Here is a 57,671-nt window from a genome sequence, read left to right as displayed (position 1 = left end):
GGTTAGAGATCTAACTTGAAACCCAGCGTAAATGTCGGTGACAGCGGAAGTCCGTAGCCTGAGTAATAGCCATTAAAGTCTATAAGCTCAGGATCTATACCTGTGAATTTGGTAATAGTGAGCAGATTGGTTCCTGTTACATACACATACGCTTTTCTGAGTCTTTTGACCTTTTCTTTAAGTCCTGCAATTTCATATCCGACAGAGACAGATCTCAATTTTACGAAGGATGCATTTTCCATAAAAAGATCCTGATCTACACGGTAAGGTACGCTGCTGCTCCATGGGTTGTAAATAGGATATTTTGTGATATCAAAATCCTGCTGCCAGTGAAAAATCTCTTTTACAGAGTTAATGGTATTGTTAGATTCGTTGTTGATGAAGTCGTAACGGTTGGAAACCCGCTGGTTCAATGCTTTATGCCCTAATGCAAAATACCATTGAAAACCCAGGTCAAAGTTTTTGTACTTGAACTGGTTACTCCATCCTCCGACAAACTTAGGCATTGCATTTCCTGCCAATATTTTATCATCTTCATTGACATCAAAGTCTCCGTTCTGATCCACCCATTTAGCGTCACCGGCATTCATTTCAACTCCCTGGAACATCATTTTACGTCCCGTATTTGGATTAACAGGGATTTCGCTTTCGGTATTGTAAATTCCTGCATTCTGATATACCCAGAATTGATCAACAGATTTTCCAACCTCAAGCTTGCGATCACCTACAATTAAGGTTTGCAGATTATTAGGAAGCGCTTTGAGTGTATTTTTGTTAATATTAAAATTAAATGCACTTGTCCATTGCAGTTTATCAGGATTAGTCAGCACGTTTAATCCTAGTGCTAGATCCACACCTTTATTATTGACATTCAGACCGTTCATATAGCGACCGGTATATCCATATTCAGCGGGAACCGGAATGGACGCAATCTGATTTTTGTCGTTTTTATTGTACAATGAGATTCCTGCTGACAATCTGTTAGAGAAGAACGAACCTTCCAGATCAATGTTAAAGTGATCTGTATACGGCCATTCAACATCATAGCCTACCCAACCTAATGTATATGGTCTTGAAATAGCTGCGAAACCATTGTAAGAAACCAATCCAGCTTCTGTACTCCAGTTTAGATCTGTTGCATACTGCGGTCCTGTCGCAAAGCGACTAATGGTCAGCAACTTTCCGATCCTTCCCCATCCGGCTTTGATCGAAAGTTCATTAATCCCATCATTCGTGGTGAAAAATTGATTTTTCACATTCCATTTTGCACTCACTGCCGGCGTGAACAGCCATCTGTTATCCTTTTGTACTGTAGATGATCCGTCATAGCGCAATACAGCATTCAGATCCAAAAGATTTTTATACTTATATTTTGCATTTCCATAAAAAGAGTATACTCTCAGGTCTTCACGATTCGTATATCTGTAAGTAGGAAGGGTCGATTCTTTAAGATTTAACTTGATGAAATCATTCGGTCCGTCATATGTTTTGGTATATGTAAACCGGTACAGGTCTTCCATATATTCCATTCCTGCTGTAAGATCTAACTGATGATCTGTATCTTTTCCCAGATTGTAGTTTAGAGCATGATCAAATTTATACCGTTGGTTATAGCCGTTATAATTGGATACATAATTGTTATCATCCATTAACGAAGAAGCATAAAACACATCTCTTAACCCTTCGTTGTAATCGATCGAAAATTTAGTAGTATATCGAAGATTACTTAATATGGAGAAATCCGCTGATATAAAGGCCTGCACAGCATTCATCACATTGCCATCCACATTTTTGTCAAATTCTTTCAGATAGCGGGCATACACTTCACGGTTGGGTGACATCGGAATACTCAGATCAGGCAGATAGCCCGTTTCCGAAATTCTGTCGCGTAAAGAACGGTTACGCTTACGCTCCACTCGGGAGGCATTGACATAGGCTGTAAAATTGAACCATTCCGCTGGCGCCATATTGACATTAAACGTCGCATTATAACGCTTGAAATTTGCGGCATCCGCACTGGAAGTATTACTGGTATGACCACCCAGAAAATTAAAATTAGCTCTGTCTGAACCTCCTCTCAGAGATAAGTCTATAGAGTATAACGGTTGATTTTTATTGTATTCTTCAGACCAGTCTGACGGTCCATAATAATTTACATTTGTAGAATCTCCAAGGTAAGAAGGATAGGTGAGCCGGTCTTGTTCGGTTCCATATTTGGAGTAGAACTGCTGTCTGAACATATTCTCATATTGTGCATTGACAGGAGTGACAGACTTTCGGGTATTCATCCCGTAGTAGGAATTAAGACTGATTTCACTCGGTCCTGATTTCCCTCCTTTAGTTGTGATCCAGATAGCACCATTTGCAGCCAATGGTCCTAATGCAGCTAATTTTGCAGGATCTTTAATGACTTCGATAGATTCTATCGCATTGATATTAAAGATACTTGCGAAATCTGTCCCCGGCCCAAGTCTGTTATAATCGTATTTCTGAATGCCATACGAAAAGTTATTTTCCTGAGTCAGCGGTACACCATTTACAAAAATAGTAGGCTGGGAAGCGTTGATATCCTTGTTGGAGAATAACGGTGCTGCCAATCCGCGCAAGACAATATTTCTGTTTGTACCCGGCTCAGCAGTATTCTCCTGCACATACACCCCCGCTACTTCACCTTTGAGATATTGAGCCACACTGTGGAAAGGAAATGTCGACACCGTCTGAATATGTACCGAGTCTGCACTTCCCAATCTGACAGCTGTAGGATTAAGCCGCTGTAGAAGGAGCGTATCGGTACTCACGGTATCCTGTAACAGATATCGGTTAGTATTCGCAGTATATCCATCCGGAAAATCGGCTGCTTGCAGGAAAGATACAGGAAAAACTAAGATTAAAAAGCAATAGAATCTTTTCATCATAAGTGTATACTTAGGTTATATTCTTAATTAGTTAGTTCACCCTCTTCTTATAGTTAAGAAATGGTGATTACTAGGTTAACTGATGGAACAATGATATACACAGATTTGGGATTATCAGGCATGCTAAAACAACGAAATCGTTTGCGTAATTTAAGCAATCGATTGTGCTATGCAATACATGATAAGAAAAGAACGCAGATACTACCTCATAATGAGTTGCAACATCCCTAATAAACGCGCATAGAACAGCATTTTTGTGCAGGGATGGGTTTGTTGTTAACAAAATAGAAGACAGCGAATAAACAAAACTTAAAAGAACTAATCAACAGAAAAAAGCACTCCGGTGTAAAATGAAGGCAATTTATTATTAGTCCTTATCAAAGCTATATTTTAGCTTATCTTTGGAAAAGATTTATACAAAAAATGCCGGGTATCTACTTTCACATTCCATTTTGCAAACAAGCCTGTCACTACTGTGATTTTCATTTTTCTACGTCCCTCAGATACACGGACGAAATGATGGCTGCAATGAAACAGGAACTGGAATTACGGAGTCAGGCAGGAGATACCAAAAAGCTGACCTCCCTGTATTTCGGCGGAGGAACGCCATCTATTCTGGATGCCGGACATATACAGTCTTTCATTGATACTGTTTCAGAGTACTATGACATTGCTGAAGATGCGGAGATTACTTTAGAGGCCAATCCGGATGATCTGGATCAGAAAAAAGTACAGCAGCTCCGACATACAGATATCAATCGTTTCAGTATCGGCATACAGTCCTTCTACGAAGAAGATCTAAGCTGGATGAACCGGGCGCATAATGCCAGTGAAGCAGATGCGGCTATCAAGCGTGTGCAGGATGCCGGATTTGAGAATATAACGGCAGATCTGATCTATGGGTATCCTTTGCTTACAGATCAAAAGTGGAATGCGAATATCGATAAGTTACTGGAATTTGAAATTCCGCATATCTCTGCTTACAGCATGACGGTAGAACCGCAAACAGCTCTGGATCATTTCATAAAAAAAGGCAAGTCTCCGGCCATGAATGAATCACAGTCTGCCGCACAGTTTGAAATCCTGATAGATAAACTTGTAAACAGCGGATTTGAGCATTATGAGATATCCAACTTTGCAAAACCTGACAGATATGCCCGACATAACTCCAGCTACTGGAAAGGTGACACTTATATCGGCATTGGCCCTTCCGCCCATTCCTTTAACGGTGATAACCGATCCTGGAATATTGCCAACAATGCACTTTACATAAAAGGTATAGCTGACAAAACACCTGTTGCTGAGGTGGAGCACCTGAGTTTCGAAAACAAAGTCAATGAATATATTATGACTTCCCTGCGCACCATGTGGGGAATGGACACTGCGAAAATCGAAGAAGCATTCGGCTCAGATACCCTTAAGCAACTCACGGATACGATCCAGCCTTTTATCACGCACGGAGAAGTCTGCCTGCACGATGGTCATTATTATCTTACAGCAAAAGGAAAACTTATTGCAGACCATATTGCATCCGAACTTTTTCTGGAAGAAGATTAACCACTTCGTTTCACAATATCAGCGTGCTCACTTTCTTATCAAAACTGCAAAGTAAATGTACTGCCTTTACCTACTGCAGATTCTACCAGAATATTCCCCCCATGGATCAGCATGATCTGTTTACTTAATGTCAGACCTACCCCACTTCCCGTTTTACGGGTGGTAAAGAATGGAGTAAAGATATTCTCCATGAGTTCCGTATCTATACCGATTCCATTATCGCTAACGTGGATCTGCACATTTCCGCCTTTCTCTATTGCAGACATCGTGATGTATGGTTTTTCTATATCTTTTACAGCCTCCATAGCATTGAGGACAAGATTAATAAGCACTTGTTCCACCAGATTCGCATCCGCAAATAACTGAATCCGTGTAGGTTTCAATATGACATCAAATTCAATATTCTTCTGTACAAATGTAGGTTCCAGCAACTGATAAATATTTTCAAACAGATCGGATACCATAATTTCCTTCAGCTGTGGTTTATCCACTTTATTGATTGTACGGTAACTCTTCGCAAACTTCAGCAAACCCTCACTTCTGTTGCGAATAGTATCAACCCCTACACGGACATCTTCCAGTTCCTCTGCCGGCTCCAGGCGATCCAGATGCTGACTCATCGTCTCTGCCAGAGATGAAATAGGAGCAATGGAATTCATAATTTCATGCGTCAGTACACGCAATAGTTTATGCCAGGCTTTAGTCTCTGTCTCGTCAATAGCTTCGTTGACATTCTGAAAGACTACGATCTGACACCTCCCCTCCTGTGTTACCAGTTCGGAGAGTTGCATCAGCAGTTTGACTTTCCCCTTAGCAGAAGAAACCGCTTCAATATGCTGCTGTCCAGGCTGAAGGTTATTAATAATTCTGAAAAGCTCTTTATTCCGCCGTTCCAGTGAAGAGAACCTCCCCACATATGGAATATCAAACATAACTCTAAAAGCTTCATTCATCCAGATGACTTTATCTTTATCCGGATAATAAGTGAAGATAGCTGTGTCCAGCATATTCACAATCTGATTGAGATATTGATACTGCAATTCTTTTGAAACCGTAACTTCTTTAAATGCAGCATTTATCTCATTGAATGTCTCATGGATTCTGCGCTTTGTTGAGCTTGTTTTTTTTGTAATATAATAACGTGTAAAATCGCGTTGCCTGGTAGACTGTACAAAATCCATAAATACATCATAGACATCAAATTGCGCTTTCAGTCCAGCAATAAAAGTTACAAGGGCTGTTATCCCTGCCAGAGACGCCAGCAGGTACCATCCGGACATTAGGGCAAAACAAAACGCTGCCCCCGATCCTATCAGCAATATGTAACTACAAACTATCCCCCATTTAAAGCGTGTCATAATCAAAGGCTATACTTTTCCAATCGTCTGTATAATGCCGAACGCGTAAGCCCCAGTTCTCTGGCAGCCTTGCTGATATTACCATTATACTTTTCAATTACTTTCTTGATTGTATTTCTTTCCAATGCTTCCAGATTCTGCTCGCTGCTACCGGATACAACTGGCTGAGCCGAATTTTCTAACGGGGAGAACAGCAGGTCTTTCCCTTCCACCTTATCCGTCTCAGACATAATAACCGCACGTTCTATACTGTACTGCAGTTCTCTGACATTGCCCGGAAAGTGATAACTGTTCAACTTGTATACAGATTCATCCGAAAAGTCTTCTATAGACTTATTATATTTTTTGGCATAAATCGTCAGAAAATGTCTGGCCAGCAGCATAATATCCTCTTCTCTGTCACGCAGCGGAGGAACCTGTACCTCTACTGTATTGATCCTGTAAATCAGATCTTTCCTGAAGCGGCTTTCGTTGGCCAGCTCACGGATAGGAATATTTGTAGCACACAGCAACCGGATGTCCACATCAGCAGCATGATTACTTCCCAAAGGTGTAACCTGACGATTCTGAAGTACCGTCAATAATTTCGCTTGCTGCTGTAGGGTGATATTCCCAATCTCATCCAGAAATAATGTTCCTTCGTGAGCCAGCTCTATCCGCCCTTTCCGATCCTCACGTGCATCCGTAAATGCACCCTTTTTATGTCCGAATAATTCACTCTCAAACAGTGTATCTGTCAATGCACCCACATCTACCTTTATAAAATTCTTCTGATAACGGAGTGACTTATTATGAATCTCCCGCGCTATGACATCCTTACCTGTACCATTTTCTCCCAGAATCAGGATATTAGCATCCGTGGGTCCTATTTTGCTTATTTTATAATACAGATCCTGCATGATCTCAGACTCACCGATCAGCTGAGTCAAAGCATACGCATCCAATATTCCCTTTGCATCTGTCTTTTTTGGTTTATTTGCAGAAAGAGCTTCATCCAGACTTTTCAGTAATGTTTCATTTTGCCAGGGTTTGACAATAAAATCGGAAGCCCCATTTTTAAGAGATTTGACAGCAAGGTCTACAGCGCCGTAAGCAGTGATCATGACAACAGGTAATAGCGGATATTCTGCCCGTATCCGGGACAACCAGTATAAACCTTCATTACCGGTATTGATCGTACTTTTAAAGTTCATATCCAACAATACAGCATCCACATTTTTTTTAGCCAATATGGATAGTATTTTTTCCGGATTATGTTCTACAATCACTTCACCTACCCGAGGTTTGAGCAACAAGCGCACTGCCGTGAGCAGATCCTGATCGTCATCTACAACCAATATGGTCGACTTTTTCATATTTCAAAATAAGACTAAAAAGTAAAAGAAAAAAAACAATCCCGTAGTTTTCGCTGAACATTATCTTAAAATCCAAGTTTACCCTGGTAATAATCTAATGTATATTGTTGCAATATAGCCTGATATTGCAATACGGTAAGCTGTGATAAAGATTGTTCATATTTATTTTTTGCAATAATATAGGTCACTGAATTTATATCCCCCTCATCAAACCTGACCTGTGCAATTCTGAAAGATTCTTTATAATCCGTAACCTGGCTTTTCAATAATGCAATATTTTCAAAAGACTGTTTGTAATCAAAAACTGCTTTGCTGGTATTTTCACGAAGTTCCAGACGTTTCTGATCGTTTTCCACTTGCTGACTCCGCTGATCCAACCGGGCCAGTTTCACCTGATTACGAACTTTAAATCCGTTGAATATCGGAATATTAAGACCAAATGAAACATATTTACCCAGATTGTTGTCGATCTGACGAAGATAAGAATCATTTGAAGTTCCGGAATATTGACTGTTCAGTCCCGCCCCAAATGTAAGTCGTGGAAAATAACCCGATTTGGCATATTTTACAGCATATTCTGCAGCCTCTGTTTTGAACTGTAGAGACTGAAAGTCGGGCAGCTTATCCTGTGCCTCCAGATACAACTGTTCTGCATCCGCAGTCCATATAGCAACATCATTTGCCTGCTCTTCCAAAGGGGCCAGCTCTCCCAAATCTTTCTCCATGACATTCATAAGTAGAGAAAGAGCGAGGCGTCTGTCAAAAAGTGTTTTCTTTAATCCGTTAATAGATGAAGATTCCGCTGCATACTGACCCTTGATATCAAAATAATCTCCCGGTGCTATAGCGCCCTGCCTGTGCAGCGTTTCTGAACGTTGCAATTGTGCCCGGGTTGTTTCTATATTGACTTCCGCCTGTTGCAGAATATCTTTTGCCGTCAGCACCTGTATATATGCTAATATGACATCTAGTTTTAATGCTATTAAAGCCCCTTCCCGATCCTTTTGATCAGCTGCCCATATTTTAGACTGTTGTCGTATATCATACAACATCCCCAAACCATCAAACAGAACCATGGAAGTTGAAACTTCCTGATTACCGGAAGTAAAACGTTTGCTGATAAACTGATTAGTGGACGGATCTATACTTTTTCCCTCATTGATACTGTGTCCCAGACGGGCATTCAATGTAGGAAGGCGCTCCTGCCAGGATCTGGTATAGCTGACAGAAGAACGTTGCTCTTTGATTTCACTCTGCTGAACAGCCAGATTATGCTGGAGAGCCTGAGAAATACAGGATTTGAGATCCCGAAGCTGACCAGAAGCAGCAAAATCTGATCCTAACAATAAAAATAATACCGAAACAATATATCTGTAATGCATAAACATGCCGTATAAGTAATGAGAATATTTAATATAATTCTCTTATACACAGCATATGCCAAAACAATAAAACATTAATAATCAATAATTTAATACCAAATCGAAATATTACAGTGTTCGTCATCGAACAAAAAGTGTCCGCTAGCGGACAGTCGTACAGCAATTTTAAAAATTCATCAAAATACCAGACTTAAAATTTCTCCCGGAAGTCCGTCAAAATCTTTAAACTCTTCTGAAACAAATCCATTATTGACCAGAATTTTTCTGGATGGAATATTCTGAGGATCAATAATAGCTGTAACCTTCCTGATTTGAGGTTCTCGTCTTGCTATGCTTAACATTTCAGTAGCCAGCTGATTTCCAAAACCTTTTCCCCAATGAGAAGGAAGTAAAATATAACCGAGTTCCGCCTCTGAGCTATCCTGTGTTATAACTTCCATTTTGGCTAAACCCACAAACTCCTTAGTTGCAGCTGTCTTAACTTTGAAATAGCCAAAAGAAGAATGTAAGTCATTTATGACTAAAATTTTTTCATAATCTGCCTTTGCCTCTGCAAGAGGAATAGCCCGTTCTGTAATCATAGCCATCACTTTTTCATCACGGACTAATGTATAGTACAATTGAAAATCATCCTCCTCAAATTTTTCAAAAATCAACTCTGCTTTCGGAAATTTTATCATATCGTTTATTTTGATTTACTCTTTAGCTTTTCGAAAGTTTCACTGATGAGTGCGATACGTTTCCTGACTTTTTCAGCAGCAGCATCCAGTGTATATCCTTCATCCATTAATTCTTTGATCAACATGATCTTTTTGATATTCTTATAGTCATACCTTCTGTTTTTCCCTTCCTCTTCTGTCAGACTTACGATGAGATTCTTATCTTCCCAATACCGGATTTGTCTGGTTGGAATTCCGGTAATCTGAGATACTTCTCCAATACCCACGATCAGCTTATCTAAAAATTCAACGTCATAAACTGCATTTTTGTTTTTAACAGATTTACCCATTTTGTAGATTATTTTCAATTATTGTTATAAATATAACAATTTAAGAAGTTTATTTACACAAAATAAATCGTTTGATTTTACCTGAAGAATAGCATCTTATCTCCTGAAAACAGCAGAAAAAATCAAACATGTGCGCTGGCGGACAGAAACTGATCGATATCGAACACCTGAAGAAACTTAAAATACACTCAAATCACTGAAATATAGCAAGTTAAAATATTGGCATGTGGTTTACTAAAGAATATACGGGATCTCCCAGTATAAGATGATCTTATTATAATTGATAATATACTATATGGATAAAGTGATACAAAAGAAAACATGGACAAGCAAAAAACTACTTATGCTTGCAGGTATTTTCTTACTAATTTTTTTAATCGGGTTCAGTGTATATCTTATCCGCGGCAAAAGCAATCTGAATGTAAAAGCCGAACGGCTGAGTATACAGGTGATAAAAGAGGATACGTTTCAGGAGTTTATTCCTTTGAACGGTACAGTATTACCTATTAACAGTATATTTCTTGATGCATCTGTGGGCGGACGTGTTGAAGAAAAATATGTGGAGGATGGAGCATTTCTGAAAAAAGGGGATCCTATTATGCGACTGTCAAATACAGATCAGGAACTCAGTCTTGTCAATCAGGAAACATCTGTTCTTAACCTGCTCACACAATCTCAGATAGCTCAGACCAATGCACAGCAAGTATCAATCAACAACAGAAATCAACTGGCCGATGTGGAAAACGGACTTAAAGAAGCGCAGAGAATATATCAGCTGAACAAAAAATTGTTTGAGGAAAAAGCGATCGGATCTCAGGAATATCAGAAAACAGTCAATGATTATCTTTATCAGAAGGAAAGAATGGAATTAACACGTAAAATATTACAGCAGGATTCACTATCGACCAATCAAAAGGTAAAACAAGACAGACAGATGTATGAACGTACACAGCGCGCCCTGGAGCTGATGCGAAAGAAAGTAGATGATCTGGTCGTGAGAGCACCTGTAGACGGACAACTGACTTCCTTTGATTCTGAAATCGGGCAAAGCAAGAATTCAGGAGAACGATTGGGACAGATAGATGTGCTTACCGGATTTAAAGTAAGGGCTGATGTTGATGAACATTACATTTCCAGAATATATAATGATCTGCAGGGAAGTATAAATATCAGCAACAAAGCCTATACGTTAAGAGTCAGAAAGGTATACTCTCAGGTCAACAACGGGCGCTTTCAGGTAGACATGGAGTTTGTCGGAGAAATTCCACAGGGAATACGCAGAGGGCAAACATTACAGATCAAACTTGCCCTGAGTGATGAGACGAAAGCCCTGTTATTGTCCCGTGGCGGATTTTATCAACAAACGGGAGGTAACTGGATCTTTAAGCTGTCCGAAGACGGGAACACGGCCTACCGTACAGATATACAACTGGGAAGGCAAAATCCGGAATACTATGAAGTTCTCAAAGGATTAAAACCCGGAGATAAAGTCATTACCTCGAGTTATGAAAACTACGATAAGGTTCAGGAATTAAAAATTCAAAAGTAATTTAACACTCTAATATCTAAATAATGATTAAAATACATCAATTAAAGAAGTTTTACCGCACAGATGAGATCGAGACATTAGCCCTTAATAATGTCAGCATTCAGGTATCCGAAGGTGAATTTGTAGCTGTAATGGGTCCATCCGGTTGCGGCAAATCGACCCTGTTAAATGTACTGGGACTGATAGATGATTTTGAGGAAGGCAGCTATCTTTTCAACGAAACGGAAGTTGCAAAATTCAACGAGAGCAAGCGATCTAACCTGCGCAAACATGCTATTGGTTTTGTATTTCAAAGTTTTAATCTGATTGACGAGCTGACAGTATATGAAAATGTTGAACTGCCATTGATATACACCAATGTCCCTGCCGCTGAAAGAAAAAAACGGGTGGAGGAAGTATTGGAAAAAGTACAGATAGCACACCGCAGAAATCATTTTCCGCAGCAACTATCAGGAGGTCAGCAACAACGTGTGGCTGTGGCAAGAGCTGTGATCAACAATCCCAAACTTATTCTGGCCGATGAGCCGACAGGAAATCTCGACTCAAACAATGGTAATGAAGTTATGCAGCTATTGACCGAACTGAATGAAAGTGGTACTACCATTATAATGGTGACGCACAGTGAACATGATGCCAAATTTGCACATCGTGTGATCCGTATGCTGGACGGAGAAGTAATAATGGAAACGCAATTCTAAAGATCATGTTGTACACTTATTTCAAACTCGCCTGGCGAAATCTGCTCAAAAATAAAACGACTTCATTCGTTAGTATCATCAGTCTTGCTCTGGGAATATGCTGCTTCTTTTTGCTGGGAACGTATATCATCAACGAGCTGCGCTTTGATACTTTTCATAAAAACGCTGATCGCATAGTATACATGTCCTTTAGCTATAAAGCACCCTCTGAACAGAATTTTACAGAGACCGCATGGACGCCCAATGCTGCTGTCCCGGCATTTGCAGAGCAATTTCCGGAGATTGAAAAAGGTGTACGGCTCTTTCAACGGGGAAGTGAAGAACATAAAATACCTGTTCAGTACAACGGCAAAGTATTCAATGAAGATGGGCTGACCTTTGCGGATGAATCTTTCTTTGATGTCTTCAGCTTTGATTTCATAAAAGGAAATCCTGCTGTAGCTCTCAGGGAGCCAAATTCTATTGTTATTACTGAATCTACTGCAAAACGCTATTTCGGAGAACAAGAAGCTCTGGGGGAAAGTCTGACGATGAATAATACACCATGGAAAGTAACCGGTATTATCAAAGATATTCCTTCCTATTCACAGATACAGTTTAATATTATTGGCCCGTACCATTCCTTACCGAGATTTAAGAATGTGTCATGGGGAGCTGCAAATGATATTTCCTACTTGCTGCTCAAGTCTCCGGATGATATTGCGGCAGTACAGTCCAAGATTGACAACTATCTGAAAGAACAGTTTGCAGAAGAAATTGCAGCAGGTTATCAGGCGAAGTTCCCTTTACAAAAAATGCTCGATGTAAGGCTGCATTCCACGGTGATGGGAGGTCCTAAACAGATCTATATTTATCTCTTGTCTGTAGTTGCTTTTTCTTTACTCCTGATTGCCTGTATCAATTTTGGAAATCTTATTATGACCAAATCCAGTGAGCGGGCTCATGAGATCGGAGTGCGAAAAGTAATCGGTGCATCCAGAAAACACATTTTTACACAATTCGTGACGGAATCCTTTTTCACTTCGTTTATTGCATTACTAGTAGGTACTATCGGGACTATTCTGCTCATTCCGGTTTTTAACAATTATACGGGTATACAGCTCAGTCTGGAGTCCTGGAAAGGTGGTTGGTTTATGCTGATTATTATTCTTCTGTTTCTCGTTATTTCCTTTATTTCGGGAGGAGCACCAGCATGGATATTGTCTTCAGTCAAACCCACAGACAGTCTGAAAGGAAAGATATCGAACAGTAAAAAAGGAGCTTTATTAAGTAAGATTCTGATTATATTTCAGTTCAGTTTATCCTTACTGTTTATTATTTCGACACTTATTGTCAACGGACAGATGCGTTATCTGCAATCCAAAGACACGGGAATAGCTCGCTCAAAAGTAATTGTACTGGATGCATCTGATCTATCGGTAACTAATTTGATATCCTTCAAGAATACGATTACTAACAATTCGAATATACAAGGCGTAACGGCATCTTATGATTCTCCGGTAAACATTAATGGTGGTTACACCCTTGAAGCCGATGTCAACTCTTCAAAAAAGAGTATTAATATCACCGGTATTCCTGTTGAAAAAGATTTCTTATCGGTGTTTGATATAAAGCTGATGTCGGGAGAAAGTTTTAACGATGGTGATGTTACTCGTTCCGGCACGACAGATACCGAACCGGAATATGCCTTTATTATTAATAAAACAGCGTTAGATCAGTTAGGTCTGAAAGCTGAAGAGACCATAGGCAAACCAGTAAATCTTAATGGAAGAAAAGGCAAAATAAAAGCCGTTTCAAATGACTTTAATTTCGCTTCTCTTCATCAGAAAATAGGCCCGATTGTACTATTTGTTGAATACAGTTGGTTTGGCAAATTAATGGTCAAATTGAAGGATACAGCACATACACAGGAAGCCCTGGGATTTCTGGAAGATACCTGGAAAAAGTTCAGTAAAGACAAACCCTTTGAATATCACTATCTCGAAGAAGAATACAACGATCTTTATCGTACTGAAGCACGTACACTAAAAATCCTGACCTTGTTTTCTGTTGCTACTATTTTAGTTTCTGGTCTTGGTTTATTTGCGCTGTCATCATTAGTTATACAGAGAAGAGTCAAAGAGATCGGAATCCGTAAAATACTTGGTGCGTCTATGCTTTCAATTGTAAAATTAGTATCCTCCGAATTTTTAAAACTTGTACTGCTCTCTCTTATAATAGTCACTCCGTTTTCATGGTGGATTATGCAAAAATGGTTGCAGGGATTTGCGTACAGAACAGAGATCAAATGGGAAGTATTTCTATTTGCCGCTGTAATCGGAATTCTCGTAACAGCACTCACGGTCAGTTTTCAGGCTATCAGAATAGCAAATTCCAATCCGATCAATAGTCTGAGAGACGAGTAGTACACTAAGTCATACATCATTTATAAAAATTATGTTTCTAAATTATATTAAAACTTCTCTTCGGTTTCTCGCCAGATATAAGGCTTATACCTTTATTAATGTATTTGGTCTTGCCATCGGTATTGCAGGTTTTTTATTAATAGGCCTTTGGATACATCATCAGATAAGCTATAATCAATTCCACACCCATAAAGACAGGATCTATATCGCTCAGCATATGAGAGATGTCAATGGAGAAATAAAGAGAGGCTCAGCCACTTCCGAACCTCTTGGTCCGGCCTTGCAATCAGACTATCCTGAAGTTCAATCCAGCAGCCGTATTGATAACGGTTACAGCGTTACTTTTAAAATAGAAGAAAGCCTCCTGAATCAACCGGTCACTTTTGTCGATTCTTCCTTTTTCGATATTTTCAGTTTTGAAATTATCAGTGGAAGCAAAACTCCGTTTGACAAACCTGATCAGATAGCAATCACCCAAAAGACTGCGACCAAATTATTTGGAGATGAAAATCCTTTAGGACGCACCGTTTTAATGCAAAATAAATACCCTCTTACTGTAACAGCAGTTGTTAAGAACCCTCCCTCAAACAGCTCTGTCTATTTTGAAGTTCTGGCAGACTGGAACCTCAGAACAAGTCTGGGATATAATGATCAATCGACACGACCATGGACCAATAGCTATGTAAGCACGTATGTACTTCTCAAAGAGGGAACAGATCTAAACAAATTCAATGCTAAAATCCGAAATATAAGCAAAGAGCATGATCAGGCTTCCTCACTGGAGGTGATCCTTTATCCATTTATGAAAAGTTATCTCTATAACTCATTCAAAAACGGAAAGAACGACGGAGGAAGAATAGACAACCTCTACATCATGGGGTTTATAGCTTTAACGACACTTGTCCTTGCCTGTATCAATTTTATGAACCTGAGTACAGCACGAAGCGAGAGAAGAAGAAAAGAAATCGCTATACGAAAAACTATGGGAGCGACCCGCAGGATGCTTATAGGACAATTTCTGATCGAATCTATCCTGATTGTTTTCTTCTCAACGATCATAGCCATTATATTGACTATTATACTTCTTCCTCATTATGAAAAAATTGTTGAAGAGCAATTTGCTATTCCATATACTGACCCATTGCCCTGGATACTATTAGTTATTTTTATTATAGTCACTGGCATACTGGCGGGTAGTTATCCTGCATTCTACCTTTCGTCACTGCAGACACAACGTGCTTTAAAGGGTTCTGCCTCTTCTTCCGGATTTACACCCAGAAGCGTTCTCGTTACCATACAGTTTACCTGCTCAGTCGTATTGATCTGTTCCACACTTTTTATCATCAAACAAGTTGAATTTGCAGGACAGCGTCCTTTAAATTTTGAGAAAGATCCATTGCTGACCATATATCTTAATGAATCGGAACTGGAAAAAGCCGGACTTATCAGCAATGCCATCCTTCAGTCAGGCGCGGCGACCTCTATTACAAGGACCGGCTCTCCGATGTCAAGGACATGGAGCAGCTCCACTGCTATCAGCTGGCCGGAACGTCCTGAGAATGACAAAACATCTATTTATAGATTTGGAGTGGATAAAGATTTCGCGAAAACTACAGGTACTACTATGATACAAGGGAGAGATATTGATATTAGCAAGTATCCTGCTGACTCCACCTCTGCGGTATTGAATGAATCTGCAGTAAAAACAATGAACCTGAAAGAGCCCTTAGGTGCCGTCATTGACGATAATTTCAAAAAGTGGACTGTGGTAGGAGTGGTGAAAGATTTTGTTATTAATTCTCCTTATCAACCGGTAGAGCCGATTGTTATTTTTGGTCCTGCTTCTTATTTAGGTATTCTCACTGTCAGGATGAATGAAAACAATTCTACCGACAGTAATATCAAATCGATAGAAAAAATATTTAAGAACTTTTCTCCTGAATATCCGCTTCAATATGAACTTGTATCCGAGCAGTACGATTCTAAATTCCGGACGGAGGAAAACTTGAGCAAGATCTTGTCATTCTTTACTCTTTTATCTCTTATTATTTCATTCCTCGGACTTATTGGACTAACTGCTTTTGAAATTGAAAGAAGGAAAAAAGAAATCGGAATACGTAAAATTCTGGGGGCCTCTAACCGCACTATTACCGGGATTCTTTCTAAAGAATTTTTGCTGATAGCGGGTATTTCTATAGTAATCTCCTATCCTGTTACAACCTACCTCATGCAGCGCTTTCTTGACAAATTTGCATACAGAATTCCCTTATCCTGGATGGTATTTGCTATTGTAGCTATTGGGATTTTAACCATCACAGCAACGGTTGTCTCCCTGCAAACCAGACAGCTGTTACATCAAAAACTTGTAAATCATCTCAGAGACGAATAATTAATCCTATTTAACACTACAATTATGAACTGGTTATCTATTAAATTAGCATTTCGTCAACTCTGGAGACAGAAGCTGTTTACTATACTCAATGTCTTAGGTTTGGCCATCGGTATTGCCGGATGTTTTTCCATAGCCCGTATTATAGATTATGAACTCAAATTTGATCGCAACCATCAGGATCGCGATCAAATCTACCAGATTATGTCTCACTCCCGGTTTGAGGGAGTCAGCAATAATTTCGGAGGAGTTCCCCTTCCGTTATCATCCTATCTTGCAGATCAGCGTTCTGAAATTGAGCTGGCTGTGCCTGTATATCTGCGATATTTCTACAATGTAAATACAGAGAAAAATAATGAGGATTTTAAAACCCCTACATTGCTTATCTCCACTAACGGGGCCTATTTTGATCTGGTTGATTATAAATGGCTGGCTGGAAATAAAGAGAATGCACTGAATGCTCCAAATGAGGTGGTACTCACCGCTTCCAGAGCAGCTTACTATTTTAAAAATACTGATCCGAAACAGGTTTTAGGAAAGGTTCTCGTCTATAATGACAGTCTGTTGTATACCGTATCAGGTGTGGTTCAGGATCTGGATTATCCGTCCAGTTTTGAGGGGAAGGAATTTTTTCAGATTCCGGAAAAAGAACTCACAAACACAGATTGGACTGCCAGAAACTCTAACCATCAACTGTTTGTAAAAGTAAATTCAGAAAATAAAAAACAAAGATTACTACAGGCTATCAACAAAAAGCTGGATGATGAAACAAAAGAATTAAAAAATAAATATAAATATGAGGGTTGGTTTGAACTGCTGCCTTTAAAGGATAAGCATTTCACTCCTTCGGCCAATAACGGCGCACATTCCATAAATAAATCCGTTCTGTATGTCTTGCTGACTATTGCTGTCTTTCTGATTATACTGGCCTGCATCAATTATGTTAATCTTACAACAGCCCAATTACCCAAACGTGCAAAACAAATAGGTATTCAGAAATCTTTAGGAGCTAGTAGTTATAAAATTATGCAGATTTTCTTTACCGAAACTTTTGTGACAATAGTCTGTGCAATTGTTATAGCGATACCGTTTTCTCTCTTTTTTAATCACAGCTTTAAAGACATTATTCCTAAAGATATAGCGGATTTTCTAAGTGCTGGAGAAATTACCGGCTTTATAATCGTTTTTATAGTCGTGCTGACCCTGATCAACGGCTTATATCCGGCATGGCTGAGCACGAGGGTCAATACCGTCAAAATTCTTAAATCTTCATTAGGTGAAGGCAGAAAAAAAATCTGGCTGAGAAAGGTTCTGATTATTTTTCAGTTTACAATATCTCAGTTATTTGTTATTTGTACCATCATCATCGGACAACAATTACATTATGCTCTTAATGCCAATTTAGGTTTTGATCATGAAGCAGTGATCATTCAGGAAATTCCTCACAGACTCTCCGAAAAGGACATTACTAATCCACGGACATATGTACAGGCGCTAAAGAAACATCCTGAATTTGCTTCCGTAGCATTGGGTCACACCCCGTTCAGTACTTCTATGTGGGGCAATTCCTACTACCGCATGGTAGATACAACTAAAGTAAGGACACAGATCAACTTAAAGTTTATCGATGAGTCTTATCTGGATCTTTATAAACTCAAAATACTTGCGGGTTCAAATTTTATTGACCGGAGTGATAGTTCAAGGCACATTATTATTAATGAAAAAGCAGTTCAGAGTTATGGTTTTGATTCGCCTCAGGAAGCAATAGGACAATTGCTGAAAGATGGATCAGATCAGGACATACGTATAATAGGAGTAGTTCATGATTTTAATCAGTTTGATTTTAGAAGCACAGTGGGACCTATTGCGTTTTATTATGGGAAGCCGGATAATTTATTAAGCATCAGCATCAAGCTTTCCAGCACCGATAAAGCAGAATGGGAATCTGCTATTAAAGTCATGGAAAAAGAATGGAAGAACAGCTATCCGGATCAGACATTTCAATACAAATTCTATGATCAGCAAATAGAAGAAATGTATGAAGAAGACAGAAGAACAGCTAAACTCATTAATATCTCCGCTACAATTACACTTTTCATCAGTTGTCTGGGATTATTCGGCCTCATCACACTGACTTCTTATCAGAGGACAAAAGAAATCGGTATACGTAAGATTCTTGGTGCAAAGAACAAACAGCTTTTTATTTTACTGACAAAAGATTTTATCTGGCTGGTACTGATCGCATCCGTAATTGCCACTCCTATTGCGCTTTACTTTATGAAAAAATGGTTGGAAGATTTTTCATTTCGAATTTCGATAAGCCCATGGGTATTTATACTGGCAAGTATTGCAGGTATTCTTATTGCATACATTACAACCAGTATACAGGCCATAAGAGCTATAAGACGCAATCCTGCAAATAGTCTCAGGGATGAGTAAAGATCTGTTATATGTTTAGTTTAGTTAAGGCCCGTACTCCATTGGATACGGGTCTTTTTTTGTCGGGAATATAGTAGAAAACAAGGTGAAAATTATCAAAAAACTAACAAAACAAGATATTATTAGCAAATAATAAAATAAACACCCTGAAAGCAGTTTGTTTTTATCAAATATGTAATTTAAATCATTTTCAATACTATTATTTACTAGGTTTGTAGGCAACAAATAACCATATATTTTTAAACAAAACAAACCTTAATCATGTCCTCAAAAGTTCTGTTTGAACAGGAAATTTCTTCCTATACAAAAAAAACGGAAGCTGCTACAACCTTCATTAATATTATCAGCCGGCTCTGGTATGAACAAGCGATTGAACTTGTACTTTTCAGAAATCAACTGATTGACAGACAAAACAGTCACATTCTTAACCTTCACCATGAAGCGACAGTCTTTGCAGAAAACAACATCAGTATCTTTGACAGCCTGGCGGTTGCTGATGCACTGCAGGATCTCCGCCTTCCTCCATCGCGTATAGATGTAGGAACACTGGCCATGGAAATGAAGAATGAAGGCATCACACCGACTGATCTTCCCGATTTTCTGATTCGTAAACTCTGTAAAGCCCATGAGACAAAAGAGCTTACGCCAAGAGATGTTGTCCTATACGGATTCGGAAGGATAGGAAGACTTCTGGCACGCGAACTCATTGCAAAGGCCGGTTCCGGCAGGCAACTACGTCTGCGCGCAATTGTAACACGAGATCAGGTCAACGAAACCACACTCCGTAAAAGAGCTGCCTTGCTGCAACATGACTCCATACACGGGGATTTTGAAGGAACGGTAGAAATAGACAGTACAAACAAGGCTCTTATTATTAACGGACTGACAGTCTATATCTTATCAGCACAGGCGCCTGAAGAAATAGATTACACAGCGTACCAAATCTCAAACGCACTTGTTATAGATAACACAGGAGCCTTTCGTAATGCAGACGAACTCAGCCGTCACCTCAGATCAAAAGGTGCAGCAAATGTATTGCTTACCGCTCCAGGCAAAGCTGTACCCAATATTGTTTACGGTATCAATCAGGATGAAATCGATGTCAGCAAGACAGCAATCTACTCTGCGGCATCCTGTACAACAAATGCGATAGCACCTGTATTATACGTCATCGAAAATACATTAGGGATAGTCAAAGGTCATATTGAAACAATCCACGCCTATACCAATGACCAGAATCTGGTGGACAATATGCACAAAAAATTCAGAAGAGGACGTGCCGCAGCACTTAACATGGTGATCACCGAGACAGGTGCGGGAAGTGCGGTATCCAAGGCCATTCCTTCATTAGCAGGTAAGCTTACTTCCAATGCCATCCGCGTGCCTGTACCGAATGGATCCCTTGCTATTTTACATCTGGAAACCAAACACGCAACTGATGTAGAAACACTAAACAAATTGATCAAAGCTGCTGCACTAAAAGGGAATCTGGTAGAACAGATCAAATATGCCGTTAATGAGGAACTGGTTTCATCCGATATCGTAGGTACTTCATCTTGCTCTATTGTAGATGCTCCCGCAACTATCGTATCTGCAGATGGTCATAGTATCGTACTTTATGTGTGGTATGATAACGAATACGGATACGCTCATCAGGTCATGCGCCTGTCCAGACATATTGCGGGTGTAAGAAGATTTGTTTATTATTAACAGCCGTTCATTTTGAGATTAGTCCGGTAGTGAGTATTTATAATGAGATAGATACTTACTACGGATTGATCACAGTAGCTTTTTACAGATCAGGTATTTCATAATCACAGCTGTCGCACCTGCATGCTGACGCACATACTTCCGTGCTTCCTCTCCCGAAAATGTACGTTTTTCTGATTGCTGAAGCTGTGCAAAGACAGTCTGTAGCCCTGCTGCATTGGAAATCGAAAAGCCAGCGCCGCATTCAATCAGATCCTTTGCTTCCTGAAACTTATGGTATTTGGGTCCAAAGATTACAGGTATCCCATAAGTCGCAGCTTCTAATGTATTATGTATACCTGCTCCGAAACCTCCTCCGATATAAGCTACATTTCCATAGCCATATAGCGAAGATAACATTCCGATATTGTCAATAATCAATACTTGCGCACTCCGGATAACCTCAGCTGAATGTGTCGTGAAACCGGAAAATCTAAGTGCTTCTGGGAATAAATCCAGAATAGATTGTATATGTTTATCATGAATCTCATGAGGAGCTACTATTATCTTCCATTCGCCATATTTGCCGGACAGATCATGCAACAATACCTCATCATCCGGCCAGGTACTTCCTGCAATCAACACCTGGTGCCCGGCAACAAATTGAGTCACTTCGGGTATATCCTTTTTCTGTAACGGTAGCTGTATTACTCTATCGAAGCGGGTGTCACCGGTTATTCCGACATTGCGAAAACCATTCTCCTTTAACAGGTGAAGGCTTTCTTCATTCTGAACAAAGAAATAAGTAACACATTCCAGAATTTTCCTGAAGAATCCGCCATAAGGCTGAAAAAAAATCTGTTCAGGTCTGAAAATTGCAGAAATCATCAGCAACGGAATCTCCCGCTGTGCCAGCTCCTGAAAGTAATAGTGCCAGTATTCGTATTTGGTAAATACCACAAATTCAGGTTGTATAAGATCTGTAAACAGTTTTGCATTCCCCGCAGTGTCTTCAGGTAAATAAAACACGTAATCAGCAAGATTTGTATTTTTACGAATCTCATACCCCGATGGAGAATAAAAAGTTATGATAATTTTTTTGTCAGAATATTTTTTTTTTATTTCTTCCAAAACGGCTCTTCCCTGCTCAAATTCACCAAGCGATGCGAAGTGAAACCAAATGTGTTTTTGGCCTGTTTCAACCGTTTGACTCATTCGCAGATACCAGTCCTTCCGGCCTGCAGTCCATAGTCTCGCTTTCGTATGAAAAGGTGATATCAGACGTAAAATAGTACCATAAAGTAAGATTCCCAAAGAATAGATCAGACGCATGTTCGCAAATTATTGCTTATCTTGGTCAAAGATATTAAACCCTTTCTGAATTAGCGGATAGAAGTGAAAAATAAGCATCGCAAACGGATTCTGATAACTGGAGCAGCAGGTTTCCTGGGTTCTCATCTTTGTGATCGTTTTATTCTGGAAGACTACCATGTTATCGGCATGGACAATCTGATCACAGGAGATATACGGAATATTGAACATCTGTATAAACTGGATCATTTTGAATTTTATCACCATGATGTTTCCAAATTTGTCCACGTTCCCGGACACCTTGATTATATCCTGCATTTCGCCTCTCCTGCCAGCCCTGTGGATTACCTTCGTATACCGATTCAGACCTTAAAAGTGGGATCTTTAGGCACGCATAATTTACTCGGACTTGCCAGAGCTAAAAATGCCCGTATACTGGTTGCTTCCACTTCAGAGATCTATGGAGATCCGACAGTGAGTCCGCAATCTGAAGATTACTGGGGAAATGTCAATCCCGTGGGCCCCAGAGGAGTGTATGACGAGGCCAAGAGATTTCAGGAAGCGATGACTATGGCCTATCATAATTTTCATGAATTGCAAACCCGTATTGTACGCATTTTTAATACCTTCGGACCTCGTATGCGGCTCAATGACGGACGGGCTGTACCCGCCTTTATTGCGCAGGCACTGAGAGGAGAAGATCTGACGGTATTCGGAGACGGACAGCAGACAAGGTCATTCTGCTATGTAAGCGATCAGGTAGAAGGAATCTTCAAAACACTCCACTCCGATTGTGCAGATCCGATTAATATCGGTAATCCTGAAGAAATCACTTTACAGCAACTTGCAGAAGAGATTCTGCTGATTACAAATAGCAAAAGTAAGATTGTTTACCAGCCATTGCCTGCTGAAGATCCCAAACAGAGAAGACCGGATATCAGTAAAGCAAAAAAGATATTAAACTGGGAACCCGTCGTATCCAGAAAACAAGGACTGGAACAAACCATAACGTATTACCGTACGTTACCGCTAACGCATTTAGAACATAAAGATTTTACATACTATAATAATAGATAATGAGCAAAATACTTGTAACAGGAGGAACCGGATATATTGGTTCGCATACTGTAGTAGAATTATTCAACGCAGGATACACACCTGTAATTATTGACAACCTTTCTAACTCCAATATCCTTATTCTGGATCAGATTGAGAAGATCACTGGCATGAGACCCGAATTTCACGAGTTTGATTTATGTGATGCAGATGCTGTATCCGAATTTGTCAAAAAGAATCCGGATATCAATGGAATCATACACTTTGCAGCTTCCAAAGCGGTGGGTGAATCGGTTGCTGACCCGTTGAAATATTACCACAACAATTTCTTCTCGCTGATCAACCTTTTGGAGACGTACCGCAATAGTCCTGTCAACTTTGTATTTTCTTCCAGCTGCACCGTATATGGTGAACCGGACATCCTGCCTGTCACAGAAAGCGCACCTGTCAAGAAAGCAACCTCTCCTTACGGAAATACAAAACAGATCGCAGAAGAGATCCTGGAAGAAACAGCCAAAGCATATGAAAATTACAACATTATCGCTCTACGCTATTTCAATCCGGTAGGTGCACATGCATCTGCTTTGATCGGCGAATTGCCGATAGGAGTACCTCAAAACCTGCTTCCGTTTATCACACAGACAGCCATTGGAAAAAGAGAAAAATTAACTGTGTTTGGAGGTGATTATGACACTCCTGACGGATCATGTGTCCGTGATTATATTCATGTAGTAGATCTGGCAAAAGCACACGTTGCGGCAATTAAACTTCTTGAAAAAGGAAATCCAAATGGTAAATATGATGTATTCAATGTAGGTACCGGAAACGGATATACGGTCTTAGAAGCGATCAAAGCTTTTGAAAATGTATCCGGAGAGAAGCTTAATTATGTAATCGGACCGCGTCGTGAGGGTGATATCATCAAAGTATGGGGAGACGTTACAAAATCTGCACAGCAACTGGGATGGAAAGCAGAATTAGGCATCGAAGAAATGATGTCCAGTTCATGGAACTGGGAAAAATATCTTAAAGACAACCCAATCGGATAATAACAAAAGAGGCTGAAAAATTTTTCAGCCTCTTTTGTTATTATTTCCATTGAAAGTCTATTAACAATGCTTTATGATCCGTCGGCCATACCGCCAGTGGAAGTATAAATTTGTCTTTTGAAACTTCGGTTGCTTTTTCTCCTCTGAGGATAGATTCTTTAGGGCCGACAATAGCAGCTTTGACAGCCTTTAACCTTTGACCTGATTTATAAAAAATAAAATCAATCCTGTCCCGCTCATCGGCTGTCGCTCCCCATACCAGCTTACTGATCTCGACATCTTTATTGTAGGAAGGAAAGGTAAAGCCGGGGTGAGTAACTTCATTTGGATAGACCTTACGATACGCATCCTGAAACCCTCCTTCAGCCAGCATCTTGGTAATCGTCCAGGGAATAATCAATCCCTTATGATCATATTTATCTTTAGTACGCGCTGTCCAGTCCAGATAAGATGGTTCGTTGAAATCGCCCCCAAGGATTACCTCATGCCCCTCGCCGATTTCTTTCGCAGCATCTTCCATGAAAATCTGAATAGCTTCATCACGACTGGAGGAATTATTGTTGGCTAACACAGAGTCTGCATCTATAATAGGTGCCGCAAGTTTTGCCCAAGTATCCGCATGATAACCTCGTGGCAGATAATTTGCGCCCTTTGTATATTCCAGATGCGCTGTATAGAATGCGACTATCTTTCCCTCTGAGGGTGAAACAACGGCTTTGTGTATAGTTCCTTTAAATTTACTATCATCGCCCACACGCCCGTAAGAAGTCAACGGATAACGGCTCAACAGGCCGCTGTCATCGCTAAAAAAAGAATAATAGGTTAGACCTTTTTGTGCGAGTGCCTCCACTATACGTTCGTTAAATTTTGTCTGATGGTAATTACGTACTTCACTAAATGCAATCAGGTCAGGCTTTAGACGCGCGATTTCATTGGCTATAGCTTCAAAACCTCCCGGCACAACTGTTCCTTCCTGCCATATATTAAACTGAAGAACACGCAAATTTTTGGACTCTTGTCCCCATACAGTAACTGTAAAAAAGAACTGTAAAAGAAGAAATATTTTTCTCATATCAATTAATCAGGTTTGGATCTAAAGCTACTCATTTATAACATAATTTTCTCCAAAGAACTTGTAAACAAAAGTTTATCTACAAAAATATTACGCTAACTGACTTCTGAATCTGAATTATCCCGATCAAATACAATATTAAAAAGATCGTCTGATTTTTCCCCCAGCTTCTTGCGCAGGCGTTGTCTGGATTTTTTGACAGCATCTACAGTAACACCCAGCATATTTGACATCTCCTTATGGGAAAGCCCCAGCTTCAATAATAGTATAATACGTTGATTAGACTCTGTAAGCTCCGGATAATTTTTACGTAATTGCTGAAGAAAAAAGGGATATTCTCTTTGAAAAGCAGTTTTAAAATTAGTCCAGTTTTCTTCAGTCATCAGATGGGAATCCAGCAAGGACTGCAACTGGCTCTTCTGCTGTTTCAGAGAAGGGGAAGAAGATTTACTGATCTGTTTAATCTCTTTGCTTAGTAGATCAATCTGTTCATTTTTTTCAGCCATATAACTTCGGTAAGAAGCCATAGTCTCATTTGCTTTTAATAGTCGTTGATCTGAGAGCACTTTTTCAACCTGAAGCTGAAGGATACGCTTGTCATAATTATCTTGCCGTGCTTTATTTTTTCGCTTAAAGATATTGAAGATCAATCCGATAATGACTAATAAGATAATGACGAGAACTAAATAAGTTCCCTTCTTAAATTTCTCTTTCTCATAACGCTGACGTGCCAGTTCGATATTGTGCGCATATCTTTCTTTCTGAGCCAGCCATTTGGTCTGTTTGAGGATCATATCTCCATCCGAAGTAGCCAAGGAATCATCCAAAACCTCCAATCTACGGCGTGCCATTAGCTCCTGCTGTACATCTTTTTGCATCAATGCAATATCAAGCCGCAGACGTACAATTTCATATTCGGATCTCTTAAAATAAGGTTTGGCGACAGCGTACTTTTCGGCTTCACTGATCACTTTTTCAGCGTCTGAGATCTGATGAGCTGCAAGATATAACTTACCTAACAATATCAATGCATACATCGTATTCTGATCACTTTGATGTTTTGTAGAGTAGACAAGATCCTGTTGCACAAAACGAATAGCCTGATCTATCTGTCCTCTTCCCTGATAGATAAGTGCCATATTGCCCATTGCCTTACCCATCCGTACTTCATCATTCACCCGGGATGCTGTATACAATGCTTTCTTAAAATACATTTCGGCACTTACCGTATCCTGTTTTTTTAACAGGTACTGGCCGATATTATCCTGAATAGCAGCACGGTCACAGAATAGAGAGGCTGCATATTTTTCCCCTCTTTTCAGATAGACAATCGACTCATCATAATCGCCGATTGTACCCAAGAAATAACCAATACGTTTAAAAGATTCACAGGGAAATAGAATGTTTTCCGGATTTAAGGAATTGATTTGTTCAATTGCCTGCATAAATAAAGGAAGAGCCGAAGACATATCTCTGTAATTGTACAGATAATGAGCATAATTGAGTATGGCCCAGAGTTCCATATCCGGCTTTTTATTAACAGAAGCTGTACGTATAGATTGCAGGTATAATTGTGTACTTTTAGGATTAATATCATCGTAAAACAATGCATAACCATCAGCCATCAGTCCATAATAGGCAGCCCTCAAACTGGAATCCCTGTCCAGATCTGCTTGCCGGATGATGGGAAGGAGATAGGTCTTAAGCTGCGACGTATCTGCAGGAAGCGTCTGTTCTGTAGCCAGTATAGATTCAAGTTGTTGTTTGCGGGTAGTAAAACTTTGTAATTTTAATTCCTGACTTTCCGCATAAAAACCAGCCATCAAAAAAGGAAAAAGCAAATACAGTAACTTCACGACATATTATTATTAGCAGGTTAATATTATAACCTTAAGGAAGATACAAATATATTATCCTTTTTTATAAATATTAGTGATTATCATCATATTACTTTTCATTTATACTAAATTCGAAAAACGAAGTCTTGACAGCACCTACATTATTGATAAAAAGTACAACACTTTATTTCATTTATATTTACCTTTATTATTATGTCACTACATCAAGATCCCGAACTTAAAAAAGCCGTACTCACTCTTCCGCAAAAGGAAAAAGATAAACTATTGGTCCGGCTCATCAGTAAGGACAAAATGCTGATCAAACAACTTCATTATCAACTCCTGGAAGATGAAAATGATCTGGAGGAACGGATTATCCGTTTGCGTGCACAACTTCAGCAACTCTTTGATACCGGCACCTCACAGGTAGGCGGCTCTCCTAGCTTCAGTAATTTTACCGGTCTTAACAGGTTAGTCAAACAAGCCAGCGGGATGGTAAATGAACACGAAAAGGTAACTAAAGACAAAGTCAGTGAAGTAGAATTCAGAATATATATCCTCAGACGTGCAGTGACAGGGTACCCGGAGCTCTTTCAGTCTTCTTATCAATCTGCTGCACACAAGCTGCATAAATATATCAGTGGTCGTCTTAAACATGTACTGACCAGATATGACAAACTACATGAGGATCTGCAGTTTGATTTCAGAGAAGATTTACAACGTATCCTTGATACTGCTAACCAAAATGCTCTTCAAAGCTATATGCGTGATCTTAATCTGCAAACTGAGCTCTGAAACAGGTGATGATAATCGATTTATTTTGTTGCATTTTTAGTCAGTCAACTTAAAAAGAAAAGATTGGCTTTACGTAAAATAAAGAAGCATTGTAACTAATTTTCAGGTTAAAATTTAGTCAAACCCTACATTTTAAGTAACTTCGCGATGTCAAAATACTTCGCGCGTGGGAATTCAAGAAATATTAGAAAAATATGGTCAGAGCGCACAAACACAAGCGCTGACGAAAGCTATTCAGGCTAAAAATCCTAAAATTCAACTCAAAGGTCTTACCGGATCATCAGATGCGGTGGTAGCCGTGGCGTCTTATTATTTACAGGAGCGTCCTTACCTCTTTATTCTGCCTACGCATGAAGAAGCTTCATATTTTTTGAGCGATCTGGAAAGTTTGTTAGACAAACAGGTTCTTTTCTTTCCCTCTTCTTTTCGCAAAGCTTTTGATTTCACACAACTGGACGCCGCTCACGTACTGCAACGTGCCGAAACACTTAGTGCACTGAATCATGCCTCTGAACTACCCAAAATGGTGGTTACCTATCCGGAAGCCCTTGCAGAAAAAGTCATTAACAGACAAGACCTTCAGAAAAATACACTTGAGATAACACAAAACAGTAAGCTTTCCATAGAATTTATAAATGAATTCTTATCTGAATACGATTTTGAACGCGTTGACTTTGTCTACGAGCCGGGGCAGTTTGCCATTCGGGGAGGTATTGTGGACATCTTTTCATTCTCTAATGACAAGCCCTACCGGATTGAGTTCTTTGGAGATGATATAGAAAGCATACGAACGTTTGACATAGAGGATCAACTATCGGTCAGCAAGATACACACCGTGACAATTGTGCCTAATGTACAAGCTAAATTTCTGAGCGCTCAACATATTTCATTACTGGAATATATTGATAAGGATACAGTTGTATGGGTGAAAGATATTCAATTTTTAACAGATATCGTCAAAGAAGGGTTTAAGAAAGCCAACCAATTTTGGAAAGCACTGACAGAAAAGGAAAAAACACAAAATCCGGAATGGATCAATCCGGAATATAGCCTTAGTGATGAACGAAATCTGGGGGCTATGCTCCATGATTTTCCAATAGTAGAATTCGGAAAACAGTATTTCTACAAAGCAGATCAGACCATCACTTTTGACACCCATCCGCAGCCCTCTTTTAATAAAGATTTCAACCTGCTTCTTCATAATTTCAAAGAGAACGAAAAACAACATATTCAGAATCTTATTTTTTCAGATTCGACCAAACAGATTGAACGTATATTCACGATCGTCGAAGATCTGGATAAAACAGTCACCTTTATTCCGGTACATAAAGCATTGCGGGAAGGATTCAGGGATGATGAATTGAAACTGGCCTGCTATACAGACCACCAGATTTTTGACCGGTATTACAAGTACAAGCGCAAAAAAGGATATGAGCGTACACAAGCCATTACCCTGAAGGAACTGCGGGATCTGAAACCTGGAGATTATATCACACATATAGATCATGGGGTAGGAAAATATGCCGGTCTGGAAAAAGTAGATGTCAACGGCAAATCGCAGGAGATGATTCGTCTTGTATATGCGGACAATGACCTGCTCTATGTTAATATCAACTCCCTGAACCGGATATCAAAATATTCCGGAAAAGAGGGTACAGTTCCTAAGATGAACAAACTAGGAACGGATACCTGGGAGAAATTAAAGAAAACAACCAAACGCAAGGTAAAAGATATAGCCCGGGATCTGATCAAGCTCTATGCAAAACGTAAAGCACAGACCGGAAATGCATTTAGCCCTGACACCTATCTGCAAAATGAACTGGAGGCATCCTTTATCTATGAAGATACACCGGATCAGGAGAAAGCTACAGCCGATGTGAAACGGGATATGGAATCTCCGCATCCTATGGATCGCCTCATCTGTGGAGATGTGGGTTTTGGTAAGACAGAAGTAGCTATCCGTGCAGCTTTCAAAGCTGTGGCAGACAGCAAGCAGGTGGCTGTACTTGTCCCTACAACCATATTAGCACTGCAACATTACCGGACTTTTACAGAGAGACTGAAAGGTCTTCCCTGCAATATTGATTATGTCAACCGTTTCAAAACAACTAAGCAGATCAAAGAAACCTTAGCAAAACTGACGGAGGGAAAAATAGACATCCTTATCGGAACCCACCGACTGGTCAGTAAAGATGTAAAATTTAAGGATCTGGGTCTGATGATCATTGACGAAGAACAGAAATTTGGTGTTTCTGTCAAGGAGAAACTCAAAGTTATGCGCGCAAATGTGGATTCGCTGACACTTACTGCGACTCCTATACCGCGCACACTTCATTTTTCGCTGATGGGAGCACGGGATCTTAGTATTATATCCACACCCCCTCCTAACAGGCAGCCGGTACAAACAGAGCTTCACGTATTTAACGAAACGCTGATTCAGGAAGCTGTCAGTCATGAACTGGATCGCGGGGGTCAGGTATTCTTTATCCACAATCGTGTTGCAGATCTGAAACAACTGGGTGCTTTGATCCAAAAGTTAGTTCCCGGAGCCCGTGTGGGTGTAGCTCATGGCCAACTGGAAGGCGATGATCTGGAAGATGTAATGCTGAAATTCATCAGCCATGAATTTGATGTACTGGTAGCTACCACTATTATTGAAGCCGGGCTTGACATCCCTAATGCCAATACCATTATGATCAATCATGCACACATGTTTGGTCTCAGCGACCTGCATCAGATGCGCGGCCGTGTAGGGCGATCCAATAAAAAAGCATTTTGCTATTTATTAAGCCCTCCTTTGTCTACACTTACTTCTGAAGCATACAAGAGATTATCCGCCATTGAAGAATTTTCAGAACTGGGATCAGGATTTAATGTTGCTATGCGTGATCTGGATATAAGGGGATCAGGAAATCTGCTTGGTGCAGAGCAATCTGGTTTTATAGCAGAAATTGGCTTTGAAATGTACCATAAGATTCTGGATGAGGCTATACAGGAACTGAAAGACGATGAGTTTACAGATCTTTTTGCAGACGAAAAAGAACGTAAATATGTGTCCTTTACACAGATCGACACCGATCTGGAAGTCCTTATTCCGGACGAATATGTAACTAATATTTCGGAACGCTATAATCTGTACACTGAACTTTCCAAACTGGAGAACGAAGAGCAGCTAACAGCATTTGCCCGTTCTATGGAGGATCGTTTCGGTCCTATTCCGCGAGAGGTATTTGAATTGTTTAATACATTGCGTCTGCAATGGTATGGCAAGCAGATCGGTCTCGAAAAAATTTCTTACAAGAAAAACACACTTAAAGGCTTTTTCCTTAACAATCCGAAATCTTCTTATTTTGAATCCGATCAGTTTGGAAAAGTACTGGCTTTTGTACAAACTAACCCAACAATCTGTAATATCAAAGAGGTCAAAGGACAACTCCGTATTGCTTTTGAAAACATTTACAGCGTTAGCACAGCTCTCGATATTTTACGGGACATGAGTAAATAAGATCGGAAAGGAAACATTCATAATAGTAATAAAGTGTTAAGCGTTTGCTGTTTCATTATACAGCAAACGCTTAATTATATTAAAGAAGGAACAACCAAGATCCATAATCCTGACTTTTACTGCGCATTACCGACAAAGAATGTCGCATTAGCCATCATCAGTTTACCGTTCTCCCAGAAATTCCTGAAGATAATATCATCTGTCAGGTAAGTTACTGATCCTTTTCCGACGGATTGCACTGCAAATACAACCCCATTTTTGAGGTATTTTTGCAGTTTATCCCCCACAAAACCACTTGTTCTGGCATTTTCTCCAATATATCCTACATTCCATCCTTTATCATTTCCAGCAAACTGATAGATTTTATCGTCTTGTTTTAAGGTATAATAGCTCTCATACCCAAACATTAGCGGATGAGTAGGATCAATCGTCAATTTGAAGATAGCACCAGCAGTATAGTTGGTCAGTGCATTTCGCTCCCTGTCGCCGTATTTAACCGTCGTTTTGGATGTCGTTGGCAGTATAGTATCCTTCTTCACTAATTTCATCGAACTCCATGATTGGCTGCTAAGCTGATCAACCGCTGTCTGCATAGCGATTACTTTACCTCCGGCCTGAATCCACTTTGTAAACTGCTCGGATTGTGATTTATCTTTCAGGAATGGATATTTTCCGGAAGGAAGTATCAACACATCGACTTTCGACCAGTCGGTACGGTCATAATCTCCGACATTGATCAATGTAATCGGATACTTTAATTGCCGGTCGAAATAATGCCAGATTTCCCCACTATTAATGGATGAGGTCCCCTCTCCCGTAAACATTGCGACCTTTGGAGCTTTGATCTTCACAACCGAAGGGCTACCGAAATCACGTCCTTTATCTACATAACTGGATTGCAGACTATGAATACGGATCTGATAACGATCTCCCAAAGCAGTTAGTTCACCCGCAATGGTATTTGCGAATTTCTCATTTCCTTTCTTGAGAATCACAACGGATCCGGAAGGAAAGACTTCAGTGCCAATGGTAAAGGGTTCTTCGGAATATTTGATAGTATAACCTTTCTTCAACAGTTCGGAAGTAATCTGTGCGACGGCAAAGCCATTCCATTTTATTGCATAACCCATTGTTGCCGATAACTGGTTGCGAATACTATCGCTCTCATAAGACTTCCCGAGCGCAATAGCAGATTTGGAAGCATATGCTTCCAATCCATATACATATGGCATTGCCCATGCAGTGATATCGTAGGTGACTGAATCATTCAATTTTGCGTGAGGCTCAAACAGTACCCGGATCAGAGCCGCCTTGGGTTGATTCGCAGGGATCACCAGATCCTTTTCTGCGCATACAGCGCTTTCCTCTTTTGCTGTAGTATAATTATATCCTTTAAAACTTCCTTTTCCAGTATAAGTCTGAATATCGTTATTCTTCAGGAAGGTACGCAGAGCATTCAGCTTTGCAACATATTTATCTTCATACTTAATGACATATGACTGATAAGAAGAGAGTTTCCCACTTACAGCCTGATTATAAAAATCTCTAAACTCTTTGATCAGTTTAGGTGCATTCTCAGCAGAAACCTGCACAATATTAATTCCGGAAGCATGGTGATGTATGGCACGATCTACCAGTGTCAGGGTATCCAGCTCATCCGTAATCACACCCAAACCTGCTGAACCGTTGCCTGCCTGTTCGTAAGTCATACCAATAGAACCTGAATACGTCGGATACGTATCTCCATAAGAAGGATAGAACAGATCAAATCTTTCCTTTGTAAAATACAGCCATCCTTTCTCATCAAAATAACGGGCATTGAACCGTCCAATTGTTTCCTGAAAAGCTCGCTGCCATGGTGTGATTACCTCATGTAGGGGCTCTGCTGCAGGAGGAAAGAAGTATGGATTATTAATTCCTTGTTCGTGAAAATCAACGTGTACCTGTGGCAACCACTTATTGTAAAAAGCAACCCTTTGCTGGCTTTCCACCTGCGTCTGCCAGGCCCAGTCTCTGTTCAGGTCAAAATAATAATGATTTGGCCGACCTCCCGGCCAGGGCTCATGATGCTCACGGGCGTCTCGTCTGGCATTCAGCTGATCACCTACAACACTATTATACCAATTGACATAACGGTCAGTCCCGTCAGGATTGAGACAAGGATCAATAACGATCACTGTCTTATCCAACCATTGCTTAGCCTTTTGATTCGCCGGATTAACCAGATCATAGAGTGTCAGCATAGATGCTTCAGCAGATGATGATTCGTTACCGTGAACATTATTACTCATCCAGATAATCGGAGGAGTTTGTTCATCCGCCTGTTTTCCATCATTTAAAGAATGTGCCAGCCGCAGGTTATTCTGACGGATCTCTTCCAGACGATTTATATTCGATTCTGATGAAATAAAGGCAACATATAGAGGACGGCCTTCATTTGTCGTGCCGTATTGTTGCATGCGAACAGTTTTAGGACTCTGTTCAGCCACATGCTTATAATAACTGATTAGCTTCCAGTGTGGCGTCAGTTTGGTTCCTACAGGATATCCCAAAAATTCAGAAGGAGATTTAAGCTGTGCCCATCCGGTAACTGTACATAACAGCAAGAAAAAAAGGAGTCTTATTTTCATTTGTATATAATTTGTTTTGCAGGTGATAAAGCCATGCCTGCACGAGGCAGATGTTTGATTTTTAATTGAATTAAATGAGCTTTTTTTCTGACAACTCACACGTTATTTTATGCGTCTCACTTTCGTAAATAAAAAATCAACATGGTTTCATCTTAATAGATTGATCAATTTAGGATACAAGAATATTCTTTTAACTAAAATTGGCATTTTATTTTACTTAACCAAATTATAAGAGTAATAGTATAACAAAAAAGGCATTTCATGAATATGAAATGCCTCAAAATCTTACATTTTACTATTTTAAGCGATACGTGTTGTGCCATCTGCAGTTTCTACAATGTATGGCGTAAGCGATACGCCGAACTGCTGTTGATAAGATTCACTGATTTCTTTTATAAATTGATCTGAAAAGTCCTTTTTTATTAAATTGATAGTACATCCGCCGAAACCTCCACCCATCATTCGTGCGCCTAATACTTCAGGATATACACGGGAGGCATCTACCAGAAAGTCCAGTTCTTCACAACTCACCTGATATGCTTTACTAAGCCCTTCATGTGAAGCATAGATATGCTGCCCTAAAGAAACCAGATCCCCCTTTTCCATCGCCTGACAGGCTGCCACAACCCGGAGGTTTTCTTCTATAACGTATCTGCATTTGATATACACATCTTCATCTCTGTTCTTCACCACCTCATCCAACATCTCTACCGTAACATCCCGGAGGCTTTTTACTTCCGGATATTTTTCACGGATCCAGGAAACTCCCAGCTCACATTTTTCACGACGTTTGTTGTACTGAGAGTCTCCCAGCGAATGTTTGACATTCGTATTCAATAACAAAATCATATAGTCACCCAGCTCCAGCGGAAAATATTCATATGTCAAAGAGCGACAATCCAGTCTGAACACCTGATCTTTCTCGCTGAGAACAGAAGCGAACTGATCCATGATCCCACATTTTACACCAACATATGTATGCTCAGCAAGTTGCCCTATTCTGGCGATATCTATCCGCGAAAGATCCAGTGAAAACAATTCATTTAAAGCAAAAGCCGTGGCGCATTCTACGGCTGCTGAAGAAGAAAGGCCTGCTCCTGCAGGGACATCTCCGTCAATGAATAAATTGAAGCCTCCGACATGTAATCCCCGTTTCTGAAGTTGATCTACTACGCCCAAAATATAGTTTGGCCATTCCTTTTCAGCAGGCTGCATATCTGTTACAGATATCTGAAACAACTCCCTGAAATCTGCAGCGTAAAGATGAATTTCATTATCCTCTCTCGGTGAGACGGCTACATACACAGCTTTATTGATCGCTGCAGGCAGCACAAAACCATCATTATAATCGGTATGTTCTCCAATAATATTAATGCGTCCCGGAGATTTAACGACAATAGAACTGGGATGCTGAAAATGATTATAAAAACTATCTTGGATATTCTGGATATTCATCTTAGTTACTTTGTTGTTTATAATGGATGCCTGATAATTCTCTTAACTTTTCTGCTGCATATTCCGGAGTGATATCACGCTGAGGATTGGCGAGCAGTTCATATCCAACCATAAATTTTTTGACTGTTGCGGAGCGTAATAACGGAGGATAGAAATGCATATGCCAATGCCATTCCGGATGATCTCCACTATTGACAGGAGCCTGATGCATTCCTGCTGAATAAGGAAATGATGTTTTGAACAGGTTATCATACCGGATCGTGAGCTCTTGCAGCGTTGCAGCCAAATCCAGCTTTTCTTCTTCAGTAAAATCTGCAACAGACTGAATGTGTCTTTTACTAATAATCATGGTTTCATATGGCCAGCTTGCCCAGTAAGGCACCAACGCTACGAAATGTTGATTGTTGATGAGAATACGTTCTCTCTTCCGAAGCTCCAGTTTCAGATAGTTTTCGAGCAATGATACTCCGTTTTTCTCAAAATACAGGCGCTGTTGTTCTGTTTCCTTTTGGATTTCAACGGGAAGACTTCCCTGTGCCCATATCTGTCCATGCGGATGTGGATTGCTGCAGCCCATAATGGCTCCTTTGTTTTCAAATATCTGGATGTACCTGATCCATTCTTCTTGAGATAAAGTATTAAATTCGCCTTGCCATACATCTACCACAGCCTTAATTGATGATACATCCATTTCTGGTAATGTAAGATCATGCCGGGGGCTAAAACTGATCACTTTACAGATCCCTCTTTCTGTTTCAGCGACTAATAGTCCATCTTCGTCTTCCGTTCCCGCTATCGTATCCGGCAGTAAGGCAGAAAAATCATTAACAAAGACAAAGCTTTCTTTATAAGGTGGATTTATCGCTCCATCTGCACGTACATTGCCCGGACACAGATAACATTTTGGATCATAAGCAGGTCTGTTGTCAGCTGGCAAATCTTCGACCTGTCCCTGCCACGGACGTTTACTGCGATGAGGGGAAATCAAAACTTTCTCTCCTGTCAGCATATTGGTTCTGCTGTGCGGAATATCTGCAAAGGATAGGTTCAGGTTATTCATTACTTACAATTACTTTATAATTTGAGCATTACATCAATATGTAAAGTTAAATTTATAAAGCAGGTAAGTTACTATAAATTATTAAAAAAAAATAACAATCAGTCATTAAATCAGTTCAGGGAAAAACTGTCTTGAAAAATCCTTAAACGACCGGCTTTGTTCCTTTGATCAATTCAAAAATGGTAATTTCGGGTAGTATACCCACACGTCCGGGATAGCCAAGGAAGCCATAGCCAACGTTGACATAGAGTTGTTTGTTTTGCTTTTCCCTGTAAAGCCCCGCCCATTCCTTATAAATATATTTGACCGGGCTCCACTGAAAGTTTTCAGTGCGCACACCAAATTGCATACCATGTGTATGACCTGCAAACATAACATCTACATCTGTATCCAGCACTTCTGCGCGCCAGTGAGAAGGATCATGAGAAAGAAGTAACTTAACAGGTTGTTCTTCAGTACCCATAAGCGCTTTTTTGAGATCTCCCTTTTTAGGGAATCTGCCTGTTCCCCAGTTTTGAACACCTACTATAGCAATCTCCTCGTTACCAACCTTTAATGTTCTGTTTTCATCCATCAGAAGATCCCAACCCATTACTTTGTGCGTATCGATTACATCCTGCAGATTTTTTCTCTTGGCAGGAGAATCTTCCTTTCCGTAATAATAATCTCCGTAATCGTGGTTCCCTAATGTGGAAAACACACCCAGATCAGCTTTCACGCGGGTGAAGATATCCTGATAATCCCGCATTTCAGAAGCCACATTATTAACCAGATCACCAGTAAAAAAGATGGCATCAGGCTTCTCACCCAATAACATATCGATACCACCGGTCACAGCCTTTTTATTATAAAAACTCCCGGAATGTACATCTGAAATCTGTGCGATACGCATTCCATGAAAGGAAGCCGGCAAATTGGGCAGATAGAGCTTTTTTCTCCGGATACGATAGTCGTATGCACCGGAAACGATCCCCCATCCTAAAGGCAGGATAGGCAACGAAGCGATAACAATACCGGATTTCATTAAAAATTCAGATCTTGAAATTCCTTTTTTAGGCGTCTCCGGTAAAGGCTTTTCTAATTCCTTGATTCGATCTTCCAGTTGCTCTTTCTTACGCGCAGGTCTCAGTAATCTTGAAATCCATACACCTCCTCTCCGGATATCATCGATCAGAATAACCAGAAAAAAGAAGAATTTGCAGGTAGCGGTCAGAAAAAATGCGACCAGTATAATCGAGCGGTAAGTAAGTGGAATATTATACTTCATACCGATAAATACTCCGGTCAAAAGCAAGATGGAATAAGCCCACCAGGCATAACCGAACCATTTCTTATGTACCAGTTTAATTTTAGTAGCCCGTAGTGCGAAAAAAATATAAAAATCTAATATAAAAAGTATGACAGCATTAATAATCAACATCGTCTATTGCTTTAATTTTTGTTATTGAGCGCCAAATTTTTTAACGCTTCTATCCATTTGGGATCATCATTCAGACTTTCAACCAGATGAACTTCCTCACCTCCCGCAGCCTTAAATTCGTGCGCATATTCTACCTGAATTTCATCGAGTGTTTCAATACAATCCGCCACAAAAGCCGGGCTGAATACCAGCAGTTTTTTTACACCCTCTTTAGCCAGACGCTGCAAGGCATCTGAAGTATAGGGCTGTATCCAGGGGGTCTTACCAAGACGTGACTGAAAACAAATTGTATAACTTCCCTCCTGTAATCCAAGTTTATGTATGATGGCTCTGGAAGTAGCATAACACTGCGACAGATAACAATACGGATTAACCTCGGCTTTACATGAGTCACAACCTGTATCCGGGCAGTTTAATGTACCTGTAGGATCCACTTTTCCTAACTGACGTACAGGAAGCCCGTGATAACTGAACAGGAAATGATCGTACTGAGACAAATCCAATGCTTTAGCATGATCTGCAAACACATCGATCATTAACGGATCATCACAATAATTACTAACGAAACTTACTTCAGGAAAGTATTGCCACTTGCGCATTAACTCCATGACCCTGTCAATAACAGATCCGGTAGTCGCAGATGCATATTGAGGGAATAATGGAATAACCCTGATAGACTCTAAAAACATACCTTCCATCTTTTTGAGCGCCTGTTCAATAGATGGGTTCTGATAACGCATCGCCAATTCTACATGATACTCTTGTCCTAACTGTTCCTGCAGCATTTCTGCCTGCAGTACACTGTAATACATGAGTGGAGACCCTGTTTCCTTATCCCATATTGTCTTATATACTTTTGCGGATTTGGGAGCACGTGTAGGTGCAATGATTCCTTTCACCAGTAACATGCGGTTGAAATAAGGAATATCAATTACGCGACCATCCATCAGAAATTCGGTCAGATACTTACGAACATCCGGAGTACTAGGAGAATCAGGAGTTCCAAGTTGAACCAGCAGAATGCCTTTGGTTGCTTTTTTAGTCATAGCCAACAAAAATAAGGATAAATAAAGGTTGAGCCGCCTTTATAAGGAGAATATGAAACTTTCATGACGGGACACTACAGCGCTTCTATCGCTTTCTGTACATCTTTCATTAACCACATCGGTGTAGAAGTCGCTCCACAGATACCGACACTGTCATTTTCACTAAAGACACTGCTATCAATCTCATCTGTACCGGAGATAAAATAGCTATTGGGATTTGCCTTCTGACAAACATCAAACAGAACTTTTCCATTAGATGATTTTTTTCCGGACACAAACACGATTTTGTCATATTGGCGAGCAAAGTCTCCCAGATCTTCGTATCTGTTTGACACCTGACGGCAGATCGTATCGTTAGCTTTGACATCATATCCACGTTTGATCAGTTCCTCTTTAATTTCGTAAAACTTATCAACGGATTTGGTTGTCTGACTATATAGGGTAAAACTGGCAGGTAAATCCACATTGTCTAATTCGGTGATATCCTGAAAAACCAATGCTTCATCATTTGTCTGTCCCTGAAGACCAATAACCTCTGCATGGCCGTGTTTTCCAAAAATCAAAATCTTCTCCTCATCATCATGAGAGGTTTTGATTCTGTTCTGCAATTTAAGCACTACCGGGCAGGAGGCATCAATAAGTGTAATATTATTTTTGAGTGCAATTTTGTAGGTTTCCGGAGCTTCACCATGTGCACGTATCAACACTTTTTCATGTTGAAGAGCAGGCAGATCTTCATGATTAATAATACGTAAACCTTTTGCTTTCAGTCTTGCAACCTCTTCATCATTATGTACAATATCTCCAAGACAATATAAATAACCATCCTCTTCCAGAATCTCTTCGGCCATATCTATAGCATACACTACACCGAAACAGAATCCGGAATCTTTATCTATTGTTACAGTCAGATTTTTACTCATAATACAAAACTAAGCATTACATATCATATCTGATATGCCGGATATGATAATTTACATTTGGAAAACTTTGTACAAGACTTATGTTCTGCTTATTACCTGATATTCTCATTTTTTATTTTCGAACTTACATTTCACCTTTTAGTTGCTAAATTTCATACCTTTGCAAAAATTTTAATATTGTAATGGCAACTAACAGAACTTTTACGATGATCAAACCAGATGCAGTAGCAAATGGTCACATCGGCGCGATCTTAAACGACATCATTTCAGGCGGTTTCAAAATCGTAGCATTGAAATACATTCAATTGACTAATGAATCTGCAGGAAATTTTTATGCAGTACACAAAGAACGTCCTTTTTATGGTGATTTGGTAAGCTTCATGACTTCGGGACCAATCGTTGCAGCTATCCTGGAAAAAGACAATGCTGTTGAAGATTTCCGTACACTTATCGGTGCAACCAATCCGGCTCAGGCAGCTGAAGGAACAATCCGTAACAAATACGCAAAATCTATTGATGCAAATGCAATCCACGGATCTGATTCTGATGAAAATGCTGAAATTGAAGGAAACTTCTTCTTTTCTCAATTCGAAAGATTCTAGTCTGCAGACTGAAAAGAAAATAAAAAAATCCTTCCCGGAATCGGGAAGGATTTTTTTATTAGAAATAAGTGGCTAATCTATTTAGAAGCCTCTACTTTTATTTCTTTTACTCCTGTATGCGTTCTTCCAAACATATCTACAGCCTGAATTTCAATTTTGTGATTTCCGGCCTTTAGCTTTGGTAGTTTCATTTTCCACAAGTGTGTAGAAGAGATACCGTCAGAAGGTCTTCTTCCGTCCAATAATTCTTTTGCCAGATCATAGCTGTTGACGGCATACACATAAGCCGGATCTGCTTCCTCAGCATAATCCATTGCTTTCCATGTACCGTCATCAATACGATACTGTACATTATCCCCTTTACGACCAATAAAAAAATTAGCATAAATTGGGTAACGTCCGGAGTATTTCTGCGCAACAATTTCAGGCCCGTAGATAGCGATCTGATATTGCGGATCCTTGCCTGCTACTTTATAATCAAATGTATATTGGTTGCCTTTGATATTCAATACAGCATATCCCTTTGGTGTTCCATCACGCATAGTAGATACCGGCACCCCAAGTTCATTTTTAATTCCGGAATACCAATCGCCGGATGTTGTTCCTACATTATATTCATGATGAGACTTAGACTGCTTCCATCCGTCCTTTTGATCATAGAAATTTTGAGTCTGGAAATGGGTATGCGCAGACAACGAAAGCGTATGTGGGAAATCAGCCAACAGATCGAATAATCGTTGACGATCTGCTACACGAAATACATCATCGTGCTCCAGTAATAATGGAATATGAAATGCCAGTACGATAAGTCTGTCTTTGGGTACTAACTTGAGATCATTTTCTACAAAGTCCAGTTGTTCTTTCCGGAATCCGCCCAGATAACCTTTTCCTTTTGTAGGGTGGGGATACAAGATGTCATCCAGTACTATAAAATGAGCATTACCATAATTGAAGGAATAATTATTAGGGCCAAAAGTCGCTTCAAATGATTCGTCAGAAAGAGAATCAGTAGTAGCGTCATAATTCATATCATGGTTACCCATGACCTGAAACCAGGGCAATCCCATTTTGGCAATTGTTGTCTGATATGCCGGATGCAAACTCAGATCATCGCCGACTAAATCACCCAGACTGATACCGAATTTTGCAATTTGCTTATCGCCAATCTGATCAATTACACCTTTTTTGAAAAACTCCAGTTCATCCAATGTATAAGCTTGCGGATCTCCAAAAACAAAAGCAGAAAAATTCGGATCTTCTTTTGCCGGGATTAACGCAAAATCTACAGGTTTTGTTAATTTTCCCGTAGCAGCTACACCTGCATATTTACTGGCCGGACTTCCTTCTGGTTTGTGTATGTAATAAAACTGAGGGTGATTGTTAGCATTAACCGGGATACTGTAATCTGTAGGTTTGATAACAAAAATAATATTATCCTTACCCAATGGAAGTTCATACTTACCCTTAGCATCGGTCTTTACAACCTGAACACCGTTACTGACAGACACATTGGGTATGCCAGCTTCTTTCTGCTCACGCACACCATTTTTATTGGCATCAGCAAATACAGTCCCTCTCACTACATCCTGTGCATGCAGGGTTGAGAGTATAGATAAAAAAGTTAAAAATGTCGAAATTTTCTTCATAGTAGCTATTTTGCGTTTCCGCAAAAATACATTTGCTGCATAAACCCAAAATCAGCACATTGTTAAGAAAATGTGAAGAAAGACACTATAGAAAAAGCTTTTAAAAAGTCCTTTTTGACAGATATTCATCCTCCTTTTCAGTCATACGCTTTTTATCTTCCGGCTTCTTGTCATGATAACCACAGAGGTGCAATACGCCGTGTATCACCACACGATGTAATTCGTCCCGCTCTGCAACTTTAAATTTTTCTGCATTATCCTGAATCCGTTCGATACTGATAAAAATATCGCCGGCTATCGTATCTTCTTCCTCTGAACTATCAAAAGTGACAATATCTGTAAAGGTATCGTGATTGAGATATTGTTTATTGATCTCTAACAGATATGCATCTGAAGAAAAGATAAAATTCAATTCTCCTATACGCTTAAAGCCTTCTGACTTAATCGTATCTGCAATCCATTGACGGATTTTTTGTTTTTCCTTTGGTTTGAAATCAGTATCTTCTGCAAAGAAATTAATATTCTTCATGTTGTCCTATTTTTTAATCTTATAAAAAGCTTCTGCTATCCATGTAGGACTGCAGTATTATGGTTGCGGATATCGTATCTACCAATCCTTTCTGCTGACGTTTTCCCTTTTTCATACCACTCTGAGCAATCACGGCAGAAGCCATTTTTGAGGTAAAGCGTTCATCCACCTCAGCAACCGGAATAGTGGGAAATTGCCTTTTCAGTAAGCGGATAAAACCGACTACGTGGGAGGCTGACTCCGAGTCTGAGCCGTCCATTTGTCTTGGTTTACCTACCACAAAAGTTTCTACCTCTTCTGTTTGCAGGTAATTCTTCAGGAAGTCAAAAATTTCATTAGGATGCACAGTTGTGAGTGCATTTGCCACAATCTGCAAAGGATCCGTCACAGCAATTCCTATTCGTTTCGTCCCGTAATCAAATGCCATTAACCGCATATCTGTTCGTTTTTACAAAAATACTATTCCAAAATGACAAAAAGATTAATGTCTATGCAAGAGAAAATCTATAATTTTGCTAGACTATAATAAAACAATCCAAATGAAATATCCGGATAGTACAATAAATACAGACGGGATATTCCATTTGGCTCTTAAAAAAACAAATTGCATATATGAAATTAACATTTGTGACTGCTCTGTTATGCTGGATAAGTGTGATGGCATTGGGTCAGACCTACAGTTCTACGATCAGTAAATTCAGAGCAGATCAGCAGACAGCATTGGCGAAAGAACAATTTGGCCCGCTTCGTCCGCAGGATATTGCTCATCTGCGTTATTTTGAACCCGATCAGCAATATAAAGTCACTGCTACTGTGGAAATTCTATTCAATGAACCTACTTTTCGTATGCCGACCTACGATGGCACCAGTAACGAGTATAAGAGATATGCATTGCTTCATTTTACACTTAAAGGCGGGAAAGTAACCCTTACCGCTTACCAAAGTGCTGCTTTATTTCAAAATCCTGCTTATAAAGATCATTTATTTTTACCATTTTTAGATCAGACAAATGGTAATCAGACATATGAAGGAGGCCGGTATATCGATCTGGACAGTAAAGATATTAAAAACAAGAGTGTAGAAATCGATTTCAATAAAGCATATAATCCGTATTGTGCGTATAGTAACGGATACAGATGTCCCCAACCTCCTGCAGAAAACCATTTACAACTGGCAGTAGAAGCCGGTGAAAAGAAATATCTTGGACCAAAAAATGAAAGACCTGTGAACAAAAACGCAGCAAAAGGCTTCACTGAAGCTGAGAAAAAGAAAATAAATACAGGTACTGCCTCACAAATCATGTATGTATTGCAAGTGACGGAGCCGAATGACCTGGAGATCTTAAAGGCTCCTTCTCAAGACATCAAGTATGATGATCCTTTATTAGATTTACTATCCCAACGTATGTATGCGACTGTCAATGATCCGGATCATTCGGGTGTAGGAATTGCTGCTCCACAGGTGGGGATCAATAAAAATGCAATCTGGGTACAGCGATTTGACAAAAAAGATACTCCTTTTGAATTCTATGTGAATCCGAAGATTATCTGGCGATCCAAACTTACACGTAAAGGAGCGGAAGGTTGTCTATCCATCCCATTCAGAAAAGAGGATGTATTACGCAGCTATGCTATCCGCCTGCAATACGTAAATAAAAATGGTGATATTATTGAAGAAAATATCGAAGGGTTTACGGCTGTCATTTTTCAACATGAAGTCGATCATCTGTATGGGATATTATTTACAGACCGGTTAGAAGAGCAGGCCGAAACTCCGCATGTCTCTCTGCAGGACAAAATTGAGTTTTCCATTCCTCCAAAAAGTATACTCCCTTAATTCACTGCAAACAGGCTATCCGGAAAGTTTTCGGATAGCCTGTTTGTAATAACATCAACACTTCTGTGGCATCACATAGTAGTCTTGTTGAGATCTCAGGGAGTTTCAGTATTTGATTTCTGAAGAAGTGAATTTCCCGAATTTTTAACTTTTCCGATAGCACTTGCCGCCTTTTCTGCTGAGTTTGAGGCTTGGGTTACTTTATCCAAAGCACAGTTCAATTTATCCGGAACGCCTTTTTCCTATACTGTTGTAGATCCTGAAAACAGTAAAATTTCTTACCTGCAAACAGGTAATTTTGACTCTAATAATTCCGATTTTTCTAAAAAATATATACATTAGGAACTGAGGTATATATACTTCTGCTATCAAAACATTGAATCCTATGCATATCCGGACATTTTTAACCTTCTTACTCATGTTAATGTGCTGGTTTACCGCCCGGGCCCAACAGATATTATCTCATATGGATGAGAAAAAGTTTCTGGACAGTATGCAGACTGTTATTGCAAATACCAAATCGGATAGTGTAAAAGCTAATACTTACTTTTTTATATCCGACTACTGGAGATTTAAAGACACCATACAAAGCAGAGAAGCGCTCGAAAAAGGGAAACAAATAATCACAAAAGAGGGAAAATTTGACAGCAAATTCAGGTATCTGGAAGGACTCTATTACTTCTATTTGGGTCAGCATTATTACAACTGGAATAAACCTTTGGCAGCCAGTGCCTATTTAAAAAGTGAAAAGATAATGGGGGCTTACAGCCATCCGAAAGCAAATCTGCTCCGTGCTGCATGCTGGTATAATTATGCGCTTATGGTCAGGGCACAGAAGGGAGATGCTTTCGTCACAGATATCCTGCTAAATAAGTCTATTCCCTTAGCCGATAAAACTGAAGATTATGAAAAGAGGGCACATTATTATGCTCAACTTGGAGCTATAATGATGTACAGCAGACAATTTGATAAATCGGCATCATATAACAAGAAAGCGATTGAGCTTCTCGAGAAGAAAGACCCAAAATCTCCTACCTTACTTTTGTCTTATCTAACCGGTACCGAAAATTACATACAGCTCAAGGATTTTTCAAACGCAAAAAAACTGTTGGACAAAGCCTCTTCATTGTTAAAGATATACCCTGAGTCTGTCAATGCCTCCTACTATTATTATCAGGCAGGCTCCTATTATCTATACAACAAAAATTTTGGTGAAGCACTAAAAAATCTGGAAAAAGGAATTGAAATTTCACAAAGAAACAATCAGTTCCAGCTCAGGGAAACATTGAATTTTCGGAAGTATGAAGTATTGGTCGGGCAAAAAAAATATTCGGAGGCTAAACGTATATTGACCGCTTTAAGTCAACCCGACAATGTAATCCTGCAGGATCTTTCTTCGAAAAAGGAAATCTACAACCAGATGGTACGGATCAACGAATTGACAAACAACACCGAAGAGGCATTTCATTGGTTAAAAAAGTATAATCTCTTTGAAGACAGCCTTCATAACAGTGAGACGAATATCAAAATAAACGAAATGGAGACGAAGTTCAGAACTGTAGAGAAGGAGAAACAGATAGGGGAACTTAAAGCTGCAAAACGGGAAGCAGAGCTTTCCTCTCAAAACAGCAAGCTGACCAGTTGGTCGCTCTTCATTACTTGTCTGCTCTTATTGATTGTTGCTGGTATTTCTTTTCTATATTACAGAAACAATAAAAAACTTCTGATCGAAAAAGAAAACAATCATCTACAGCAACTTAAAGATCTCCAGCTGACAGAAAAAATCCGTTATGGAAAAGCACTTATGGCCGGAGAAGAAATAGAACGACAGCGGTTGGCAAGAGATCTGCACGATGGATTAGGCGGTGCTCTGGTCGGTATAAAAATGAGTTTGTCCGGAAAAATAGCAGATAGTACAGATCAGGATTATGTATCGGATCTTATTCCTGTAATTAAACAACTCGACAATTCCGTCTCCGAACTACGCCATATAGCACACAATATGATGCCTGCCAATCTGATTAAATTCGGACTTGAAGTCGCCATCAAAGATCTCTGTGAAACCATACCTCATGAACAGATAAAAGTTTCGTATCAGGCCTACGGTATTCGTAAAGATATACCCGAGCAGACACAGCTTTATATCTACCGCATTATACAGGAACTGCTGAATAATGCACTCAAACATTCGGAAGCAACAGAAATTCTGGTTCAGTGCAGTCAGGAAGGTGAGATATTCTCTATTGCCGTGGAAGATAATGGAAAAGGATTTGAAACAGAAACTCTTGATAACGCCAAAGGCATGGGATTTACTAATATTCGAAATAGAGTGGGGTTCTTGAATGGTCATATTGACATTGAATCTTCTACAGGAGAAGGAACCACTGTAAATATTGAAGTATATGTTTGAAAAAACAATTAAGATAGCAATCGTTGATGACCATCTCATCGTTTTAGAAGGTTTAAGCAGATTGATTGAAAGCAACCCGGAATATACAATCGTTGGCACTTTCACACATGGTTATGATTTTCTGACTTTCGTCAAAACAGAGTCTGTAGATATTGTGCTCTTAGACATAAGTTTACCAGATATCAGCGGGATCGATTTATGCCTTCAAATCAAAAAAGTGGCTCCGGATGCCGCAATAATTGCTATCAGCAATCATATTGAAAGAAGTATTATTCTGCAGATGCTCGAAAACGGAGCTGTGGGCTACCTTCTCAAAAATGTTGACCTGCATGAACTGAAAAATGCACTTCATGAAGCGCTCAGTGGAAAAGTAACCTTCAGCTCTGATGTAAAAGAGATTATAGCAAGACCCCATCTCCATGATCTGATCGAACTTCCCAAACTCACAAAACGAGAAAAAGAAATTTTACAACATATTGCATTGGGAAAGACGACGACAGCAATAGCTGATGAATTGTTCCTGAGTCCCCTGACGATAGAAACACATCGTAAAAGAATGATGAGCAAATTTAAAGCAAAGAATATGGCGGCTCTGATTAAGACCGCCATGGAGCATAATCTGATTTAATAATACAACAAAGGTCTCTTTTAAAAAGAGACCTTTGTTGTTATACTGAATATCGCTGCTAATCTACCTTTCCACTAATTTTATTTCAAAAAGCTGATTCCACTTTTTACCAGTTAAGAAAAGACGTTTTCCTGCTTTATCATAAGCGATACCATTTAATTCGTTATCAAAAGATTGACGTTCAGGATTGGTATACATTCCTACCAGATTTATTTGTCCTGTCACGGCTCCGGTTTTAGGATCGATAATAACAATTATATCTTTTTGATAAACATTAGCATATACCTTTCCATCTATATATTCAAGTTCATTCAGTTGCTCTACTGCTCCGTTCTCATCGTATACACCGATTGATCCTTCTTCTTTGTACGTCTCTGCATTCAGGAAGTACAATTTGTTACTTCCGTCAGATTTGATCAGGCGCTGACCATCGTTTGTGAGCCCCCAACCTTGCTTACTGTTCTCATAATTGAAAGTTCCGGTCTGATTGAAAGTAGCTTTGTCAAATATAAGCCCCATATTGTTTTCCCATGTCAGTAACACTATTTTATTACCGAATATCGTCATCCCTTCTCCAAAATATTTAGAATCCAGATCCAGTTTTTTCAGTACTTTCCCTGTATTGACTTCCACTTTTCTTAATGAGGAAAGACCATACCGACCTGTAGATTCATAAAAAATGCCATCGGCAAATTCCAGGCCCTGAGTAAAAGCGGAGGTGTCATGCGGAAATGTATTAATAATTTCAAATCCATACTGCTTTGCTGATTCCGGAACAATTATGACATTAGAATACGCCATATCCTCTTTTCCTTCTGCATATACTTTGGCGGTCAGATTTTTGTTTCCTAATCCGATGGTCTGAGAGTCAACAACTAAACTGCTTGTATCCTGTTTGCGACCAATTACATTTCCGTCTACAGAATAGACCACAGAGTCCAGAGTCGTAGAAGCAAAATTAAGCTTCAGATTCACTTTTTGTCCCAGAATAACTACTTTCCCGGATTCGGGAGATACAAACTCCAGTTTTCCTTTTTTTGTAAAACAACTGCTGAGCAACATTGCTCCTACGGCAAAAACGCCAATAATTTTTTTCATTTAATCCTACAATTATGAGTACAATCAACGGCTTTCTATACCGAAAATGTATCCTCTTTACTCAAAGTTACGGAAACAATATGACTTAAAATACGCTTCCGATTTGTCAATTTTAAGGATTTTTTTTGTTTCCCGGAACACAATAACATATTTTAACCAATCGACAAGGTTATATGGAGATGCTGATCCAAATTTGCTCCGCAATTTGTCTGGCTGATCAGCCGGACAAATTGTATATTAGAATACTTATTATTCACTCCAAAACGCATCCTTTATCAAATTGATACGCGGGGGATCGCCAAGATAAACAGACACAATATCAAAGCGTATATCTCCAAGATGCTCTCGCTCTTCTATACAGGCCCGGGCTGCGCGAATCAGTTTTCGTTGTTTATGTATATCTACAAACTCAGCAGGTTCACCGTGAGCAATTGAGGCTCTTGTCTTCACTTCTACAAAAACAAGAATATCACCATCATAAGCCAATATATCGACTTCCAGTTTTCCTGTCCTCCAGTTAAGGGCTAAAATCTGGTATCCCAAGGCAGTCAGATGAGACAATGCCATTTGCTCTCCCTTCTTACCTTGTTCCAGATGTTTTGCCATATTACTTCACAATAGTATTGCCCAGAAAATCTCCTAATACGCGTTCTGCCTCTTTCAGTTTCTGATATTTACTCAATAGTATTTCCAGATTTGCCTGCTCCTGCTCTGTCCTTAACTCTTCCCGGATTCTGAGCATTTCGGATTCTACTTTACGCTTTTTGATGCGATAGATCGCCTGTATCACCAGGTTTTTAAGTAATTCATATTCCTGTGTGACATATATCTTTCGCTTATCATCATTCCAGTTAGGACTTAGATTATAAGGTGATGCAACACAGGTTATGGCCAGATCGGAAACCAGCCGGTCTTCATGTGAAAAAAACTGTTTAGCCTGAGGTATTTCAAATCTTTCAGCGTATTCTTTATATACACTAAGGATATAAGCACTCGGCTTATCTTCGAATTCTACATCATCGATACTGCCCAGTAATAATGGTGCAATAGGAATATCTCCGTCTCCTTCCCAGGTCGCCAGATAATCTCCATAATTGAGCAGTATGCGAATGATTTCACGTTCCTGAAGAATCTCAGGAGTGATTTTATGTTCGGGTTCGGGAGCCGGACCTCCACGTTCTTCATCCGTCATAAAGAAATCCGCAGGTGGCCCATCTCCCTCAGACAGAGAAAAAGGGGAGGAAGAAGCGGGCGGGTTACGCTGATTTTTCTTATCAACATCCTTTGCCTTTTTAACCCGGATATTATTCAGTTCAGAAAGCAATACCCGCTCTTCTATATCCAGCAGGTTGCTACACTGACGTATAAATACAGCTACCTTAATCTCATCCGGTATCAAAGCAATACTTTCTACAACGTCCCGGATAACATCAGCACGCTTTATGGGATCATTTTCGGCATCTTTCAGGAGGATGTTTGTTTTAAAAAAAATAAAATCTTCCTGATGATCCGCTATATATTTCTTAAAGGCATCTGATCCGAATTTCTGCACATAAGAATCAGGGTCATTCCCGTCCGGAAATAAAAGAATTTTTACATTCAGTCCTTCCTCCAGCAACATATCTGTTCCCCGCAGTGATGCCTTTATTCCTGCCGTATCACCGTCATACAGGATGGTAACATTCTTTGTAAACCTGGAAATCAACCGGATCTGTCCGGATGTCAGTGAAGTACCGGACGAGGACACAACATTCTCCACACCTGCCTGATGTACAGACAATACATCTGCATACCCCTCTACCAGATAACAGTTATCCGCATCAACTATTGCCTTCTTTGCAAAGTTAAGTCCGTAAAGTACATCCGATTTATGATAGATTTCACTTTCGGGAGAATTGACATACTTTGGAACACTTTTTTCAGTTTTCAGGGTCCGGCCACCAAAGCCGATAACTCGACCTGTAAGGTTTTGTATGGGAAACATAACCCTTCCCCGGAAACGATCGTACATACTGCCGTCATCCCGTTGTATAGAGAGTCCGATTTCTTTAAGATATTCTTCCTGAAAACCTGCAGTTTTGGCCGCTTCAACAAGAGCGGTCCACTGATCCGGAGAATATCCGAGTTCAAACTTTTTTATAATATCTTCCCGGTATCCTCTTTCTTTGAAATAAGCCAGACCAATGGATTGCCCCATATCTGTCTGCCACATATTGTCCTTGAAAAATTTCCCTGCCCATTGGCTCAGTACATACAGACTTTCACGTTTGTCCTGTGCTGCCATCTGTGCCGGGCTACGCTCCTGTTCTTCTACATCTATATGATATTTATTTGCAAGATAACGGATAGCTTCCGGATAGGAATATTTCTCCAGATCCATCACAAATTTCAGCGCATCACCACCTGCCCCGCAACCAAAACATTTATAAATACCTTTAGCCACTGATACGTGAAAAGAAGGTGTCTTCTCATTATGAAAAGGACAATTTCCGATCAGAGAAGTTCCCCGCTTTTTGAGGTCTACGAAATCTCCTACGACCTCTTCAATACGGGCCGTATCCAACACTTTATCTATCGTTTCCTTTTTAATCACAGCATCTTCCTTTTATGTTAGTAAAATTAGGCAATAGGATTGAGTAGACAAAATCATTACTTGCAACAAAGTAGCAAATACTTTCGTGACCAGCAAAATATACAGATTCTGCTCAGGCCTATATATTACAGAAAAACCTTACGTTTAAGGGACTTTCCCACAGTAGATTTGCCGTTATTATTCCTTATTTTTGCATCACAATTCATAAGTATGAAAAGAAGAATTAAGAAAATATGTTGTATCGGAGCGGGTTATGTCGGAGGTCCTACGATGTCCGTTATTGCAAAACAGTGTCCGGATATTCAAATTACTGTTGTCGATGTAAACAGTAATCGTATTGAAGCCTGGAATGATGTAGATCTGGATAATCTTCCTGTTTTTGAACCGGGACTGGCTTCTATTGTAGAAGAAGCCCGCGGACGTAATCTTTTCTTTTCAACAGATGTGAACAAGGCTATAGACGAAGCAGACATGATCTTTATTTCGGTCAACACCCCTACCAAAAACTATGGAAAAGGTAAGGGAAAAGCTGCTGATCTTAAATATATCGAACTTTGCGCTCGTCAGATTGCGGAAGTAGCCACTGCAGATAAGATTGTAGTAGAAAAATCTACCCTTCCTGTACGCACTGCTGCTGCTTTAAAAAACATACTGGACAACACTGGCAACGGAGTAAACTTCCATATCCTGTCTAATCCAGAGTTTCTGGCTGAAGGTACTGCCGTACAGGATTTGTTGCATCCGGATCGTGTATTAATAGGTGGCGAGAGTGAAGAGGCAATAGAAGCTTTGGTTGAAATCTATGCCACATGGGTAGATCGCAGCAAGATTATAACTACTAATTTGTGGTCTTCTGAACTTTCCAAACTTACAGCCAATGCTTTCCTGGCACAACGTGTTTCTTCCATTAATTCTATCTCAGAATTGTGTGAAAAAACCGGGGCAAATGTGGATGAGGTCGCTAAAGCAATTGGCATGGACTCCAGAATTGGGCCCAAATTCTTAAAAGCCTCAGTAGGTTTCGGAGGCTCTTGTTTTCAAAAGGACATCCTTAATCTGGTTTATATTGCAAGAAGCTATAATTTACATGAAGTCGCTGATTATTGGGAGCAAGTCATTCTGATGAATGATCACCAGAAACGAAGATTTGCAGATCATATTATCCAAACGCTTTACAACACCGTATCCGGAAAGAAAATTGCATTTTATGGCTGGGCATTCAAAAAAGACACCAATGATACCCGCGAATCGGCGGCGATCTATGTGGCAGATTACCTTTTAAATGAAGAGGCTGAAATAGTCGTCTATGATCCAAAGGTTTCTGCAGAGAAAATATATGCCGATCTGGATTACCTCAACTCCCGTAGCCCGGATGAAAACAGACGTTTGGTAAAGGTTGTGCAAAACCCCACGGAAGCCGCTGATAAAGCTCACGCTGTGGCTATCCTGACGGAGTGGGATGAATTCAAAAACTATGATTGGGCGCAAATAAAGACCCTAATGAAAAAACCGGCTTTTGTATTTGACGGGCGAAAATTACTGAACCGTAAACAACTTGAAGAATTAGATTTTAAATACTACGCAATCGGCGAATAAAACAACTGTCTCCTGCTCTATTGGACTACAGGAGACAGTTGTTTTTTATAATTGAATTCCTACGCCAAGTGATAATACTCTGTTTTTGGCTGTATTGTCAATGTTACTACCATATAGATTAGATAAGCCCAGGCCATAACCCATATTGACCAGTAAACCGTTTTCAAATTTATAATTAGCCATCAGGCTAATTCCATAATCCTGTCTTTTCATATCTTTACCATCGAACTCAAAATCAATAGTTCCGCTTTTGTAAACATCACTCTGACCTTCAAACTTTTGTTTTCCCGAAAGGTTAAATCCAATATAAGGGCCGGCACCAAATTGCAACTGATCATTTCCGATCAACATCTTACCGACGATATGAAGAGGGATTTCAACTACCCAAAGTCTGGTCTTCAGGTTACCATAACTCGTTTCACTTTCGAAAAATTTATCATTATAACCTTTACCTACAAGTGAAACTCCAGGCTGGATTGAAAAATATTGTGCAACAGGCAGGTCTATAAATCCTCCGACAAAACCGGACAGGTATGTCCTTGGATTTCCTCCCTCAGCAAATTGAAAAGTAGGGAAGGCTAATCCACCTTTGACTCCGAATTCAATCTTCGATTTATATTGCGCATGTACCGCAACACTCATACAGATAAAAGCTAATATTATGCAAAGTCTTTTCATATAATATAAAATAAGTGTTTCTCAAATATACAAGATAAACCCAGACCTTGTACCAAAAAAGAAGAGCGGAATGTCAATTTTAACGTCCCGCTCTCAGCATCCTTTATAGAATAGAATTCATTAAATTCTGTTCTTATCTTTTCCGAAGATCAGATTTTTTAAGCGCTTACGTAAAGACACTTCACCTGTATCTCCATAGCCGTAGCCGTAACCATAGCCATAGCCGTAACCTCTGGCAAAATCCACATCATTAATCACTACAGCCATATTTTTCAATTTGCCTTTCTCATACAGCTCTTTTGGAACATTCAGCAAGCGCTTATCCAGATAATTGGCCCGGGCTACATAAATGGTAAGATCGGCATTATCAGCGATCAGTAGTGTATCTGTTACCAGACTCACGGGAGCTGTATCTACAAGCACATAGTCATAATGTGTTCTGCAATATTCGATCACATCATTAAAATGTCCGTTCATCAGTAATTCAGCAGGGTTAGGAGCTACATATCCGGAATAAATGACATCAAAATCGTAAGATCCGGGCTTTTTGATAATAATGTTATCAATAGGCATTTCCGGATTAATCAGGAATTGTGTGATTCCGATATTAGTATGTTGAAGATGCGATAATCCTAAATAATCCAATACCTTCGGACTACGTATATCAGCTCCGATCAATACCACACTCTTACCAGACATGGCCAGAATACGGGCAAGGTTGGTCGACACAAAGGATTTACCTTCTCCTGACGTAGTGGAAGTAATGAACATAACAGATGAGCTTCCTTTCCGATTTCCCAGCATAAAGGAAATGTTTGTTCGTAAAATCCGGAATGCTTCTGCCAGTGAACTACGGTCATTCTCTTTGATAATAGGATCCTTAGCAGACGGAACTTCTCCCAGAATAGGAGCAGATAGTTTTTCTTCAATATCTTTCCTGGAATGCACCTTATTATCCATCAGAAATTTGATGTACAACACTCCAAAAGGAATTAATACTCCTAATATCAGTGCCCCAAGCAATACAATACTCTTTTTAGGCGCAACAGGAATATCAGAACCAAATGCTTTATCAATTATTTTCAGATTATCAGGAGTAGCAGCAGCTTTGATCTCGTTCTCTTCTCTTTTCTGTAGCAAGAAGAGGTAGAGCGATTCTACAATCTGTTGCTGTCTGGAAATATCTCGGTAGCCTCTTTCCTGTTGAGGGAGATTACTTAATTTACCCTGCAACTCTGATTTTTTGCCTTTTGCAGCATTAAGTGAAAGCTGAACGGAAGTTCTGTAATTATTTAAAGAGCGAAGCAGGTTATTATTGAGTACGCGGATATTATCATTCAGATTTTTTACTACAGGGTTTTCTGGAGTTGAAGACTTTAACATGTCATCTCGCTCCAATACCATCTTATTATATTCTGCTATTGTCTTCTCTATAGATAAATCCTGTAATCCCACATTAGTAGGCAACAATTCCGTATTATTAGACTGAATAGATTCTTTCATAAAATCGACTAGGCCTAATTGCGTTTGCTGCTCCATGACCTTTTTATCCGATTCACTGGCCGTCTCCAAATATAACCTTGCTTCAGCCTCTATATCTGTCAGGCGATTTCCTTCTTTGAATTTTTCGGCCTCCCGATCTACACCTGTTAGGTCCCCAGTAATAATAGCCAGACGATCCCCTATAAATTTAGAGGTAGCACGGGTCAATTTGTGTTTATCCTCTGTCAGATCTGTATTATATTGGTTGATCAGTTCATCTATAATCTGTTCTGCTTTTTCTTTTGAATTAGCCGTCATGGAAAAGTTGATAATATTAGATTGCTTTTCCTGATTAGGTGTAATATTAATTCCCTTAATCAGACCCAGTACCATTTTCTTTTTTGGTACAATAGTAATTCCGTAGGAGAAACTCTTAGCTAGCTCTAATTGATTCCCATTTGGAATGAGTAGAATTTCTCCAATTGTGGTTTTGATTTTTTTTCCAAAATCAAAAGTTCCTACTTCTTTTGTTTTAAGATTCTTAAGTGAAAATTTTGTATTTGACAACACTTCTACAATGAAGTTTCCATTAACGGAATCTCTGTATTCTGAAGATTGATTCAAGAGCACCCATTTAAAGGGAGATTGCTGTTCGGTAATGTCCTGAGAGGTCAGACGTCCTTTAACACTATAATTTGTAGATAAATTTAATTTATCCACCACTTTGCCTACTAATCTTCGGGACTTCAAGACATCGATCTGGTCCATTACCTGTGAGGATGTAGCGGACGAACCGGCCATTTCAGCCAGATCAGATAGTCCAGCCAATTCTCCCTTTGCACTCTTTTCATCTGGTAACAGAATCTTTGCATCTACTGCATATTGCTTAGGTGTATAGCGCAGATATAAGAAGGCTAAAGCAAGTATTGCAAATATGGAAATAATAAACCATTTCCAGTAAAACAAATATTGCTCGAATAACGCTTTTAAATTCAATTCTTCTCCTTCGCTTTCCATAGAAGCATTAGGCAGGGTATGGTTGGGTTTTGGAGTCATATAATATTAACGTACAATAACGGATATAATGGTAATAATTAATCCCGCAATTGAGATAATGATATTGGTATTCTGGCCATAATTGGCATTTCTAATCTGAGAACCGTTTGGCTCTACATATACTACATCGTTTTGAGCGAGATAATAGAAAGGTGAATTAAGTGCGTCTTGTTTTGTAAGGTCTATTCTGTTCATAGTCTTAGTTCCATCAATCTCCCTGATGACCAGCACATTATTTCGCATCCCTTTCATTGTCATATCTCCAGCCAGTCCTAAGGCTTCAAATATAGTCACACGTTCATTATTCAACGTATATGTACCGGGTTTTACGACCTCTCCAACGACGGTTACCTTAAAATTGTTGTATGAAATATTTACGCCCGGATCTAATATATAGGTTTTCAATCGCTGACGGATCAGATCCATTGCTTCCAGACGTGTCAATCCTCCTAATTTTAATTTTCCTAATACAGGAAAATCAATATCTCCGTTGTCATCAACAGTATAGGTAGGTTTAAAAGCCATATCTGTAGCGGACCCAGCACTCATCTGATACACATTCTGTTGATTAAAAGGCTGGGTAGCTTTTATATCTGCTGCTGAAACCGAGATCGCCAAAATATCGTTCGGCTGAATCTTGGGAATATGCTGCTGATAAATTGTACTGATCTGAGTAGAGTCAGGCTGTAGATAAATAATCTCTTTGCGCGACCCGCAGGAAAACATTCCGATCAGGGAAAGAAGAAGCAGTGAAAAGAAAAAAGCTCTCGATAAATTGATATTCATATATTCTGCTGAATAAAGATTGATATGGTATTAAAAATTTCTATAATGCTTTGGCACAGCAATAATCAGTCCAAGGCACCATTCCTATCCCAATAAACCGTAAAAATACAATTCTTTTCAACAAGCAGGTACGTTTTTTTTAAATAAATAAACAGGACTTATATACATGCATTACTTTCAAAAACTTTAAATAACAGCACAAACACCTATATATCAAAAACATACCAAAAAACCCGAAATAAACCTGAACCTAAATTTTCATTCATTTCAGTTAACATTAGGTTATAAACAGAGTTTCGAAGAAAGTACTTCATATCCTAAATATAATCCGGATATATCTCTTCAAAACTTGTACTATCCATACGCTATAGCTATATTAGCATCCAGAATACCAGAGACATCTACCAACGTTTCGTCAGAAAAACATTTATTACGGGAAAGAGTATTGTACAGACTTTTTCTGGCTGTGGTTATATGTCAATGGAAAACTGTAACACAAGGACTATTTCTATGCCTATTGACTTCGGAATACATTTATCAGACAGTATACATCATCATCTTCCCCAGGCGTTTAACAATATCCGAAGGGATGTTTATATTATTCTATTGACTCAGGATAAGCCATACAGGTTATATATTGGAGATTCAGAAGTTGAGCTTGCACCGCACACACTCGCCTATATTAATCCAAATATAGCGACACGCTTTATTCCTCAGGGTGATGCACATATGCATGTCCTTTATTTTACAACAGACTTTTATGCTCAATCATCCAGAGACACATTTTTCTTAAGCCAAAGTCCACTCTTTAAAGAGAATATCAATT

General features: G+C 39.5%; 41 protein-coding genes (1 of these 41 running past the window's edge). 17 read left to right on the top strand and 24 right to left on the bottom strand.

The genetic code is table 11. The features are described 5' to 3' along the window. Positions 1-2 precede the first annotated feature (2 nt). Positions 3-2,915: a SusC/RagA family TonB-linked outer membrane protein gene (locus tag I6J02_RS08525; protein WP_201681302.1), complete on the bottom strand. Its 2,913-nt coding sequence runs from the start codon at positions 2,913-2,915 to the stop codon at positions 3-5. Between the two features lie 423 nt (positions 2,916-3,338). Between I6J02_RS08525 and hemW the strand changes: the two genes are divergently transcribed. Next, entirely contained in the window at positions 3,339-4,472 is a 1,134-nt protein-coding gene (gene hemW, locus I6J02_RS08520) for a radical SAM family heme chaperone HemW (RefSeq protein WP_201681301.1), read from the top strand. A 38-nt stretch (positions 4,473-4,510) separates the two neighbouring features. Here the strand turns inward: hemW and I6J02_RS08515 are convergent, their stop codons facing one another. The 5 genes from I6J02_RS08515 to I6J02_RS08495 form a co-directional block, all read right to left on the bottom strand. Then, positions 4,511-5,830, bottom strand: coding sequence for a sensor histidine kinase (locus I6J02_RS08515; RefSeq protein WP_201681300.1), 1,320 nt, complete (start codon positions 5,828-5,830; stop codon positions 4,511-4,513). Positions 5,831-5,832: 2 nt separating this feature from the next. After that, entirely contained in the window at positions 5,833-7,185 is a 1,353-nt protein-coding gene (locus tag I6J02_RS08510) for a sigma-54-dependent transcriptional regulator (RefSeq protein ID WP_201681299.1), read from the bottom strand. A 65-nt stretch (positions 7,186-7,250) separates the two neighbouring features. Next, entirely contained in the window at positions 7,251-8,567 is a 1,317-nt protein-coding gene (locus tag I6J02_RS08505; protein ID WP_201681298.1) for a TolC family protein, read from the bottom strand. Between the two features lie 176 nt (positions 8,568-8,743). Continuing rightward, positions 8,744-9,247 (bottom strand): GNAT family N-acetyltransferase, encoded by a 504-nt coding sequence (locus I6J02_RS08500; RefSeq protein WP_201681297.1) that lies wholly within the window; start codon positions 9,245-9,247, stop codon positions 8,744-8,746. Between the two features lie 5 nt (positions 9,248-9,252). Beyond that, positions 9,253-9,576, bottom strand: coding sequence for a MerR family transcriptional regulator (locus tag I6J02_RS08495; RefSeq protein WP_201681296.1), 324 nt, complete (start codon positions 9,574-9,576; stop codon positions 9,253-9,255). Positions 9,577-9,871: 295 nt separating this feature from the next. Here I6J02_RS08495 and I6J02_RS08490 point away from each other — a divergent pair, with 295 nt between their 5' ends. From I6J02_RS08490 to I6J02_RS08465, 6 genes are all read left to right on the top strand, one after another. Beyond that, entirely contained in the window at positions 9,872-11,125 is a 1,254-nt protein-coding gene (locus I6J02_RS08490) for an efflux RND transporter periplasmic adaptor subunit (RefSeq protein ID WP_201681295.1), read from the top strand. Positions 11,126-11,148: 23 nt separating this feature from the next. Next, positions 11,149-11,823 carry an ABC transporter ATP-binding protein gene (locus tag I6J02_RS08485; protein ID WP_201681294.1) on the top strand — a complete coding sequence of 225 codons (675 nt, stop codon included), beginning with the start codon at positions 11,149-11,151 and terminating at the stop codon, positions 11,821-11,823. A 5-nt stretch (positions 11,824-11,828) separates the two neighbouring features. Next, positions 11,829-14,228, top strand: a complete 2,400-nt coding sequence (locus tag I6J02_RS08480; protein WP_201681293.1) for an ABC transporter permease — start codon at positions 11,829-11,831, stop codon at positions 14,226-14,228. Positions 14,229-14,259: 31 nt separating this feature from the next. After that, the gene (locus I6J02_RS08475) at positions 14,260-16,617 is read left to right on the top strand and encodes an ABC transporter permease (protein ID WP_201681292.1); all 2,358 of its coding nucleotides are present in this window, start codon (positions 14,260-14,262) and stop codon (positions 16,615-16,617) included. A gap of 24 nt (positions 16,618-16,641) precedes the next feature. Then, the gene (locus I6J02_RS08470) at positions 16,642-19,056 is read left to right on the top strand and encodes an ABC transporter permease (protein WP_201681291.1); all 2,415 of its coding nucleotides are present in this window, start codon (positions 16,642-16,644) and stop codon (positions 19,054-19,056) included. 261 nt (positions 19,057-19,317) lie between these two features. Next, positions 19,318-20,766 carry a glyceraldehyde-3-phosphate dehydrogenase gene (locus I6J02_RS08465; RefSeq protein ID WP_201681290.1) on the top strand — a complete coding sequence of 483 codons (1,449 nt, stop codon included), beginning with the start codon at positions 19,318-19,320 and terminating at the stop codon, positions 20,764-20,766. Positions 20,767-20,835: 69 nt separating this feature from the next. On the opposite strand, the gene I6J02_RS08460 is transcribed toward I6J02_RS08465, so the two are convergent. After that, positions 20,836-22,077, bottom strand: a complete 1,242-nt coding sequence (locus tag I6J02_RS08460) for a 3-deoxy-D-manno-octulosonic acid transferase (protein ID WP_201681289.1) — start codon at positions 22,075-22,077, stop codon at positions 20,836-20,838. A gap of 63 nt (positions 22,078-22,140) precedes the next feature. Between I6J02_RS08460 and I6J02_RS08455 the strand changes: the two genes are divergently transcribed. Together I6J02_RS08455 and galE are read left to right on the top strand one after the other, a co-directional pair. Next, complete coding sequence (locus I6J02_RS08455; RefSeq protein ID WP_201681288.1) at positions 22,141-23,133, top strand: UDP-glucuronic acid decarboxylase family protein; 993 nt, start codon at positions 22,141-22,143, stop codon at positions 23,131-23,133. Continuing rightward, positions 23,133-24,161, top strand: a complete 1,029-nt coding sequence (gene galE / locus I6J02_RS08450) for a UDP-glucose 4-epimerase GalE (protein WP_201681287.1) — start codon at positions 23,133-23,135, stop codon at positions 24,159-24,161. The genes I6J02_RS08455 and galE overlap by 1 nt, the downstream gene beginning before the upstream one ends. 40 nt (positions 24,162-24,201) lie before the next feature. Here the strand turns inward: galE and I6J02_RS08445 are convergent, their stop codons facing one another. Both I6J02_RS08445 and I6J02_RS08440 read right to left on the bottom strand, forming a co-directional pair. Beyond that, the gene (locus I6J02_RS08445; RefSeq protein WP_201681286.1) at positions 24,202-25,233 is read right to left on the bottom strand and encodes an endonuclease/exonuclease/phosphatase family protein; all 1,032 of its coding nucleotides are present in this window, start codon (positions 25,231-25,233) and stop codon (positions 24,202-24,204) included. Between the two features lie 95 nt (positions 25,234-25,328). Next, on the bottom strand, positions 25,329-27,089 hold the full coding sequence (locus tag I6J02_RS08440) for a tetratricopeptide repeat protein (RefSeq protein WP_201681285.1): 1,761 nt from the start codon (positions 27,087-27,089) through the stop codon (positions 25,329-25,331). A gap of 195 nt (positions 27,090-27,284) precedes the next feature. Between I6J02_RS08440 and I6J02_RS08435 the strand changes: the two genes are divergently transcribed. Together I6J02_RS08435 and mfd are read left to right on the top strand one after the other, a co-directional pair. Continuing rightward, a complete protein-coding gene (locus I6J02_RS08435) occupies positions 27,285-27,866 on the top strand; it encodes a hypothetical protein (RefSeq protein WP_201681284.1) in 582 nt (193 codons plus the stop codon). Between the two features lie 166 nt (positions 27,867-28,032). Continuing rightward, positions 28,033-31,371 (top strand): transcription-repair coupling factor, encoded by a 3,339-nt coding sequence (gene mfd, locus I6J02_RS08430; protein WP_201681283.1) that lies wholly within the window; start codon positions 28,033-28,035, stop codon positions 31,369-31,371. A gap of 116 nt (positions 31,372-31,487) precedes the next feature. On the opposite strand, the gene I6J02_RS08425 is transcribed toward mfd, so the two are convergent. From I6J02_RS08425 to I6J02_RS08400, 6 genes are all read right to left on the bottom strand, one after another. Next, positions 31,488-34,001 carry a M14 metallopeptidase family protein gene (locus I6J02_RS08425; protein ID WP_201681282.1) on the bottom strand — a complete coding sequence of 838 codons (2,514 nt, stop codon included), beginning with the start codon at positions 33,999-34,001 and terminating at the stop codon, positions 31,488-31,490. Positions 34,002-34,301: 300 nt separating this feature from the next. Beyond that, a complete protein-coding gene (locus tag I6J02_RS08420) occupies positions 34,302-35,456 on the bottom strand; it encodes a galactokinase (protein ID WP_201681281.1) in 1,155 nt (384 codons plus the stop codon). 1 nt (position 35,457) lies between these two features. Next, positions 35,458-36,516 carry a UDP-glucose--hexose-1-phosphate uridylyltransferase gene (locus I6J02_RS08415; RefSeq protein WP_201681280.1) on the bottom strand — a complete coding sequence of 353 codons (1,059 nt, stop codon included), beginning with the start codon at positions 36,514-36,516 and terminating at the stop codon, positions 35,458-35,460. A gap of 142 nt (positions 36,517-36,658) precedes the next feature. After that, entirely contained in the window at positions 36,659-37,936 is a 1,278-nt protein-coding gene (locus I6J02_RS08410; RefSeq protein WP_201681279.1) for a metallophosphoesterase, read from the bottom strand. 11 nt (positions 37,937-37,947) lie between these two features. Further along, the gene (gene hemH / locus I6J02_RS08405) at positions 37,948-38,982 is read right to left on the bottom strand and encodes a ferrochelatase (protein ID WP_201681278.1); all 1,035 of its coding nucleotides are present in this window, start codon (positions 38,980-38,982) and stop codon (positions 37,948-37,950) included. A gap of 74 nt (positions 38,983-39,056) precedes the next feature. Beyond that, complete coding sequence (locus tag I6J02_RS08400; protein WP_201681277.1) at positions 39,057-39,905, bottom strand: 4-hydroxy-3-methylbut-2-enyl diphosphate reductase; 849 nt, start codon at positions 39,903-39,905, stop codon at positions 39,057-39,059. A 182-nt stretch (positions 39,906-40,087) separates the two neighbouring features. Here I6J02_RS08400 and I6J02_RS08395 point away from each other — a divergent pair, with 182 nt between their 5' ends. After that, on the top strand, positions 40,088-40,507 hold the full coding sequence (locus tag I6J02_RS08395) for a nucleoside-diphosphate kinase (protein ID WP_002997935.1): 420 nt from the start codon (positions 40,088-40,090) through the stop codon (positions 40,505-40,507). 77 nt (positions 40,508-40,584) lie between these two features. Here I6J02_RS08395 and I6J02_RS08390 read toward each other — a convergent pair whose 3' ends face one another. The 3 genes from I6J02_RS08390 to ruvX all read right to left on the bottom strand — a co-directional run bounded on the left by I6J02_RS08390 (position 40,585) and on the right by ruvX (position 43,118). After that, the gene (locus tag I6J02_RS08390; RefSeq protein WP_201681276.1) at positions 40,585-42,153 is read right to left on the bottom strand and encodes a calcineurin-like phosphoesterase C-terminal domain-containing protein; all 1,569 of its coding nucleotides are present in this window, start codon (positions 42,151-42,153) and stop codon (positions 40,585-40,587) included. Between the two features lie 100 nt (positions 42,154-42,253). Then, positions 42,254-42,682, bottom strand: a complete 429-nt coding sequence (gene ybeY, locus I6J02_RS08385; RefSeq protein ID WP_201681275.1) for an rRNA maturation RNase YbeY — start codon at positions 42,680-42,682, stop codon at positions 42,254-42,256. 19 nt (positions 42,683-42,701) lie between these two features. Next, a complete protein-coding gene (ruvX, locus tag I6J02_RS08380; RefSeq protein WP_201681274.1) occupies positions 42,702-43,118 on the bottom strand; it encodes a Holliday junction resolvase RuvX in 417 nt (138 codons plus the stop codon). A 176-nt stretch (positions 43,119-43,294) separates the two neighbouring features. Here ruvX and def point away from each other — a divergent pair, with 176 nt between their 5' ends. The 3 genes from def to I6J02_RS08365 all read left to right on the top strand — a co-directional run bounded on the left by def (position 43,295) and on the right by I6J02_RS08365 (position 47,556). After that, positions 43,295-44,518: a peptide deformylase gene (def, locus tag I6J02_RS08375; RefSeq protein WP_201681273.1), complete on the top strand. Its 1,224-nt coding sequence runs from the start codon at positions 43,295-43,297 to the stop codon at positions 44,516-44,518. 466 nt (positions 44,519-44,984) lie between these two features. After that, positions 44,985-46,928 (top strand): ATP-binding protein, encoded by a 1,944-nt coding sequence (locus I6J02_RS08370; RefSeq protein WP_201681272.1) that lies wholly within the window; start codon positions 44,985-44,987, stop codon positions 46,926-46,928. Continuing rightward, positions 46,921-47,556 carry a response regulator transcription factor gene (locus I6J02_RS08365; protein ID WP_201681271.1) on the top strand — a complete coding sequence of 212 codons (636 nt, stop codon included), beginning with the start codon at positions 46,921-46,923 and terminating at the stop codon, positions 47,554-47,556. Before I6J02_RS08370 ends, I6J02_RS08365 begins: the two co-directional genes overlap by 8 nt. A gap of 63 nt (positions 47,557-47,619) precedes the next feature. Here I6J02_RS08365 and I6J02_RS08360 read toward each other — a convergent pair whose 3' ends face one another. The 3 genes from I6J02_RS08360 to dnaG form a co-directional block, all read right to left on the bottom strand. Next, positions 47,620-48,654, bottom strand: coding sequence for a glutaminyl-peptide cyclotransferase (locus I6J02_RS08360; protein ID WP_201681270.1), 1,035 nt, complete (start codon positions 48,652-48,654; stop codon positions 47,620-47,622). Positions 48,655-48,903: 249 nt separating this feature from the next. Continuing rightward, on the bottom strand, positions 48,904-49,260 hold the full coding sequence (locus I6J02_RS08355; protein WP_201681269.1) for a YraN family protein: 357 nt from the start codon (positions 49,258-49,260) through the stop codon (positions 48,904-48,906). A gap of 1 nt (position 49,261) precedes the next feature. Beyond that, the gene (dnaG, locus tag I6J02_RS08350; protein WP_201681268.1) at positions 49,262-51,247 is read right to left on the bottom strand and encodes a DNA primase; all 1,986 of its coding nucleotides are present in this window, start codon (positions 51,245-51,247) and stop codon (positions 49,262-49,264) included. 210 nt (positions 51,248-51,457) lie between these two features. Between dnaG and I6J02_RS08345 the strand changes: the two genes are divergently transcribed. Further along, entirely contained in the window at positions 51,458-52,843 is a 1,386-nt protein-coding gene (locus I6J02_RS08345) for a nucleotide sugar dehydrogenase (RefSeq protein WP_201681267.1), read from the top strand. Between the two features lie 45 nt (positions 52,844-52,888). Here the strand turns inward: I6J02_RS08345 and I6J02_RS08340 are convergent, their stop codons facing one another. The 3 genes from I6J02_RS08340 to I6J02_RS08330 all read right to left on the bottom strand — a co-directional run bounded on the left by I6J02_RS08340 (position 52,889) and on the right by I6J02_RS08330 (position 56,845). Then, complete coding sequence (locus tag I6J02_RS08340) at positions 52,889-53,485, bottom strand: porin family protein (protein ID WP_236582364.1); 597 nt, start codon at positions 53,483-53,485, stop codon at positions 52,889-52,891. A 156-nt stretch (positions 53,486-53,641) separates the two neighbouring features. Beyond that, a complete protein-coding gene (locus I6J02_RS08335; protein ID WP_201681265.1) occupies positions 53,642-56,059 on the bottom strand; it encodes a GumC family protein in 2,418 nt (805 codons plus the stop codon). 6 nt (positions 56,060-56,065) lie between these two features. Beyond that, entirely contained in the window at positions 56,066-56,845 is a 780-nt protein-coding gene (locus I6J02_RS08330; RefSeq protein ID WP_201681264.1) for a polysaccharide biosynthesis/export family protein, read from the bottom strand. Positions 56,846-57,325: 480 nt separating this feature from the next. Here I6J02_RS08330 and I6J02_RS08325 point away from each other — a divergent pair, with 480 nt between their 5' ends. Continuing rightward, on the top strand, positions 57,326-57,671 hold the start of the coding sequence (locus I6J02_RS08325) for a helix-turn-helix domain-containing protein (protein WP_236582363.1). It continues 521 nt past the right edge of the window; only the first 346 of its 867 coding nucleotides appear in the window; the start codon lies at positions 57,326-57,328; its stop codon lies off the right edge, out of view.

It is taken from the genome of Sphingobacterium spiritivorum, from assembly GCF_016725325.1.
Lineage (GTDB): Bacteria > Bacteroidota > Bacteroidia > Sphingobacteriales > Sphingobacteriaceae > Sphingobacterium.
The sequence above is the reverse complement of the archived record's forward strand: the minus strand, read 5'-3'. Positions and strand labels throughout refer to the sequence as shown.

What these genes read in the sequence shown, in the direction of transcription:
- hemW (WP_201681301.1), top strand. Translation starts at nt 3,339, where the DNA reads ATGCCGGGTATCTACTTTCACATTCCATTTTGCAAACAAGCCTGTCAC.
- I6J02_RS08495 (WP_201681296.1), bottom strand. Translation starts at nt 9,576, where the DNA reads ATGGGTAAATCTGTTAAAAACAAAAATGCAGTTTATGACGTTGAATTT.
- ybeY (WP_201681275.1), bottom strand. Translation starts at nt 42,682, where the DNA reads ATGAAGAATATTAATTTCTTTGCAGAAGATACTGATTTCAAACCAAAG.
- I6J02_RS08485 (WP_201681294.1), top strand. Translation starts at nt 11,149, where the DNA reads ATGATTAAAATACATCAATTAAAGAAGTTTTACCGCACAGATGAGATC.
- I6J02_RS08425 (WP_201681282.1), bottom strand. Translation starts at nt 34,001, where the DNA reads ATGAAAATAAGACTCCTTTTTTTCTTGCTGTTATGTACAGTTACCGGA.
- I6J02_RS08415 (WP_201681280.1), bottom strand. Translation starts at nt 36,516, where the DNA reads ATGAATAACCTGAACCTATCCTTTGCAGATATTCCGCACAGCAGAACC.
- I6J02_RS08400 (WP_201681277.1), bottom strand. Translation starts at nt 39,905, where the DNA reads ATGAGTAAAAATCTGACTGTAACAATAGATAAAGATTCCGGATTCTGT.
- def (WP_201681273.1), top strand. Translation starts at nt 43,295, where the DNA reads ATGAAATTAACATTTGTGACTGCTCTGTTATGCTGGATAAGTGTGATG.
- I6J02_RS08340 (WP_236582364.1), bottom strand. Translation starts at nt 53,485, where the DNA reads ATGAGTGTTGCGGTACATGCGCAATATAAATCGAAGATTGAATTCGGA.
- I6J02_RS08505 (WP_201681298.1), bottom strand. Translation starts at nt 8,567, where the DNA reads ATGCATTACAGATATATTGTTTCGGTATTATTTTTATTGTTAGGATCA.
- I6J02_RS08515 (WP_201681300.1), bottom strand. Translation starts at nt 5,830, where the DNA reads ATGACACGCTTTAAATGGGGGATAGTTTGTAGTTACATATTGCTGATA.
- I6J02_RS08465 (WP_201681290.1), top strand. Translation starts at nt 19,318, where the DNA reads ATGTCCTCAAAAGTTCTGTTTGAACAGGAAATTTCTTCCTATACAAAA.
- I6J02_RS08435 (WP_201681284.1), top strand. Translation starts at nt 27,285, where the DNA reads ATGTCACTACATCAAGATCCCGAACTTAAAAAAGCCGTACTCACTCTT.
- hemH (WP_201681278.1), bottom strand. Translation starts at nt 38,982, where the DNA reads ATGACTAAAAAAGCAACCAAAGGCATTCTGCTGGTTCAACTTGGAACT.
- I6J02_RS08335 (WP_201681265.1), bottom strand. Translation starts at nt 56,059, where the DNA reads ATGACTCCAAAACCCAACCATACCCTGCCTAATGCTTCTATGGAAAGC.
- I6J02_RS08390 (WP_201681276.1), bottom strand. Translation starts at nt 42,153, where the DNA reads ATGAAGAAAATTTCGACATTTTTAACTTTTTTATCTATACTCTCAACC.
- I6J02_RS08410 (WP_201681279.1), bottom strand. Translation starts at nt 37,936, where the DNA reads ATGTTGATTATTAATGCTGTCATACTTTTTATATTAGATTTTTATATT.
- I6J02_RS08525 (WP_201681302.1), bottom strand. Translation starts at nt 2,915, where the DNA reads ATGATGAAAAGATTCTATTGCTTTTTAATCTTAGTTTTTCCTGTATCT.
- I6J02_RS08330 (WP_201681264.1), bottom strand. Translation starts at nt 56,845, where the DNA reads ATGAATATCAATTTATCGAGAGCTTTTTTCTTTTCACTGCTTCTTCTT.
- I6J02_RS08460 (WP_201681289.1), bottom strand. Translation starts at nt 22,077, where the DNA reads ATGCGTCTGATCTATTCTTTGGGAATCTTACTTTATGGTACTATTTTA.
- I6J02_RS08365 (WP_201681271.1), top strand. Translation starts at nt 46,921, where the DNA reads ATGTTTGAAAAAACAATTAAGATAGCAATCGTTGATGACCATCTCATC.
- I6J02_RS08510 (WP_201681299.1), bottom strand. Translation starts at nt 7,185, where the DNA reads ATGAAAAAGTCGACCATATTGGTTGTAGATGACGATCAGGATCTGCTC.
- I6J02_RS08480 (WP_201681293.1), top strand. Translation starts at nt 11,829, where the DNA reads ATGTTGTACACTTATTTCAAACTCGCCTGGCGAAATCTGCTCAAAAAT.
- I6J02_RS08345 (WP_201681267.1), top strand. Translation starts at nt 51,458, where the DNA reads ATGAAAAGAAGAATTAAGAAAATATGTTGTATCGGAGCGGGTTATGTC.
- I6J02_RS08490 (WP_201681295.1), top strand. Translation starts at nt 9,872, where the DNA reads ATGGATAAAGTGATACAAAAGAAAACATGGACAAGCAAAAAACTACTT.
- I6J02_RS08370 (WP_201681272.1), top strand. Translation starts at nt 44,985, where the DNA reads ATGGATGAGAAAAAGTTTCTGGACAGTATGCAGACTGTTATTGCAAAT.
- galE (WP_201681287.1), top strand. Translation starts at nt 23,133, where the DNA reads ATGAGCAAAATACTTGTAACAGGAGGAACCGGATATATTGGTTCGCAT.
- I6J02_RS08395 (WP_002997935.1), top strand. Translation starts at nt 40,088, where the DNA reads ATGGCAACTAACAGAACTTTTACGATGATCAAACCAGATGCAGTAGCA.
- I6J02_RS08420 (WP_201681281.1), bottom strand. Translation starts at nt 35,456, where the DNA reads ATGAATATCCAGAATATCCAAGATAGTTTTTATAATCATTTTCAGCAT.
- I6J02_RS08475 (WP_201681292.1), top strand. Translation starts at nt 14,260, where the DNA reads ATGTTTCTAAATTATATTAAAACTTCTCTTCGGTTTCTCGCCAGATAT.
- ruvX (WP_201681274.1), bottom strand. Translation starts at nt 43,118, where the DNA reads ATGCGGTTAATGGCATTTGATTACGGGACGAAACGAATAGGAATTGCT.
- I6J02_RS08500 (WP_201681297.1), bottom strand. Translation starts at nt 9,247, where the DNA reads ATGATAAAATTTCCGAAAGCAGAGTTGATTTTTGAAAAATTTGAGGAG.
- I6J02_RS08355 (WP_201681269.1), bottom strand. Translation starts at nt 49,260, where the DNA reads ATGGCAAAACATCTGGAACAAGGTAAGAAGGGAGAGCAAATGGCATTG.
- I6J02_RS08445 (WP_201681286.1), bottom strand. Translation starts at nt 25,233, where the DNA reads ATGAGAAAAATATTTCTTCTTTTACAGTTCTTTTTTACAGTTACTGTA.
- I6J02_RS08470 (WP_201681291.1), top strand. Translation starts at nt 16,642, where the DNA reads ATGAACTGGTTATCTATTAAATTAGCATTTCGTCAACTCTGGAGACAG.
- I6J02_RS08360 (WP_201681270.1), bottom strand. Translation starts at nt 48,654, where the DNA reads ATGAAAAAAATTATTGGCGTTTTTGCCGTAGGAGCAATGTTGCTCAGC.